Genomic DNA, 57,456 nt, shown 5'->3' with positions numbered 1-57,456 from the left:
GGCCGGTCACGTAGTCGCCCCACTCGGCGGTCTCGGAGACCGACCAGCGCATCTTCTCCAGGCCGCCCTCGTACATCAGGTCGACGATCAGCTTCAGCTCGTGCAGGCACTCGAAGTAGGCGATCTCGGGCTGGTAGCCCGCCTCGACCAGGGTCTCGAAGCCGGCCTTGACCAGGGCGGCGGTGCCACCGCAGAGGACGGCCTGCTCACCGAACAGGTCGGTCTCGGTCTCCTCGGTGAAGGTGGTCTTGATGACGCCGGCCTTGGTGCCGCCGATGCCCTTGGCGTAGGACAGCGCCAGGTCGAAGGCCTTGCCGGTGGCGTCCTGCTCGACGGCCACGATGCACGGGACGCCGCGGCCCTCCTGGTACTGGCGGCGGACCAGGTGGCCCGGGCCCTTCGGGGCGACCATGCAGACGTCGACGTCGGCCGGCGGCTGGATGAAGCCGAAGCGGATGTTCAGGCCGTGGCCGAAGAACAGGGCGTCGCCCGCCTTCAGGTTCGGCTCGATGGCCTCCTTGTAGACGTCGGCCTGGATCGGGTCCGGCACCAGGATCATGATGACGTCGGCCTCGGCCGCGGCCTCGGACGGGGTGACCACGCGCAGGCCGGCCTCGGCGGCGGCGGCGCGGGACTTGGAGCCCTCCAGCAGACCGACGCGGACGTCGACGCCCGAGTCACGCAGCGACAGCGCGTGGGCGTGGCCCTGGCTGCCGTAGCCGATGACCGCGACCTTGCGGCCCTGGATGATGGACAGGTCGGCGTCGTCTTCGTAGAACAGCTCGGCCACGGGGGCACATCTCCTTGCGTGGTGGTGTTGCCGGGTGCTCCTACCGTAGGCGCACCCGGCGGGGGTTCGGTGGTGCTGCTTGAGTGTTGAGACGGCGCGCGTCAGGCGCTGCGGTCGAGCGCGCGCAGCGAGCGGTCCGTGATGGAGCGGGCGCCGCGGCCGATCGCGACCAGGCCGGACTGCACCAACTCCTTGATGCCGTAAGGCTCCAGCATCTTCAGCATGGCCTCCAGCTTGTCCGACGAGCCGGTCGCCTCGACCGTCACCGCGTCGGGCGACACGTCGACGGTCTTGGCGCGGAACAGCTGGACGATCTCGGTGACCTGGGAGCGGGTCTCGGCGTCGGCGCGGACCTTCACCAGCACGAGTTCGCGCTGGACGGCCTGCGCCTGGTCGAGCTCCACGATCTTGATCACGTTGACCAGCTTGTTGAGCTGCTTGGTGACCTGCTCCAGCGGCAGCTCCTCGACGTTGACCACGATGGTCATCCGGGAGATGTCGGGGTGCTCGGTCGGGCCGACCGCCAGCGAGTCGATGTTGAAGCCGCGGCGGGAGAACAGCGCGGCGATCCGGGCGAGCACGCCGGGCTTGTTCTCGACCAGGACCGACAGGGTGTGCTTGGACATGGTGGTCATCGCTTTCCGACTCGTCAGTCCTGGTCGTCGCCGAAGTCGGGGCGCACGCCCCGGGCGAACTGGATCTCGTCATTGCTGGTGCCGGCCGCGACCATCGGCCAGACCATCGCGTCCTGGTGGACGATGAAGTCGATGACCACCGGGCGGTCGTTGATCTCCATGGCCTGCTTGATGACGGCGTCCAGGTCCTCGGGGCGCTCGCAGCGCAGACCGACGCAGCCCATCGCCTCGGACAGCATCACGAAGTCCGGGATCCGGGTGCCCTGGGCGGGCTGCTCGATGCCGTCGTGGCCGGGGCCGGAGTGCAGGACCGTGTTGGAGTAGCGCTGGTTGTAGAACAGCGTCTGCCACTGGCGGACCATGCCCAGCGAGCCGTTGTTGATGACCGCGACCTTGATCGGCAGGTTGTTCAGGGTGCAGGTGGTCAGTTCCTGATTGGTCATCTGGAAGCAGCCGTCGCCGTCGATCGCCCAGACCGGGACGTCCGGCTTTCCGGCCTTGGCGCCCATCGCCGCCGGGACGGCGTAGCCCATGGTTCCGGCGCCGCCGGAGTTCAGCCAGGTCGCGGGCTTCTCGAACTGGATGAACTGGCTGGCCCACATCTGGTGCTGGCCGACGCCCGCCGCGTAGATCGCGTCCGGGCCGACCAGCTTGCCGATCCGCTCGATGACCTGCTGCGGCGACAGCATGCCGTCGGGGGCGGGCTCGTGACCGATCGGGTAGGTCTGCTTCCAGTGGTTGAGCTTGGTCCACCAGTCCGCGTAGTCGCCGCGGTGGCCGGCGTCGAACTCGGCCTGGACGGCGACGATCAGGTCGGCCAGCACCTCGCGGGCGTCGCCGACGATCGGGACGTCCGCCGGGCGGTTCTTGCCGATCTCGGCCGGGTCGATGTCGGCGTGCACGACCTTGGCGTTCGGGGCGAACGAGTCGAGCTTGCCGGTGACCCGGTCGTCGAAGCGGGCGCCCAGGGTGAACAGCAGGTCGGACTTCTGCAGCGCGGTGACCGCGGGGACCGAGCCGTGCATGCCGGGCATGCCCAGGTGCTGCGGGTGGCTGTCCGGGAAGACGCCGATCGCCATCAGGGTGGTGACCACGGGGGCGCCGGTCAGCTCGGCCAGGATGCGCAGCTCGGCGCCGGCGTTGGCCTTCAGCACGCCGCCGCCGACGTACAGCACCGGGCGCTTGGAGCCCACCAGCAGCTTGGCGGCCTCGCGGATCTGCTTGGCGTGCGGCTTGGTGACGGGGCGGTAGCCGGGCAGCGAGGCCTCGACCGGCCAGCGGAAGGTGGTGGTGGCCTGCAGGGCGTCCTTGGCGATGTCGACCAGCACCGGGCCGGGACGGCCGGTGGCGGCGATGTGGAACGCCTCGGCGATCACCCGGGGGATCTCGGCGGGGTCGGTCACCAGGTAGTTGTGCTTGGTGATCGGCATGGTGATGCCGCAGATGTCCGCCTCCTGGAAGGCGTCCGTGCCGATCGCCTTGGAGGCGACCTGGCCGGTGATCGCGACCATCGGGACCGAGTCCATGTAGGCGTCGGCGATCGGGGTGACCAGGTTGGTGGCGCCGGGGCCCGAGGTGGCCATGCAGACGCCGACCTTGCCGGTGGCCTGCGCGTAGCCGGTCGCGGCGTGGCCGGCGCCCTGCTCGTGGCGGACCAGGATGTGCCGGACCTTGGTGGAATCCATCAGCGGGTCGTACGCCGGGAGGATGGCGCCACCCGGAATGCCGAAGACCGTGTCGGCCCCGACGGCCTCGAGCGAGCGAATGAGCGACTGCGCGCCGGTCATGGTCTCGATGGTCTGCTGACCCGGAGCGTGGGCGGCCGGGTGGTCCCCACGACGGGGGGTTGCGGCGTGCTCAGTCATCTGCCTGTCTCTTCTCGGGTTCTGCTCGGGGTGGCGCCGGCCCGGGTGGCGGTGGCTCCCTGGGCGGTCTCCGGCGGTGCCTCGATCGTCCGGATTTCGGGGGGTTGAGGCCAGGATTCCTGCGGTGGCCGACCCGGATTCGTGCAACAAAAAACCCCTCGTGCCAAGGGCATGCGAGGGGGAGGCGCGTCAGGCTGTTCTTCAGCCGACGCGCCCGCCAAGTACGAGAATTCGGGTGGTCATGGCACCGACCTTCCTCCCACGCAGCGGTGGGTGTCAAGCTGGTGGGACCGACGTCTCACCATTCGGGCCGCCGATCGGACCCCCGACGGTGTGGCGTTGCGGCAGCTCAAGGCCGCTGTGGAGGTGCCCCGGACGGCCTGCCGAAGCCTCCGCCAGGCCACCTGTGCGGGGCTCGGGGGTGAGCAGCGGGCGCCGGCCGGGGTGGCCCTGGCCGGGGCGCGGGACGGGGTAGCCGCGGCGCAGCAGGGCGCGGCGCAGGCGCAGTTCGTCGAGCGGGCGGTCGAAGGCCAGGCCCTGGCCGCGCCGGCAGCCGAGTTCCTGGAGCACCGCGATCTGCCGGGGGTGGTCGACGCCGTCGGCGCCGGTGACCAGGCCGAGGTCCCGGCCGAGCCGCAGCGCGTGCCCGGCCAGCGCCCGGGTGAGGGTGGAGTCGGCGATGTCCTGGACCAGGCTGCGGTCCAGTTTGAGCGCGTCGAACGGCATCCGGGCGAGCGCCCCGAGCGAGCCGCCGCCGGCGCCGAACCCGGCGAGTGCGGTGGACACCCCGAGCCGGCGCAACGCCGCCAGCCGGCGGCCGAGTTCGTCGGCGAGCGCGTCGGGGCCCATCCGGGAGACCTCCAGGACGAGCAGGTCGGGCGGCAGTTCGGTGTCCCGCAGGGCGCCGGCCAGGGTCTCGTACATGCCGGGGGCGCAGAGCCGTTCGGCGGCCAGCCGGACGGTGACCGGGACGGGCGGCGCGGCGGGGCCGTCGGCGCGGCGGCGGGCGGCGGCGGCGACCGCCTCGGTGACCAGCCAGCGGGCGAACCGGGTGGCGCCGTCGCCGGTGTCGGCGGTGCGCAGGAACTCGGCGGGGGTGAGCAGCAGGCCTTCGGCGGAGCGCCAGCGGGCCTGTGCCTCGACGCCGGTGAGCCGGCCGCCGGCCAGTTCGACCACGGGCTGGTGGAGCAGCGCGAAGGAGCCTTCGCGGACGGCGGCGCGCAGCCGTTCCTCCAGTTCGCCGCGCCGGTCGAGTTCGGCGCGCATCGCCGGGGTGTAGAGCACCACCCGGCCCTTGCCGCGGGACTTGGCCTGGTACATCGCCAGGTCGGCGTTGCGCAGCAGTTCGTCGGCGGCGCTCGCGGCCCGCGCGTCGGCGCTGCGGGCGAGGGCGTCCTCGTCCTCGCCGGGGACGGGGTCGGGGGCGGGCGGCGGGGCGTCGGGGCCGAACGCGATGCCGATGGAGGCGGCGACGCCGAGTTCGGCGCCGCCGATCCAGTACGGCTCGGAGAGCGCGGCGCGGATGCGTTCGGCGAGGTCGCGGACCTGCGGGTGGCCGAGCCGGCCGCGGACCAGGACGGCGAACTCGTCGCCGCCGAACCGGGCGACGGTGTCCTCGGTGCGGACGGCGGTCTGGAGCCGGCGGGCGGCCTGCACCAGGAGTTCGTCGCCGACCTGGTGGCCGGCGGTGTCGTTGACGGCCTTGAAGCCGTCCAGGTCGAGGAAGAGCACGGCGACGGCGGTGCCGGCCGGGCCCTGCGCGGAGAGCGCGGCCCGGACGCGGTGCGCGAACAGCGCCCGGTTGGGCAGGTCGGTCAGCGGGTCGTGGAACGCGTTGTGCTGCAACTGGGCCTGCAGGCGCACCCGTTCGGTGATGTCGCGGCTGTTCAGGATCAGCCCGTCGCGGTACGGGTTGACGGTGGACTCGACGTGCAGCCACTCCCCCTCGCCGGAGCGGATCCGGCACTCGACCCGGGCGGAGGGTTCGCCGTTGTGGAACCGGGCGCCCCGGGCGCGGGCCAGGATCCGGCGCACCTCGGCGAGCACCCGGTCGACGTCCTCGGGGTGCACCAGGTTGAGCAGGTTGCCGCCGACCAGCTCCTCCGGGTCCCGGTTGTAGACCCGCAGCGCGGCGGGGCTGACGTAGGACAGCGCCCCGGACGGGCCGGCGATCATGATGACGTCGCTGGAGCCCTGCACCAGGGAGCGGAAGTGGGCTTCCTTGGTGGCGAGTTCCTGGGCCAGCGAGAGGTTGTCGATCAGCATGACGCCCTGACGGATGATCAGGGCCAGTCCGACGGTGCTGGCGGCGGCGAGCATCACCCGGTCCAGCGGGCGTCCGCCGAGCGCGTTGTACAGGATGCCGGCGGTGCACACCGCGGCGGCGGCGTAGGGCGTGAGCGCGCTGAAGGTGGAGGCGACCCGGCGGCGCGGCGAGCCCTGGGTGGAGGGGTGTTCGCGGCTGGGGCGGCGGGTGTGCGACCAGGGGGCCCAGGCGAGCAGCAGGGAGCCGGCGAACCAGCCGGCGTCCAGCAGCTCGCCGGAGTGGTAGTCGCTGTGGAACTGCGGGGTGGTGAACAGCGCGTCGCACACCACGGTGACGGCGAGGCCGATCATCGCGGTGTGCACGGCGGCCCGATTGCGGTCCCGGCCACGGACGTTGAGGCCGACCACCAGGCTGACCAGCAGGATGTCCAGCACCGGATAGCCGAGGCCGAGGGCGAGCTTCAGCGGGTCGTCGCCGTCGCCGGCGGCGACCCGGCCGAGCGCCAGGCTCCAGCTGAGGGTGAACAGCGAGCCGGCCACCAGCCAGGCGTCCAGCACCAGGCAGAGCCAGCCGGCCGGATTGCGCGGGCGCTGGGCGAGCACCAGCAGGCCGGTGATGGCGAGCGGGGCGAACAGCAGGAACGGGAAGTCGGCGGCGGAGTCCGGCGGCAGCGGCCGGCCGAGCACCACCTCGTACCAGCCCCAGACGCCGTTGCCGAACGCCACCACCGCCGAGGAGAGGCCGAACAGCAGCCAGGCCGGACGGGTGTGGCCGCCGACCGCGATGCCGTGCGCGAGGCAGGACAGGGCGGCCGCGAGGGCGGCGGCAGCAAGGCCGAAGTCCCCCATGAACAGGGCGAGTTCGCACGATCCCCAGCCGATCCCGGCACCCACCGCGTAGCCGGCGCAGAGCACCGCGAGCAGCGCGGCCGTGAGCCGGCGCAGGGCGGGGCGGGCAGGCAGCACCGATTCGGTGGAGTTCATCGACATCTCCCCCTCCGGCCCGTGGCCGTACCGGTGTTCCCGCTTCGGACCCTACACCAATCCGGTCACGCACCGGCACGCATACTCAACTCAGCGTAATGACTGCCAGGTGGGGCGGGGGCCCTTCGGAACGGTGTCGCCCGTTCGGCCCAGACCGGCGGGAGAGCGACGGCCACCCGTGGCCCGCCCGGGGCCCAGTCAACTCCCGTTGCCCACCCGACCCTTGACGGCCCGCCAGTGGACCTTCGGAGGTGGTTCTCGTCCCGAAAACGACGGTGCCCGCCCCCACCTCGGGGACGGGCACCGTGCGGAGCGGCTCGGCCTCAGGCCAGCTTCTCCAGGATCAGGTCCTTCACCTTCGCCGCGTCGGCCTGCCCGCGGGTGGCCTTCATGACCGCGCCGACCAGCGCGCCGACCGCCTGCACCTTGCCGTCGCGGATCTTCGCCGCGACGTCCGGGTTGTCGGCGATCGCCTGGTCGACGGCCGCGCCGAGCGCCGAGTCGTCGGAGACCACGGCCAGGCCGCGCTTCTCCACGACCTGGTCCGGCTCGCCCTCGCCGGCGAGGACGGCCTCGATGACCTGGCGGGCCAGCTTGTCGTTCAGCTTGCCCTCGGCGACCAGCGCGCAGACCCGGGCCACCTGGGCCGGGGTGATCGGCTGCTCGGACAGCTCGGTGCCGGTCTCGTTGGCGCGCCGTGCCAGCTCGCCCATCCACCACTTGCGGGCCTGGTCGGCGGGGGCGCCGGCCGCGATGGTCTCGGTGATCGGCTCGACCGCGCCGGCGTTGAGCACCGACTGCATGTCCTGGTCGGACAGGCCCCACTCGGCCTGCAGCCGGGACCGGCGGACCCGCGGCAGCTCGGGCAGAGAGGCCCGCAGCTCCTCGACCCAGGCACGGGCCGGGGCGACGGGGACCAGGTCGGGCTCCGGGAAGTACCGGTAGTCCTCGGCGTTGTCCTTGATCCGGCCGGAGGTGGTGGAGCCGTCCTCCTCGTGGAAGTGCCGGGTCTCCTGGACGATCGTCCCGCCGTCCGTCAGCACGGTGGCGTGCCGCTGGATCTCGAACCGGGCGGCCCGTTCGACGCTGCGCAGCGAGTTGACGTTCTTGGTCTCGCTGCGGGTGCCGAACTTCTCGGTGCCGTTGGGGCGCAGCGACAGGTTGACGTCGCAGCGCATCTGGCCCTTGTCCATCCGGGCCTCGGAGACGCCCAGCGCCTTGATCAGCTCGCGCAGCTCGGCGACGTACGCCTTCGCCACCTCGGGGGCCCGGTGGCCCGCGCCCTCGATCGGCTTGGTGACGATCTCGATCAGCGGGATGCCGGCCCGGTTGTAGTCGAGCAGCGAGTACTCGGCGCCGTGGATGCGGCCGGTGGCGCCACCGACGTGGGTGGACTTGCCGGTGTCCTCCTCCATGTGGGCGCGCTCGATCTCCACGCGGAAGATCTCGCCGTCCTCCAGCTGCACGTCGAGGTAGCCGTTGAAGGCGATCGGCTCGTCGTACTGGCTGGTCTGGAAGTTCTTCGGCATGTCCGGGTAGAAGTAGTTCTTCCGGGCGAACCGGCACCACTCCGCGATCTCGCAGTTCAGCGCGAGACCGATCCGGATCGCGGACTCCACGCCGACCGCGTTGACCACCGGCAGCGAGCCGGGCAGGCCGAGGCAGGTCGGGCAGGTCTGCGAGTTCGGTTCCGCGCCCAGCTCGGTGGAGCAGCCGCAGAACATCTTGGTCTTGGTACCCAGCTCGACGTGGACCTCAAGGCCCATCACCGGGTCGTACGAGGCGAGAGCCTCCTCGTAGGAGACCAGGCTCATGACGCTCACAGCGTCCCTTCTTCAGTCATGGGAGGTTCAGCCGAGCAGGACGTCGTCGTCGCCGAGCCGCTTGAGCTCACGGACGAGGAGCGCGGTGCCGGTGATCAGGGCGGCGGCGCCGACCAGGGCGTTGATCAGCTTGAGGGTGTCGTCGTCCTCACGGGCGCTGCGGACGTCCTTGACGATGGAGATCGCCCCGAACGCGCTGGTGCCGATGGACAGCCACAGGCCGGGCTTCGAGTGCTTCCAACCCTTGGCCTTCTCGATCTTGCTCACAGTGCCGGTGCCTCCTCCAGCAGGGTGTGACCCCACTTGTCGTTGAGCGCGGCCTCGACGGCGCCGCCCACGCGGTAGAGGCGGTCGTCCGCCATCGCGGGGGCGATGATCTGCAGGCCGACCGGGAGATTGTCCTCCGGGGCGAGCCCGCAGGGCAGCGACATGGCCGCGTTGCCCGCGAGGTTCGAGGGAATGGTGCACAGGTCGGCGAGGTACATCGCCATCGGGTCGTCCGCCCGCTCGCCGATCGGGAAAGCCGTGGTCGGCGTGGTCGGCGAGATCAGCACGTCGACGCCGGCGAACGCGGCGTCGAAGTCGCGGGAGATCAGCGTCCGGACCTTCTGCGCCGAGCCGTAGTAGGCGTCGTAGTAGCCGGACGACAGCGCGTAGGTGCCGAGGATGATGCGGCGCTTGACCTCGTCGCCGAAGCCGGCCTCCCGGGTCAGCGCGGTGACCTGCTCGGCGGAGCGGGTGCCGTCGTCGCCGACCCGCAGGCCGTAGCGCATCGCGTCGAACCGGGCCAGGTTCGAGGAGCACTCGGACGGGGCGATCAGGTAGTACGCGGGCAGCGCCAGCGTGAACGACGGGCAGGACACCTCGACGACCTCGGCGCCCAGCTCGCGCAGCAGCTCCACCGACTCGTTGAAGCGCTGCATGACGCCGGCCTGGTAGCCCTCGCCGGCGAACTCCTTGACGACGCCGATCCGCATGCCGCGGATGTCGCGCATCTTCGCGGCCTCGACCACGGCCGGGACGGGCGCGTCGATCGAGGTGGAGTCCAGCGGGTCGTGGCCGGCGATCGCCTCGTGCAGCAGCGCCGCGTCCAGCACGGTGCGGGCGCACGGGCCGCCCTGGTCGAGCGAGGACGAGAAGGCGACCAGGCCGTAGCGGGACACCGAGCCGTAGGTCGGCTTGACGCCGACGGTGCCGGTGACGGCGCCGGGCTGGCGGATCGAGCCGCCGGTGTCGGTGCCGATCGCCAGCGGCGCCTCGAACGCGGCGAGCGCCGCCGCGGAGCCGCCGCCGGAGCCGCCGGGGATCCGGGTCAGGTCCCACGGGTTGCCGGTCGGGCCGTACGCCGAGTTCTCGGTGGAGGAGCCCATCGCGAACTCGTCCATGTTGGTCTTGCCGAGGATGACGACGTCCGCGTCCTTCAGCCGCCGCGTCAGGGTGGCGTCGTAGGGCGGGATCCAGCCTTCGAGCATCTTCGAGCCGCAGGTGGTCGGGATGCCCTTGGTGGTGAAGACGTCCTTCAGCGCCAGCGGCACGCCGGCCAGCGGGCTGAGCTGCTCGCCCTTGGCCCGCTTGTCGTCGACCTTGCGGGCGGCGGCCAGCGCGCCCTCGCCGTCGACGTGCAGGAAGGCGTTGACCTTCTTGTCGACGGCGTTGATGCGGTCCAGGTGGGCCTGGGCGACCTCGACGGCCGAGACCTCGCCCTTGGCGATCGCGGAGGCCGTCTCGGCCGCCGTGTACTTGATCAGGTCGGTCATCTCGGTCAGTCCTCCCCGAGGATCTGCGGCACGCGGAAACGCTGGTCCTCACTCGCCGGGGCGCCGGACAGCGCCTGCTCCGGGGTCAGCGACTGTCGCACCTCGTCCGCCCGCATGACGTTGCTCAGCGGGAGCGGGTGGGAGGTCGGCGGGACGTCCTGCCCCGCGACCTCGGAAACGCGGGCGACCGCGCCGATGATCACGTCGAGCTGCTCGGCGAAGTGGTCCAACTCCTCCGCCTGCAACTCCAGACGCGACAGCCGGGCGAGGTGGGCGACCTCCTCGCGCGTGATGCCAGGCATGCAGCGATCCTCAAGGGTGAGTTCCGGTGGACCGGGCGGCCCTGGGCACACCCGTCCTTTTGGTCTTGAGGGCCCATCCTATGGCCACCGGGACGCGGTCCAGGGGACGCGTGGGGGCACCGCCCCTACCGCCGGGGCCGGGAGAGAACCGCGCGGGCCGCCGGGCAGGCGCGGAAAGGTCCGCCCGAGGACCGGACTCCCCTCCCCGGACGGACCCCTCAGGAGCGTTATCGCGGCACCGAGGAGACCGGCGCCGCCCCGGTCTGCCGCACCTGCACCGGCGCCGCCCCCGTCTGCCGCACCTGCAACCACGCGGTGGCCTGATCGGCGGGCAGCGCGGCCGACACCAGCCACCCCTGCACGGCGTCGACCCCGAGGTCGTGCAGGCGCTCCCACGTCTCGTCGTCCTCGACGCCCTCCGCCACCACCGTCAGCCCCAGCGAGTGCGCGAGCTCCACCGAGCAGCGGACCACCGCCGCGTCGTGGTCGTCGGCGACCATCCGGGAGACGAAGGAGCGGTCGATCTTCAGCTCGCCGACCGGGAGGCTGCGCAGCCGGACCAGCGAGGAGTGCCCGGTGCCGAAGTCGTCCAGCGACATCCGCACGCCGTAGCGGCGCAGTTCGGCGAGCGTGTCGGCGGCCCGTCGGCTGTCGTCCAGCAACAGCCGTTCGGTGATCTCCAGTTGGAGCGCCTCGGCCGGAACCTGGTGCCGGGTGAGGTGTCCGGCGACCCGGGCGGCGAAGCCCGGGTTGAGGACGTCGCGCGGCGAGACATTGACGGCGACCGGCACCATCAGGTCCTGGTGGCGCCAGCGGGCGATCTGCCCGACGGCGCTCTCCAGGACGTAGTCGGTGAGCCGGGGCATCAGGCCGGAGGACTCGGCGAGGCTGATGAACTCGTCGGGGGGCACCCGGCCCTGGCCGGGCCGTTCCCAGCGCACCAGCGCCTCCAGGCCGACCACCCGGCCGTCGAAGGCCACCTTCGGCTGGTAGTGCAGGGCGACTTCGTTCATCTCCAGCGCCCGCCGCAGGTCGCCGAGCAGGCCGATCCGGTACGGGGTGTCCAGGTCCCGGGCCTCGTCGTACAGTTCGACGCCGCTGCGGCTGTGCTGGGCGTGGCCCATCGCCACGTCGGCGCGCCGCAGAAGCGATTCTGCATCCGGGGCGTGCGTCGGGTGCACGCAGACCCCGGCACTGGCCTCCAGCACCAGCAGCAGCCCGTCCAGCCGGATCGGCGCCGCGAGTTCGGCGATCAGCCCCTGCGCGATCCGCTCCAGCAGCTCGGGGCTGCCGACGCCGGGCAGCAGCACCGCGAACTCGTCGCCGCCCATCCGGGCCACCACCGGGCGTTCGCTGCGGCGGCGCACCTGCGGGGGCAGCACGGCGTCGTCCGGGCCCTGCGCGAAGCTGGGGCCGGAGCGCAGCGCCCGGTGCAGCCGGCGGGCGATGTGCACCAGCAGCCGGTCGCCGGCCGTGTGTCCGAGTGCGTCGTTCAGTGACCGGAAGCGGTCCAGATCGAGCAGGATCAGGCCGACGCTGTACCCGGGTTCGCCCTCGTGCGCGGCCAGCGCCTCCTGGGTGGCGATCAGCAGGGCCTGCCGGTTGGGCAGGTCGGTCAGCGGGTCGGTGAGCTGGTCCCTGGCCCGATCGCGGGCGATCCGCCACGCGGCGACCAGCACGGCCAGCGGAACCGCGAACAGCGGCAGCAGTTCGGGTTCGTAGCGGTACACCAGGACGGCCAACGGGATCAGCGGCGCGGCGCCGGCCAGCAGGACGCCGAACAGCAGCACCGCCCCCGCCATCCCCTGCGGCGGGCGTGTGGGCGCGCCGCCGGTCGTACGATCCATAAGCCCAGTCCTCCGTCGGGCCCGCCCCCGCTGGGCCGCCTCACGGTGAGGCACCCCCTCCTCGGGATGCCGGTGGACGTCAGACGAGGGCGTGTCCCCGGGGCTCCGGCAGAACCGGTGCCACACACTCCTGCTGACAGTTCGTAGCGCCCAGGGTAAGCCGGGGTCCGCCGTACGGGCGCACTTTCCGGTCACCTCCGAGCGCGACGTCATCTCCGCGCGCTGCTCGATGACACAATGCCCGATTTCGCTCTCGAACACCCGACTGACGCGGCATCAGGACGATAACGACCTGTCAGGAAACGTTCTTCTCCGGTGCTTTTCCGGCATTCTCCTCGTCGACTGCGCCGCCCCCGCCGGCTGCGGCGTCCTCGCCCTCGACGGGCAGCCCGAGGTGCCGGCGGGCGGCGTCCGCGCCCTGACCGAGCAGCACCTCGAAGCCGGCGTCGTCCAGCACCGGAACGCCGAGCTGCACCGCTTTGTCGTACTTGGAACCGGGATTGTCCCCGACCACCACGAAGTGCGTCTTCTTCGACACCGAGCCGGTCACCTTCGCGCCCCGCGAGGTCAGCGCCTCCTTCGCGCCGTCCCGGGTGTGGCCGGCGAGCGTGCCGGTGACCACCACCGTCAGGCCCTCCAGCGGGCGTTCGCCCTGCTCCTCGCCGGCCTCCTCGGTGAACCGCACCCCGGCGTCCCGCCACTTCCGGAGGATCTCGCGGTGCCACTCCTCGGCGTACCACTCCTTGACGGACCGGGCGATGGTCGGCCCGACGCCCTCGACGGCGGCGAGTTCGGTCTCGTCGGCGGCGAAGATCCGGTCCAGGTCGCGGAACTCGCGGGCCAGCTCCTGGGCGGCCACCGGGCCGACGTGACGGATCGACAGGCCGTTCAGGAAACGCCACAGCGGGCGGTCCTTGGCCGCGGCCAGGTTGTCCAGCAGCACGCCGGTGTTCTTCTTCGGCGCGCCGGCGGTGGTGGCGAAGAAGGACGTCTGCTTCTCCTTGCCGGTCTTGTCGTCCAGCTTGGGCATGCCGGTCTTCGGGTCGCGCACCAGCACCTTGATCGGCAGCAGCTGCTCCTCGGTCAGCCCGAAGATGTCGCCCTCGTCCTTGACCGGCGGGTCGGCGGGCTCCAGCGGCTGGGTGAGCGCGGTCGCCGCGACGTAGCCGAGGCCCTCGATGTCCAGGCAGGACCGCCCGCCGAGGAAGGCGATCCGCTCCCGGACCTGGGCCGGGCAGAACTGCGCGTTGGGGCAGCGCAGGTCGATGTCGCCCTCGGACATCGGGCGCAGCTCGCTGCCGCACTCCGGGCAGTGCGTGGGCATCTCGAAGGCCCGCTCGGTGCCGTCGCGCAGGTCGTAGACCGGGCCGAGGATCTCCGGGATCACGTCGCCGGCCTTGCGCAGCACGACGGTGTCGCCGAGCAGGACGTCCTTGGCCTTGACGATCTGCTGGTTGTGCAGCGTCGCGTACTGCACCATCGAGCCGGCCACCTTCACCGGCTCGGCCAGCACCGCGTACGGGGTGGCCCGGCCGGTGCGGCCGATGCCGATCTTGATCTCGGCGAGCCTGCCGGTGACCTCCTCCGGCGGGTACTTCCAGGCGATCGCCCAGCGCGGCGACTTGGAGGTGGAGCCGAGCCTGCCCTGCAGGGCGATCTCGTCGACCTTGACCACCACGCCGTCGATCTCGTGCTCGACGGAGTGCCGCTGCTCGCCGAAGTGCTTGATGAACGCCCGTACGTCGTCCAGCGTCCCGACCACCTTGTTGTGCCTGGCGGTGGGCAGGCCCCAGTCGTGCAGCAGCCGGTAGGCGTGCGACTGGCAGTCGATGTCGAAGCCGACCCGGGCGCCGATGCCGTGCACCACCATCCGCAGCGGGCGGGCGGCGGTGACCAGCGGGTCCTTCTGGCGCAGCGATCCGGCGGCGGCGTTCCGCGGGTTCATGAACAGCCGGATCATCGCCCGGGGCCGCTTGCCCTCCTTGGCGCGCTCCTCGTTCTCCTGCCGGCGGCGCTCGTTCTCCTCGGCGAAGGAGGCGTTCAGCGCGTCGAACTCCTCGGTGGGGAAGTACACCTCGCCGCGGATCTCGACCAGCGCCGGGATGTCGTCGCCCTTGAGCCGGTGCGGAATCTCCTTGATGGTGCGGACGTTGGCGGTGATGTCCTCGCCGACCCGGCCGTCGCCGCGGGTCGCGGCCTGCACCAGCGCACCGTTCTCGTACGTCAGGTTGACGGCCAGGCCGTCGACCTTCAGTTCGCACAGGTAGTGGTACTCGATGCCGGCGAGCTCGGTGGCGACCCGCTCCGCCCAGGCCGCCAACTCCTCGGCGTCCATCGCGTTGTCCAGGCTGAGCAGCCGCTCGCGGTGCTCGACCGGCGCGAACAGCACGGTGGGCGCGCCGCCGACCTTCTGGGTCGGCGAGTCGGGCGTCACCAGTGCCGGGTGCTCGGCCTCCAGCGCCTCCAACTCGCGCATCAGCGCGTCGAATTCGGTGTCGCTGACGGTCGGCGCGTCCAGCTCGTAGTACCGGGACCGGTGTTCCTCGATCTCGGTCGCCAGTTCGGCGTGCCGGGTCCGCACCTCCGCCGGGACGTCCTCCCAGCCCTCCACAGCCGCCACCGCGCCGTCCTCCTCGCTCGTCACTCCGGGTTGTCCACCAGGCTCCGCGCCGCCCTCACGGCCTGTGACAGCGCCCGCCGGGCGTACGCCGGGGACGCCCCCGCCAGCCCGCACGTCGGCGTCACCACGACCCGGCGGCCCAGGAGCTCCGGCGCCAGCCCCAACCTGCGCCACAACGTCCTGACACCCTGGACACTACCGGCCGGGTCCGACACTGCTTTTGATTGGACCGCAGCCGTGTCGGTGGACGGCACCACGCCGGCGAGGATCAGCGTTCCGCCCTCGATCGCCTCGCCGAGGTCGTCGTCGTGACGCTCCGTCAACAGTCCGAAGTCCAGGCTGATCCCCGCCACCCCCGCCCGACGCAGCAGCGGGATCGGCACCTCGGGCGCGCAACTGTGCACCAGCACGGGCGCGTCCAGGCCCCGGATCACGTCCCGCAGCGTCTGCTCGGCAACCTGCCGGTCGATCGCCCGCAGCCGCTGGAACCCGCTCGCGGTCTTCACCGACCCGGCCAGCACGGCGGGCAGCAGCGGCTCGTCCAGCTGCAACACGACCGTCGCGCCCGGCACCCGGCGGCGGACGTCCTCCAGGTGTCGGCGCAGCCCCTCGGTCAGCGACTCCGCGACGTCCCGGCAGGCGCCCGGGTCGCTGAGCGCCTTCTCCCCGTGCTTCAGCTCGATCGAGCCGGCCAGCGTCCACGGCCCGACCGCCTGCACCTTCAGCAGTCCCCGGTACCCCTGGGTGTACTCCTCCAGCGCGTCCAGGTCCTCCCCCAGCCACGACCGGGCCCGCTTGGTGTCCCGCCCCGGACGGTCCGTGAACCGCCACCCGCTCGGCTCCGTCTGCACGAACAGCTCGGTCAGCAGCCCCGCCCCACGCCCGATCATGTCCGCCCCGGGCCCCCGCCCGGGCAACTCCGGCAGGAACGGCACCTGCTCCAGCTCCGCCGTCACCCCGCGCGCCATGTCCCGCACATCCCCACCGGGCATCGACCCGATCCCGGTAGCGGCCCCGGCCAGGTCCCCGAAAACATCCACGTCAGTCACGGGACAGAGCCTACGCAGCCTCGACCGGGATACGGCTCCGCCCGCCGTCACCGGCTGGGCGTTACTGGCCCGGGCGGACGGTGATTTCGGTGATCTCCGCGTCGCGCGGCAGGTCGAGCGCGGTGAGGATCGCGGTGGCGACGGACTCGGGGGCGATCCACTTCGCGGGGTCGTACTCCTTGCCCTCCTGCTGGTGGACCTTCAGCTGCATCGCGGTGGCCGTGCGCCCGGGGTAGACGGTGGTGACTCGGACGCCGTTGGGGTGTTCCTCCTGGCGCAGTGCGTCGGCGACCGCGCGGACGGCGAACTTGCTGGCCGCGTACGAGCCCCAGGTGGGGTCGGCGCGCAGGCCGGCGCCGGAGTTGACGAAGACGACGTGGCCGCGGGCGAGGCGGAGGGAGGGGAGCAGCAGGCGGGTGATCTCGGCGGGGGCGACGGCGTTGACGTTCAGCTGGTGCTGCCACGCCTTGACGGGGGTCTCGGCGACGGTGCCGAGTTCGACGACGCCGGCGATGTGCAGCAGCGAGTCGAGTTCGACGGGCAGCGCCTGGTGGCCGAACGCCCAGGACAGCTTGCCCGGTTCGTCGAGGTCGCCGACCAGCGTCCGCGCCTCGGGGTAGCGCTCACGCAGCTGCGCGGCACGGCGGGCGTCCCGGGCGAGCAGCCAGACCTCCTCGCCGCGGGAGGTGAGCTTGTCGGCGACGGCGGCGCCGATGCCGGAGCCGGCTCCGGTGATCAGGTGGGCACCCATGGGATTCCTCAGTTCTGCTGGAGGTTCTGCTGGACGGTCGCGTGGGCGAGGGCTTCGGCGGGAGTCTGCGCGAAGGACACCAGCTCGGCGAGCGGGCGCGGCAGGAACCCTTCGCGGTCCATCCGTTCGAGCTGCGTCCGCGTCCCGGCGTAGAACCCCTCGGTGTCGAGGAACACGATCGGCTTGTCGTGCTGCCCGTGCTTCTTCAGCTCCAGCACCTCGGTCACTTCGTCCAGCGTCCCGAGCCCGCCGACCAGCACCACCACCGCGTCCCCGCGGGCCAGCAACTCGGCCTTCCGGGCGGCCAGATCGGGCGTCACCACCAGCTCGTCGGCGCCTTCGTACGCCTTGTGCCGCAGGAACTCCACCGAGATCCCGACGAGCCGACCGCCGGCCTGCTGCACCTCGTCGGCCAGCAGCCCCATCAGTCCGGTGTGCGATCCGCCCCACACCAGCGTGTGCCCGCCGGCGCCGAGCAGTCGCGCGAACTCGGCCGCCGGGGCGGTGTACTTGGCGTCGAGCAGGTTCGCCGAACAGAAGACCGTGATGTTCATAGTGCAACCAGTCCTATCACCGCCCGCCACGCCCGGGTCAAACCGATAATCCGACGGACCGGCTAGACCCCGACCGCCCGCTCGGTGCTCGCGATGGTCGCCGAGCCGACCACCCGGGTGCCGTCGTACAGGACGACGGCCTGCCCGGGGGCGATGCCGCGGGCCGGGGTGTCGAGGCGGACGCTCAGCCGGTCGTCCGCCAGGACGGCCGTCACGGGGACCTCCTCGCCGTGGGCGCGGAGCTGGGCGGTGTAGCGGCCCTCGCCGGTCGCCGGGGCGCCGCACCAGCGGGGGCGGATGGCGGTGAGGGCGTGCACGTCGAGGCCGCTGGCGGGGCCGACGGTGACGGTGTTGTTCACCGGGGAGATGTCGAGGACGTAGCGGGGCTTGCCGTCGGCGGCGGGGCGGCCGAGCCGCAGGCCCTTGCGCTGGCCGATGGTGAAGCCGTAGGCGCCGTCGTGCTCGCCGAGCTTGGTGCCGTCGGCGTCGAGGATGTCGCCGGGGGCGGTGCCGAGGCGTTCGGCGAGGAAGCCCTGGGTGTCGCCGTCGGTGATGAAGCAGATGTCGTGGCTGTCGGGCTTCTTGGCGACGGCGAGGCCGCGCCGGTCGGCCTCCTCGCGGATGACGTCCTTGGTGGTGTCGCCGAGCGGGAACAGCGAGTGGGCGAGCTGGTCGGCGTCGAGCACGCCGAGCACGTACGACTGGTCCTTCGCGCCGTCGACCGCCCGGTGCAGTTCGCGGGTGCCGTCGGGCAGGTCGACGATCCGGGCGTAGTGGCCGGTGCAGACGGCGTCGAAGCCGAGCGCGATCGCCTTGTCGAGCAGGGCGGCGAACTTGATCTTCTCGTTGCAGCGCAGGCACGGGTTGGGGGTGCGCCCGGCGGCGTACTCGGCGACGAAGTCCTCGATCACGTCCTCGCGGAAGCGCTCCGCCAAGTCCCAGACGTAGAACGGGATGCCGATCACGTCGGCGGCCCGGCGGGCGTCCCGGGAGTCCTCCAGCGTGCAGCAGCCGCGCGCGCCGGTGCGGAAGGACTGCGGGTTGCTGGCGAGCGCCAGGTGGACGCCGGTCACCTCGTGGCCGGCTTCGACGGCCCGGGCGGCGGCGACGGCGGAGTCGACGCCGCCGGACATCGCGGCGAGCACGCGCAGGCGGCCGGTGGACGGGGTGGTCGGGGCGCCGGGGAAGTCAGTCATAAGGAGTCCAGCGTAACGGGGGCCGGGCGCTCGTCGGACGGCCCCGGCGCCGGCGGCCCCGGCCCCCGGCGGTCAGTTCGCCACCAGGACCGGCGGCCCGGCGTCGGCCGGAGCCGGGGCGGTGCGCGCGGGCAGTGCGGTGGCCAGCAGGAACGCGGCGAGCAGCAGCGTCGCGCCCACGCCGAAGGCCAGGCGGAAGCCCCCGACGGCGTCCCCGGAGCCGCCGGCCAGCGCGGTGAGGACGGCGACGCCGAGGGCCGCGCCGACCTGCTGGGTGGTGTTGAGCACGCCGGAGAGCAGTCCGGCGTCCGCGGGCCGGGCGTCGGCCATGCCGAGGGCGGTGAGCGCGGTGGCGGCGAAACCGAAGCCGCCGCCGAGCAGCAGGGTGGGCAGCAGGTCGGCGGCGTAGTCGAAGCCGCCGGCGGGCAGCCGCACCAGCAGCCCGAGGCCGACGGTGAGCAGGGCGAGGCCGAGCAGCAGGGTGCGGCGCTCGCCGAACCGGCCGATCGCACGGGCGGCGAGCAGCAGCGAGACGACGCCGATGGTGAGCGCGGCGGGCAGCATGGCCAGTCCGGTGCCGAGCGCGCCGTAGTGCTGGACGTTCTGCAGGTAGAGCGCCAGCAGCACCTGGAAGCCGAACATCGCGCCCACCAACAGGATCTGCGTCAGGTTGGCGACCGCGGTGGTGCGCCGGGCGAGGATCCGCAGCGGCAGCAGCGGGGTGGCGGCGCGGGCCTGCCGGAGGACGAACGCGGCGAGCAGGACGAGCGCGGCGGCGGCCGGGCCGAGGGTGCCGGCGGAGGTCCAGCCGTGCGGGCCGCCCTCGACGATGGCGTACACGCCGAGCATCAGGCCGCCGGTGACCAGCCCCGCGCCCGGAACGTCCACGCCGCCCTTCGCCGCGACGGCCCGGTCGCGGGGCAGCAGGCGCAGGCCGGCGAGCAGCGCGGCGGCGCCGATCGGCAGGTTGATGAAGAAGATCCAGTGCCAGCCGAGGCCTTCGGTGAGCACGCCGCCGAGCACCTGGCCGAGCGAGGCGCCGGCCGAGCCGGTGAAGCCGACGGCGCCGAACGCCTTGGCCCGGTCGGCGGGTTCGGGGAACAGGCCGACCACCATGCCGAGGCCGACGGCGGAGGCCATCGCCCCGCCGATGCCCTGCACGAAGCGGGCTCCGATCAGCATCGCGGGGGTGGCGGCGAGGCCGCACAGCACGGAGGCGGCGGTGAACGCGGCGATGCCCGCGAGGTAGATCCGGCGGCGGCCGAGCAGGTCGCCGAGGCGTCCGGCGAGCAGCAGCAGGCCGCCGAAGGCGATCACGTAGGCGTCCACCACCCAGGCCAGTCCGGCCCGGCCGATGTGCAGGTCGTCCTGGATGGCGGGCAGCGCGACGGTGGTGATCGAGCCGTCCAGGATCACCATCAGCATGCCGGCGCAGACCACCGCGAGGGCCAGCCAGCGGGCACGTGACGGGTTTTCGGACATGGGTGTCTCCCTCCCCTGGGGCACGCGGACGCGCGCTCCCCCAACAAGAGAGACCGTAACAGATAGTTTTGTAGTAGACGATCCTGAACGGAACGACTTGCCCGGCGATCCGAAGAGCCGCTACCCCTGCCGGGACCGGCGGGGCCGCCGCACCACGCCGCCCTCCCCCACCATCGGGAACTCCACGTCCTTCTGCAGCCGGTCCAGCGCGTCCACGAACACCTGCCGCTCCCCGGCGGACAGTTCGCCCAGCGCCTCCCCGTGCACCCGGTCGACGATCACCTCGCCGCGCCGCACCAGCTCCTCGCCGGCCGGGGTGACCCGGATGACCTTCACCCGCCGGTCGGTCGCGGACGGGTGGCGCTCGGCCAGGCCGTCCCGCTCCAGCTCGTCGGCGGTGACCACCATGGTGGTCTTGTCCAGCCCGGCGATCGCGGCCAGCTGCGACTGGGTGTGCTCGCCCTCCATGGCGTGCAGCAGCACGCAGTGCCGGCGCGGGGAGCTGTCGATCTCGGCCAGGGCCAGCGACAGACGGGTGTTCATGGCGTGCGCGGCCTGGACCAGCAACCCGGTGAGGTCACGGACGGTGCGCTCGGGAAGGGGTGCGTTCATGACCCCAGAATACGTCCGCCAGTAGATGGTTCCGCTACCGAACAAACCGGTCAGCGGGCGGCGCGCACCAGCCCGGCCCGCCGGGCCCGCTCCACCGCGCCGGGCAGCGCGGCGGCCAGCGCGTCCACGTCCGCCCGGGTGGAGGTGTGGCCGAGCGAGAACCGCAGCGAGGCGCGGGCGAGCTCGGGGGCCACGCCCGTCGCCAGCAGCACATGGCTGGGCTGCGGAACGCCCGCCGAGCAGGCCGAGCCGGTGGAGCACTCCACGCCGGCCGCGTCCAGCAGCATCAGCAGCGCGTCGCCCTCGCAGCCGGGGAACGAGAAGTGCGCGTTGGCGGGCAGCCGGCCCGCCGGGTCGGGGTCACCGTTCAGCAGCGCGTCGGGCGCCGCCGCCCGGACCACCGCCAGCAGGTCGTCGCGCAGCCTGCCGACACCCGCCGCGTACTCGGGCTGCCGCTCCACGGCGAGCGAGGCCGCCACCGCGAACCCGGCCGCGCCGGGCACGTCCAGCGTCCCGGAGCGGACGTCGCGCTCCTGGCCGCCGCCGTGCAGCAGCGGCACGGGCGTGGCCGAGCGCGACAGCAGCAGCGCGCCGACCCCGTACGGGCCGCCGACCTTGTGGCCGGTGACGGTGAGCGCCGTCAGCCCGGAATCGGCGAAGGACACCGGGACCTGGCCCAGCGCCTGCACCGCGTCCGAGTGCATCGGGATGCCGAACTCGGCGGCGACCGCGGCCAGTTCACGGACCGGCTGGACGGTGCCGACCTCGTTGTTGGCCCACATCACGGTGACCAGCGCGACCGTCTCCGGCGCCCGCCCGATCGCCTCGCGCAGCGCCTCGGGGTGCACCCGGCCGACCGCGTCCACCGGCAGGTACTCGACCTCGGCGTCCTCGTGCTCGGCCAGCCAGTGCACCGCGTCCAGCACCGCGTGGTGCTCGACCGGGCTGCTCAGCACCCGGCGGCGGGCCGGATCGGCCGCCCGCCGGGCCCAGTACAGGCCCTTGACCGCCAGGTTGTCGGACTCGGTGCCGCCCGCGGTGAGCACGATCTCGCTGGGCCGCGCGCCCAGCGACTCGCCCAGCGACTCCCGGGACTCCTCGACGACGCGGCGGGCCCGCCGCCCGGCGGCGTGCAGCGAGGAGGCGTTGCCGACGGCCCCGAACTGCGCCGTCATCGCGGCGATCGCCTCGGGCAGCATCGGGGTGGTGGCGGCGTGGTCCAGGTATGCCATAGCGGGTCCAGTGTAGGCGGCCCACGGATCACGATTTGGCCATTGCACCCCCTGCAACGCGCCGTTAGCCTTCCGGCCACGCCGCTGTGAGAGGGGGAGGGCCGTGTCCCAGACGGTCGACCGCGCGCTGACCATCCTGGCCTCGCTCGGCGAGGGCCCGGCCTCGTTGGAGCAGGCCGCGTCCCGGATCGGGGTGCACAAGTCCACCGCCCTGCGGCTGCTGCGCACCCTGCAGGAACACGGCTTCGTCACCCGCCAGTCCGACCACCGCTACCGGCTCGGCGGCCGCCTGTTCGCGCTCGCCAACCAGGCGCTGGAGGGCATCGACATCCGCCAGGTCGCCGCCCCCTTCCTGGCGGTGCTGAACGAGCGGTACGGGCACACCGTCCACCTGTCGGTACTGGAGGGTGACGAGGTGCTCTACCTCGACAAGGTGGACGCCCGCTACCCGGACAACGCCCGCGGCTGGCTCGGCGAGGACAGCCGGATCGGCCGGCGCGCCCCCGCGACGGCCACCGCCGCCGGCAAGGTGCTGCTCGCCGACCTGCCCGCGGACCGGCTCGCCGCCTTCCTCGCCGAGGCCGAGTTCCCGGCCCGCACCCCGCAGTCCATCCGCGGCCCGCAGGCGCTGCTGGACGAGCTCGCCGAGGTGCAGCGGCTCGGCTGGGCCGCCGACCAGGCCGAGTACCACGAGTCGGTGAACTGCATCGCCGCCCCGATCGCCGGCACCGAGGGCACCGCGATCGCCGCCTGCTCGATCTCCGCCCCGGTCCAGGTCGCCTCCGTCGTCGAGCTCTCCAAGCTGCTGCCCGAGCTGCTCTGCACGGTCGAGGCGATCTCGCTGGCCTACGGCGGCTCCCCTACTCCTCGCTGGTGCGAGAACCGATGCGGTGCCAAGCACGCGGTGCGCGCCAGCCGAACTTGAGCGCCAGCATCCGCACCGCGAACGCGGCCACCGCCGCCAGCGCCGCGCTCACCGGGGTGAGCTGCCCGGTGCTGATCAGCAGCGCCGTGATCGCCGCGCCGATCAGCGCCGGCACCGCGTAGATCTCCCGGTCCCAGCGCAGCAGCGAGGGCGGCTCCATCGCCAGCACGTCGCGCACCACGCCGCCGCCCGCCGCGGTCAGCATGCCGCAGGCCACCGAGGCGACCGCGCCGAGCCCGTAGTCGTGCGCCTTGATGGTGCCGGTGACGGCGAACAGGCCGAGGCCCGCGGCGTCCAGCACCATCACCGCCCGGGTGATCCGCTCCACCTCCGGGTGCAGGAAGAACACCACCACCCCGGCCACCAACGGGGTCGGGAAGTAGCCGGAGTTGGTGAACGCCGCCACCGGCAGCGCGCCGATCACCAGGTCCCGCAGCACGCCGCCGCCCAACGCGGTCGCCTCGGCCAGCACGCAGATGCCGAAGATGTCCATGTTCTTGCGGACCGCCATCAGGCCGCCGGACAGGGCGAAGACGAAAATGCCCACCAGGTCGAGGATCTGCTGGACGTCGTGCGGGAAGATCTCGGATGTCACCTGGTCAGTGTCCACGTCGCCCGACCGGCGCCGGTCGCCGGGCGGTCAGACGAACGACTCGTGCGGAGCCGGCCCGCCCAGCGCGTTCAGCTTGGCCGGCATCCGCAGCGTCGTCATCCGCCGCCAGCCGCCCGCCCGCTCGAACCCGTGCACCGCGTGGATGCCCGCGGCCAGCGTCGCCGACTTGGCCCGCGGCCAGTGCAGCAGCTCCCCCAGGTGCGCCATCACCGCCAGGCTGACGTCCCGGTAGGTGCGGATCTCGGCCCGGGCGGTCTCCTGCAGGGTGTCCAGGATCAGCCGGCCGTGCCCGCGGTGGGCGAGCCGCAGCAACTCCTCGTGGCAGAACGCCAGGTGGTTGTCCTCGTCGTTGGAGATCATCCGCACCGCCCGGCCCAGCTCCGGGTGGTCGCCGAAGATCCGCTTCAACATCAGCATCTGCTCCGACGCCCGCTGCTCGGTCACCCGGCTGTGCGCCAGGTACGTGATCACGTCCTGCTCGGTCAGCGGCTCGTCCCGGCGCAGCCGGGAGTGCGCCAGGCCGATGCCCTGGCGCTCCAGGATCATCGTGTAGTCGGTCTCGTCCGGGACGTCGGTCGGGTGCAGGCCGCGCTTGTGCATCAGCGCCTTGAAGATCCGCCCGTGCTTGTCCTCGTCCGCGCCGTGCCGGGCCACCTTCGGCGCCAGCTCCCGGTCGGGCACCAGCCGGGCGATCCGGCCGTTCTCCCAGCCGCCCTGGTCCTCCCCCTTGGCCGCGATCGAGCAGAACAGCCGGAACGCCCGGTCGTCGTCGTGGATCTCCTGGAACAGACTGCGGGCCGACAGCATGGCGGACCTACCCCTCGGACGGGAGCCGGAACATTCCGGTCCAGCTCAAGGCACCCCCGCCCACCCGGGCAACAGCTCACGCCCCGCACTGCGCCGGACGGAGGAAAGCCGTGCCGACTCGGACTACCCGACCAGCCGGCGCCGCCAGTCCAGCTCCACCACGTCGATCGCCCGTGCCGGGTCGCCGTCCCAGCGGACCGTCAGACCGTGCTCCTCCAGCGCCGCGACCACCTCCCGGCCGACCGCGGTCGTGGTCTGCTCGGAGTCGTCGAATCCGCCGTAGTACAGCGACAGGCTATGGCCGAGGACGGCGTGCTCGGTGCCCTGGGAGTGGAAGTAGACGAAGCCGCGGGCCTCCGGGTTCTCCGCCCCGATCTCCCCGTTGCCGCAGCTGCGGCAGCAGGTGAAGTTCTCCCGGGCGGTGATCCCGGTCGTCTCCAGCGCGGCGAACGCCCTGGCGACCCGCTCCGGATCGGTCTCCCCGACCCACGTCCGCTGCTCGGCGACCCGCTCCAGCCACATCCGGTCGACCAGCTGCTTCGCCTGAGCCCCCGTCACCGGCCTGGTGTCCCCGTCGACCAGGTACTCCTCGGCGGCCTCGGCCGCCCGCGCGAGGGTCGTGTAACCCCCCGCCAGCAGTCGCCGCACCTCGTCGACCAGGCTCTCCTCGTCCTCCTCGGACAGCTCCAGCGGCGCGGGCTCCGGCTCCGGCCCGAAGTCGATCCGCCCCCACTCCGCCCCGGCGTCCCAGCCGGCGTCCTCCCGGGCCCAGCCGAGCAGCAGCTCCGCGACCCGCTCCAGCTCGTGCACCTGCGTCCCGTAGTGGCGCGTCGGGCTGCCGTCCCGGTGCTCCACCGTCCAGGCGCCGTTCTCCGGGCAGGCCTGCGCGTACGTGTCCGGCAGGTCCGGCACCCGCTGAAGCACCAGGAACGAGCCCTGCCACGCCCCCATGTCCTGCACCAGGTCGAGGAGTTCGTCCTCCGACACCCGCACTCCGACCCTGCCGGACTTGTCCCGCACCGCGATTTCGAGCATGTGCCCACTCTGCCACCCGCCACCGTCGGTTCCCGCGCCCCGCCGGGGGCGCGGGGCCAAGGGCGGGCAACCGCCCGCAAAACGGCAAGGTCCGCCCCGGGAGGGAACCCCCTCCCGGGACGGACCTCGGAACCTGCGACTACTCGGCGTTCTCCGGGAAGTGGCACGCCACCTGGTGCCCGGCCCGCACGGCGTCGAGCGGCGGCTCCTGGCTCGCACAGATGTCCTGCGCCTTCCAGCAGCGGGTGCGGAAGCGGCAGCCGGACGGCGGGTTGAGCGGCGAGGGCACGTCACCGGTGAGCAGGATCCGCTCGCGGCGCTCCTTGCGCCGCGGGTCGGGGACCGGCACCGCGGACATCAGGGCGTTGGTGTAGGGGTGCATCGGCCGGGCGTACAGCGAGTCCCGGTCGGCGATCTCCACCACCTTGCCGAGGTACATCACGGCGACCCGGTCGGAGACGTGCCGGACCACCGAGAGGTCGTGCGCGATGATCAGGTAGGTCAGGCCGAGCTCCTTCTGGAGGTCGTCCAGCAGGTTGACCACCTGGGCCTGGATGGAGACGTCCAGCGCCGAGACCGGCTCGTCCGCGACGATCATCTTCGGGCGGAGGGCCAGCGCGCGGGCAATGCCGATGCGCTGGCGCTGGCCGCCGGAGAACTCGTGCGGGTAGCGGTTGTAGTGCTCGGGGCTGAGTCCGCAGAGCTCCAGCAGGTCCTGCACGGCCTTCTTGACGCCGCTCTCGGTCTGCACGTTCTGCAGCCGGAACGGCGCACCGACGATGGTGCCGATGGTGTGCCGGGGGTTCAGCGAGGAGTACGGGTCCTGGAAGATCATCTGGATGTCGCGCCGGTACGGCCGCATCGCCGAGACGCCCAGGTGGGTGATGTCGGCGCCCTCGAACTCGATCTTCCCGCTGGTGGGTTCGTCGAGCCGGGTGACCAGACGTCCCATCGTGGACTTGCCGCAGCCGGACTCGCCGACCACGCCGAGCGTCTCGCCGGCCATGACCTCGAAGTCGATGCCGTCGACCGCGCGGACCGCGGCGACCTGACGCTTCAGCAGGCCCTTGGTGACCGGGAAGTGCCGGGTCAGCCCGGTGACCCGCAGCAGGGGTTCACGGTCCTTGCCGGGTGCCTGGGCGGGCACCTTCGCGGCCTGCGGGGCCGCCGTCTGGCTGTCCGTCATCGGTTGTCTCCAAGTGGGTGGTACGTGCTCACAGCCGGGGCGCGATCTCTTCGGTGAAGATCCGGTGGCGTTCGGCGATCGGCAGGTGGCAGGCGGCGTGGTGCCGGGGCGCGGCCTCGGCGAGCACGGGCACCTCGCTGGTGGAGCGGCCGCCGGTGAGCTCGGCGTACGGGCAGCGCGGGTGGAACGCGCAGCCGGACGGCACGTTGATCAGGCTCGGCGGGGTGCCCTTGACCGGGATCAGCCGGTCCTGGAGCTCCCGGTCGAGTCGGGGCATCGAGCCGAGCAGGCCCCAGGTGTAGGGGTGCTCGGGGGATTCGAAAATGGTGGTGGCGGGGCCGCGCTCGACGGGCTTGCCGCCGTACATGACCAGGATGTCGTCGGCGATCTCGGCGACCACGCCCAGGTCGTGCGTGATGATGATGACCGCGGAGCCGAACTCCTTCTGCAGGTCCCGGATCAGGTCGAGGATCTGCGCCTGGACGGTGACGTCCAGGGCGGTGGTCGGCTCGTCGGCGATCAGCAGCGACGGGTCGTTGACCAGCGCCATGGCGATCATCGCGCGCTGACGCATACCGCCGGAGAACTCGTGCGGGTAGCTGTCGACGCGTTTGTCGGGCTGCGGGATGCCGACCCGGTCGAGCATCTCGATGGCCCGGGTGCGGGCCTCCTTCTTGGAGGCGCCCGGGTGGTGGGCCCGGTAGCCCTCGATGATCTGGGCGCCGACCGTGAAGTACGGGTGCATCGCGGTCAGCGGGTCCTGGAAGATCATCGCCATCTTCTGGCCGCGGAGCTTGCGCACCCGGTCGGGGCCGGCCGCGATCAGGTCCTCGCCGTCCAGCCAGATCTCGCCGGAGATCTGCGGGGCACCGCGCTTGGTGCCGGTGCGGTGCAGACCCATGATCGACAGCGAGGTGACGGACTTTCCGGAACCGGACTCGCCGACGATGCCCAGGGTCTTCCCGCGCTCCAGGTCGAAGCTCAGGCCGTTGACGGACTTGACCAGTCCGTCGTCGGTCGGGAAGTGCACCTTCAGGTCGCGGACCGAGAGGAAGCTCTTGTCTGCCAGGTTGGGCTTGTCGGTGTTGCTCATGCCAGCCTCACCCGGGGATCGACAACGGCGTACAGCAGGTCAACCAGGAGATTGGCCATGACGATGAAGAACGCGGCGAACAGGGTCGCGCCCATGATGATCGGCAGGTCACTGGACTGGATCGAGGTGACTGCCTCGTAGCCCAGACCACGCAGGTTGAAGGTGGTCTCGGTGAGCACGGCGCCGCCGAGCAGACCGCCGAGGTCCATGCCGAAGATGGTCAGGATCGGGGTCAGCGTGGAGCGCATGGCGTGCTTGCCGATGACCACGGGTTCCTTGAGGCCCTTGGCGCGCGCGGTGCGGATGTAGTCCTCGCCGAGCACGTCCAGCAGGGTGGCGCGACTGAGTCGGGCGTAGGTCGCCGCGAACAGGAACGCCAGGGTGATCCAGGGCAGGACCAGCCCCTGGAACCAGGCCACCGGATCGTCCGCGAAGTCCGTGTAGTTGTTCGGGAACCAGCCGAGCTGATGGACGAACACGGCGAGCGAGACCAGACCGGTGAAGTACATCGGCAGCGAGACGCCGGCCAGCGCGACGGACATGCTGATGCGGTCCAGCGCGGTGCCGCGGCGCAGCGCGGAGACGACACCGGTGGCGGTGCCGAACACCAGCCACAGCACGGAGGCGCCGATGGCCAGCGAGATGTCGACGCCGACGCGGTTGAGCAGGAGCGGGAAGACCTCCTGCTCCGTCTTGAACGAGTAGCCCAGGCAGGGGGCCTTGCAGTGGGTCATGTCGACGCCGGCGTTGTAGTCGCGGCCGACGAAGATACCCTTCAGGAAGAGCCAGAACTGTTCGATGATCGACTTGTCGAGGCCCATCTTGTGGCGGATACCCTCGACAGCCACCTTGTCCGCGATCTTGCCCACGTAGAGCATCGCGGGATCGGTTCCGGTGAGCTTGGGCACCATGAAGAAGATGCCGAAGGTCACCGCGGCGACCACCAGCAGCATGAAGACGACGTTGATCAGTCGCCTGATGAGATACACGAGCACTGCGGTCGGCCCTGCCACGGGCCGGCCGGGGCTCCCCGGTGGGGGAGCGTCCCGGCCGGCCCTGGCAGGGCCTTCACCTGCCCTTCGGACTAGCGGTGCGAACTAAAGGGGAAGGTCAGGTCACTTGCCGTCGGAGACGCCGAGGGCCTGGAAGTCGACCTCGCCGAACGCGTCGGTGATGTAGACGTTGGTCAGGCGCGGGTTGCGCCAGTTCAGGGCCTTGTCGGCGACGATGGGCAGGTAGTAGGCGCCGTCGGTGACCTTGTGGTTGATCTTCTTGTACAGGTCGGCGGCCTTGTTCGGGTCGGTCTCGGCAGCAGCCTGGTCGAACCAGCCGTTGATCTCCGGGTCGTTGATCTCGGAGTAGTTGGTGTTGCCGTTGCTGACGATGAAGCGGCCGTCGACGATCGGCTGCAGGTAGCCGGAGCCGGTCGGGTAGTCGGCGCCCCAGCCCATGACGATCAGGCCGTAGCCCTTGGCCCGGACCACGTCGGGCGCGCCGATCACCGAGGAGATCAGCTTGCCGTCGTACTGGTCGACGGTGACGTCGATGCCGACGGCCTTCAGCGCGGTCTGCAGCGCCACCGCGGAGTTGACCTCCTTCGGCTTGTTGCCACGCACCGCGATGGTGGTCTTGAAGCCGTCCGGCTTGCCGCAGGCCGCGAGCTCTTCCTTCGCCTTGGCGATGTCCGGCTTGCCCTTGGTCAGGTTGAACGGGTCGTAGTCGTCCGAGCCGAGGATGTTCGGGGGCAGCATCGAGCCGTAGATCGAGCCGGCCACCGAGCCGCCGCGGGCGGTCTGCAGGGCGGTGGTGTCGGCCGCGTACAGCACCGCGTTGCGGCAGTGCTGGTTGTCGAACGGGGCGACCGCGGGGACGACGCTGACGTAACGGATGAAGCCGTTGTACGGGTCGTCGGTGTTGGCCTTCAGGGCCTGGTCCTGCAGGACCTTGACCTGGGCGGCCTGCGACAGACCGGTCTGCGACCAGTCGAGGTCCGCGGTGTTCGCCAGCAGGCGCGCGTCCATGTCGTCGGAGTTGGTGGTGACGGTCAGCTTGACCGCGTCCGGCAGCGCCTTGCGGAACGGGTCGGAGGCCGGGTCCCAGTTCTCGTTGCGGACCAGCTCGTACTCCTTGCCCGGCTGGACCGACTTGAACTTGTAGGGGCCGGAGGAGACCGGCTGGTCACCGTACTTGGAGCCGGTGTCCAGCTTCTGCGGGACCGGCGAGGCGGAGCCCATGGCCAGCAGGTACGGGAAGTCCGAGTTCGGCTTGGCGAGCTTGAAGACGATGGTGGTGTCGTCCGGGGTCTCGACCGTCTTCAGACCGAGCTTGTTCGGGTCCGAGTCGGTGTAGGGGCCCTTGTAGTTCTGGCCCTGGTCCAGCTCGTTGAGCAGGTAGGTCGGGCCACCGGAGACGACGTCCTGCGCGAAGATGCGCTCGATGCCGTACTTGATGTCCTTCGAGGTGATGACCGAGCCGTCCTCGAACTTCAGACCCGGCTTCAGCTTGAAGGTGTAGGTCTTGCCGTCCGCGGCGACCTCCGGCTGGGCGGCGGCCAGGTCCGGAACCAGCTTCAGGCCGTCCTTGCCCGGCTTGCCGTCGAAGGCCAGCAGGGTGCGGGCGTAGAAGCGCTCGAAGTTCCACACCGAGGCGTAGTACGCGCGACCGGGGTCGAGCGAGTCCACGTCGGTGCTGGTCCACAGGTTGAGGGTGCCGCCCTTCTTGTCGGACGGGTTCACCACCTTGTCGGCGGCGGCGTTGAAGCCGGCCGCGCCACCCTTGGCGGCGTTGTCGCCACCCGAGCCGCCGCTCTTGCTGCCGCCACAGGCGGAGACGGTGAGGGCGAGGGTGGCCGCGAGGGCGGCGACCGCGAGCGTCCTGTTTCGCTTCATGGGTTGGGGAACCTCCAGAGTTGCGGGCTCAGTTGCCCTTGGGGTCGAGCGCGTCGCGCAGGCCGTCGCCGAACAGGTTGAAGGCAAGCACGGTGATGAAGATTGCGAGGCCGGGGATCACCATGTACGTGGGGTCCGCCTGGTAGATCTTGACCGCGTCGGAGAGCATCTGGCCCCAGGACGGGGTGGGCGGGCGGACACCGGCCCCGAGGAAGCTGAGCGCCGCCTCGTTGAGGATGTTGGTGGGGATGATCAGGGTCGCGTAGACCAGGATCGGCGCCACCAGGTTCGGCAGCAGTTCGCGGAACAGGATGTGCGCGCGGCCGGCGCCGAGGCTGCGGGCGGCGTCGACGAATTCACGGTTGCGCAGCGACAGGGCCTGGCCTCTGACGATGCGTCCGATGTACGGCCAGCCGAAGAAGCCGATCACCACCGCCAGGATCATCACGCGCAGCCACTTGTCCGGGATGCCGAACGCCGAGGTGGGCATCACCGACACCAGCGCGATGCTGAACAGCAGCTGCGGAAAGGCCAGCAGGATGTCCATGACGCGGCTGATGATCGCGTCCACCCAGCCGCCGAAGTAGCCGGCCATGATGCCCATGACCACGCCGATGCCGACCGAGAGCACGGCCGCGAGCAGCGCCACCAGCAGCGAGATTTGCGCGCCGTAGAGGATCCGGGAGAACACGTCGCGGCCGAACGTCGGGTCGACGCCCAGCAGGAAGTCGCTGCTGATACCGCCGAACGGGCCCTTGGGCAGGCCGAGATCGGGGTTGATCTGATCCGGGTGCGGGTCATAGGGCGAGTGCCCGAACAGCGAGGACAGCACCGGCGCGAAGATCGCGGCGAGGATCAGCAGGATCACCACGGCACCGCCGGCCAGCGCGATCTTGTCGCGCTTCAGGCGGTCCCAGGCGATGCGGCCCGGCGAGCGGCCCTCGATCTTCTTGGTCGGCTCGGTGGTTGACGCGCCGTCAGGCTGCGCACCGGCGGGCGGACCCGAGGTCTCGGTGGGTGTGGTCATGAGTCAGTTCGTTCCCCTCGCCGACGGTGGCCGGCCCACGGAGTCGCGTTTGGTGCGGAAGTTGCAGAGCGGATGCGGTGGTGCCGGGTGCCGATGCGGCGGTGCAGAAGTGCGTTTGGCAAGCAGGGCGGTGCGGGTGGTGCCGTTCGACGCCGGGAAGGATCGCCCCGGCGCGCATGGTGCCGCCGCACGGAGATGCGCGTCGTGCGGGTTCATGCTGTGGCGGCGGCACGTTCACCCTCGTGAGGATCGTCTCGCGCTCCGCATAGGGCAGCACTCTCTGTCATGGGAAGTACCCGACGGAAGACCCCCATGGCGAAGGATGCCTAACTGTGATCTGCTCGCATGCACTTTCGTTGCGCTGGCATATCGCTCTTCACACAGGCGTCACACACGCGTCAAGGGGCGCGCTGACGACACCCCGCCAGTGGCGGGGAAACGCCAGGTGGCGCCGGTGACGACGCGCGGAGACCCCGGGAAGACGGAAAACCCCCGCCGACCTTGGAAAAGGTGCAAGCGGGGGATTTCCGACGATCCGTCAGGATATGGTCAGCGTCCGGGATATCCGGGCCACTGGGGCTGCGGCCAGCCCGGCGCAGGCCCCGTCGGCGGTTGCGCTGCGTAACCAAAACCGGTGGCGTACGCGCCCGGTGCGCCCTGCCGGTCCACGAACGGGCGGGAGTTGGCCCGCAGCCACATCACCACCGGGTCGAACTCGTCGGCCATCAGCACGGTGGAGACGGCCGGCCCCTCGGGGGCGTGCGCGGCGGCCCGCTGCACCAGCGCCCGGGCGGCCTCCACGGCCGGCGGCGAGGTGTCGTACAGGTCCAGACCGATCGTCAGATACGGCTCGCCCAGCACCGGTTGCACCCAGGCCCGCCACAGCGCGCGCAACGGCCGCACCTCGACCGCCTGCTGCTCCAGCACGGCGAAGAGCTGCGGCGCCTGCACGGCCGGATCGGAGATGCGCAGCGGCCCGGCCGGCACCCGGTCCAGGCCGACGGAGATCCGTCTCAGGTCGGCCCACGGCACGCCGACGCCGCCGCCCGGGCGGTGCGGGTCCAGCCACAGGCCCCAGCGGGAGCGGTACAGCGAGCCGGCGATCTCCGGCCCGGACACCAGCTCGTGACCGCGCGCCCACCCACTGGCCGCCAGCTGGCCCGGGGACGTCACGCAGGGCGCGTAGCCGTGCCCGCCGACGTCCATGTTCCCGTACTGGGCGTCCGGGCTGCCCGGGCTGCCGTGCCACAGCAGCATCCAGACCTGCCCGTTCGCGAGGGCGCGCAGCAGCCCCTCGTACGCCTCCCAGCGCTCCGGTGCGACCGCTGCGAGGGCGCGCTCGATCGCGCCCGGGTCACCGGCTGCTCCCGTCACGTCGCCGCCCTCTTTCTCGTCCACGTCCACCGCGCCGCGGTGTGCCGGGGCAACCCTATGGGGCCCGCCCGACAGCCGTCATTCCGCCGTTCCGGATGCCGCCCGGTCCGGGGCGGAGCCCCGGGTCACGGCCGCACGTAGAACGGCTGTACCCGCCCCAGCAGCCAGTCCACCACCGGGTCGGCGACCAGATCGAGCAGCACCAGGTGGACGCCCCAGCTCGGCGGCGCGGTTCCGAGTGCCCGGCCGAGCGCCAGGTTGACGTCGCCGGGGTCGGCGGGGGCCGTCGGGTCCAGCTGGACGCCGATGTACAGCAGGGTCGACTCGCCCTCCACCCGGGCCAGCGCCCGACGGGCCGTCAGCACTCCCGGCACCGCGGCGAGTTCGCCGGTCGCGGCGGCCAGGAAGGCATACGGCTCCTGGTGCGGCTCGGGCTCCTTGAGCGCCACCCGGGCCCCCTCGGTCACGCCCTGCGCCTCCCACTGGTCGCCGCGCGGCCCGCGCCGCAGCTCCCCGACGCCCTCCGGCGGCACCGGGATGCCCACCGGCGCCTCCGGGTTGACGGCGATGCCGATGCCCAGCGGCAGGCCCCGGGCGAACTCCCACATCGGGGCGATCGCGAACGGGATGCCCGGGACGTGCTGCAGGTACAGCTCCTGCGAGCTGTACACCGGGACGTAGGGCGCGCCCGCGAGTTCGAGCGTCGGCAGGTCGAGCGAACCGGACTGCGGATCGGCGCCGGACGGCAGCGGGATCCACACCTGACTGCGCGCCAGCACCTCGATCACCCGGGGCGTCGCCCCCGGATCGCCCAGGGCCGCCATCAGGACCTGCTCCAGCTCGTTGGCCGGCCAGCTCCCGCCTTCCGGAACCTGACCCAGCGGGAACTCCATCTCGCCCCTCCACACTCACGGTTGCGATCAGGTTAGCGGCGCGCCCGGTCGCCCTGCGGCGGCTGTGATCCATCCCCACTCCCACCAGGGGGTCGCGGCATGCCATGATGGGCCCGCCCTAACTTCATACCGGCCGCTCGAACCCGCGCGGGAGAGCCGGAACGACCGTCACCCGGTCGCGACCGGCGCCGAAGGAGCAAGTCCTCCCCGGAATCTCTCAGGCCCCCCTACCGCCCGGGCGAGGCAGATCTGGAAAGAGGACACGGCCGCGCCGTGCGCCCACCCACGGTGCAAACCGCCATCCTGTCCGGGATGCGGTGAAGCTCTCAGGTTCGACGACAGACGGGGAGATTCGCCCCAGCCTGCCCGTTTCCAGATCCCGGGAGTCCTGTCGTGTCCCTCCGCCTGACCGCGCTCGACGCGCTGCACCGCTCGCTCGGCGCCACCATGACCGACTTCGCGGGCTGGGACATGCCGCTGCGCTACGGCAGCGAGCGCGAGGAGCACCTCGCGGTCCGCACCAAGGCCGGCCTGTTCGACCTCTCGCACATGGGCGAGATCACCGTCTCCGGCCCGCAGGCCGGCGAACTGCTCGACCACGCGCTGGTCGGCTTCATCTCCGCCCTCGGCGTGCTGCGCGCCCGCTACACCATGATCTGCCGCGAGGACGGCGGCATCCTGGACGACCTGATCGTCTACCGCACCGCGGAGAACGAGTACCTGGTCGTCGCCAACGCCTCCAACGCCCAGGTCGTCCTGGACGCCCTGACCGAGCGCGCGGCCGGCTTCGACGCCACCGTCCGCGACGACCGCGACGCCTACGCGCTGCTCGCCGTCCAGGGCCCGGAGGCGGGCGGCATCCTGGCCAGGCTCACCGACGCCGACCTGCCCGCCCTCAAGTACTACGCGCTGCTGCCCGCCACCGTGGCGGACCGTCAGGTCTGGCTGGCCCGCACCGGCTACACCGGCGAGGACGGCTTCGAGATCTTCTGCGCCCCCGCCGACGCCGAGCACCTGTGGACGGCGCTGAGCGGGGCCGGCGCCGCCGAGGGCCTCGTCCCGTGCGGCCTGTCCTGCCGCGACACGCTGCGCCTGGAGGCGGGCATGCCGCTGTACGGGCACGAGCTGTCCACCGAGCTGACCCCGTTCGACGCCGGCCTGGGCCGGGTGGTGCGCTTCGACAAGACCACCAACGGCGGCGAGTTCGTCGGCCGCAAGGCACTGGAGGAGGCCGCCGCGGCGGCCGAGGCCAACCCTCCGCGCAAGCTGGTCGGCCTGGTCTCCGAGGGCCGCCGCGTCCCGCGCGCCGAGTACTCCGTGGTGGACGCCGAGGGCGCCGTGATCGGCCGGATCACCTCCGGCTCGCCGTCCCCGACCCTGGGCAAGCCGATCGCCATCGCCTACGTGGACGCCACGCACGCGGAGCCGGGCTCCACCGTCGCGGTGGACGTCCGCGGCAAGGCCGAGCCGGTCCAGGTCGTCGCGCTGCCGTTCTACAAGCGCGCCCGCTGACCCTCGATCGGCCCTTCACCTGCTGTCCGAGCAGCTCTTTCCGGTTCGTCCGCCCAGCGGACGGCCGTGCCCTCCCCTCTTGCGATCCTGGAGAATGACGTCATGAGCAACCCCACGCACCTGCAGTACACCAAGGAGCACGAGTGGCTGACCGCCGCCGTGGACGGGGTGTCGACGGTCGGCATCACCGCGCACGCGGCCGACGCCCTCGGCGACATCGTCTACGTCCAGCTCCCCGAGGTCGGTGACACCGTCACCGCGGGTGAGACCTGTGGCGAGCTCGAGTCCACCAAGTCGGTCAGCGACCTCTTCTCCCCCGCCACCGGCGAGGTCACCGAGGTCAACCAGGAGGTCATCGACGACCCGGCCCTGGTCAACTCGGAGCCCTTCGAGGGCGGTTGGCTGTTCAAGGTCCGGGCCACGGCGACCGACGAGCTGCTCGACGCCGACGGCTACACCGCCTTCACCGGCGCCTGACCGGGAGACCCCCTCATGACGGTTCTCAACCAGTCCCTCCACGCGCTCGACCCGGAGATCGCCGCCGCGGTCGACGCCGAGCTGCACCGCCAGCAGACCACCCTGGAAATGATCGCCTCCGAGAACTTCGCCCCGGTGGCGGTCATGGAGGCCCAGGGTTCGGTTCTCACCAACAAGTACGCCGAGGGCTACCCCGGTCGCCGCTACTACGGCGGCTGCGAGCACGTCGACGTGGTCGAGCAGATCGCGATCGACCGGGTCAAGGAGCTGTTCGGCGCCGAGCACGCCAACGTGCAGCCGCACTCCGGCGCGCAGGCGAACGCCGCGGCGATGTTCGCGCTGATCCAGCCGGGCGACACCATCCTGGGCCTGAACCTGGCCCACGGCGGTCACCTGACCCACGGCATGAAGATCAACTTCTCCGGCAAGCTCTACAACGTGGCCGCCTACCACGTGGACGAGAAGACCGGCCAGGTCGACATGGCCGAGGTCGAGCGCCTCGCCAAGGAGCACCAGCCCAAGCTGATCATCGCCGGCTGGTCCGCCTACCCGCGCCAGCTGGACTTCGCCGAGTTCCGCCGCATCGCGGACGAGGTCGGCGCCCTGCTGATGGTCGACATGGCGCACTTCGCCGGCCTGGTCGCCGCCGGGCTGCACCCCTCCCCGGTGCCGTACGCGGACGTGGTCACCACCACCACGCACAAGACCCTGGGCGGCCCGCGCGGCGGCGTCATCCTGTCCAAGGCCGAGTTCGCCAAGAAGATCAACTCGGCGGTCTTCCCCGGCCAGCAGGGCGGCCCGCTGGAGCACGTGATCGCCGGCAAGGCGGTGGCCTTCAAGGTCGCGGCCTCCGACGAGTTCAAGGACCGCCAGCGCCGCACCCTGGAGGGCGCGAAGATCCTCGCCGAGCGCCTGCTCCAGGACGACGTGACCGCCTCCGGCGTCTCCGTGCTGTCCGGCGGCACCGACGTCCACCTGGTGCTGGTCGACCTGCGCAACAGCGAGCTCAACGGCCAGGACGCCGAGGACCGCCTGCACGAGGTCGGCATCACCGTCAACCGCAACGCCGTCCCGAACGACCCTCGCCCGCCGATGGTCACCTCGGGTCTGCGCATCGGCACCCCGGCGCTGGCCACCCGCGGCTTCGACGCCGAGGACTTCACCGAGGTCGCCGACATCATCGCGGAGACCCTGAAGCCCGGCTTCGACGCCGAGTCGCTGAAGGCCCGGGTGACGGCGCTGGCCGCCAAGCACCCGCTGTACCCCGAGCTGTAACCCCTCCCCGCGTCCGCCGACATCCGGCGGCCGCCCGGAACCCCCGGGGCACCGCGCACACTGGAAGACGTGCGCGCGGTGCCCCGTTCCATGCGCAGCCCCCGTCCCACCGGACGGACCACTCCACGAGACCAGACAAGGACGTCACCCCGTGGCCATCAGCGTCTTCGACCTCTTCTCCGTCGGCATCGGGCCGTCCTCCTCGCACACCGTCGGCCCGATGCGCGCCGCCCGGATGTTCGCCCGTCGGCTCGCCACCGAAGGAATCCTCGACCAGGTCGCCTCGCTCCGCGCCGAGCTGTACGGCTCGCTCGGCGCCACCGGCCACGGGCACGGCACCCCCAAGGCCGTCCTGCTCGGCCTGGAGAACAACTCCCCGCGCACCGTCGACGTCGACCAGGCCGACCTGGACGTCGAGCGGATCCGCGCCGCCAAGCGGATCAACCTGCTGGGCCGCCACGAGATCGCCTTCGACCCCGACACCGAACTGGTCCTGCACCGCCGCAAGGCCCTGCCCTACCACGCCAACGGCATGGCCCTGTGGGCGTACGACGCCGCCGGCGCCGTCCTCCTCGAAAAGACCTACTACTCGGTCGGCGGCGGTTTCGTGGTCGACGAGGACGCGATCGGCGAGGCCCGGGTCAAGCCCGACGACACCGTGCTGCGCCACCCCTTCCGCACCGGCGAGGAGCTGCTCCGCCTCACCCGGGAGACCGGCCTGTCCATCTCCGGCCTGATGCTGGAGAACGAGAAGGCCTGGCGCACCGAGGCCGAGATCCGGGCCGGGCTGCTGGAGATCTGGGACGTCATGAAGGAGTGCGTCGCCGCCGGCATGGCCCGCGAGGGCATCCTGCCGGGCGGGCTCAAGGTCCGCCGCCGCGCCGCCTCCGCCGCCCGCGCCCTGCGGGCCGAGGGCGTCGGCCCCGGCAACGCGATGGAGTGGGTCACCCTCTACGCGATGGCCGTCAACGAGGAGAACGCCTCCGGCCGCCGCGTGGTCACCGCCCCCACCAACGGCGCGGCCGGCATCATCCCTGCCGTCCTGCACTATTACCTGAACTTCATCCCGGGCGCGGACGAGGACGGCATCGTCCGCTTCCTGCTCGCGGCCGGCGCGATCGGCATGCTCTTCAAGGAGAACGCCTCCATCTCCGGCGCCGAGGTCGGCTGCCAGGGCGAGGTCGGCTCCGCCTGCTCGATGGCCGCCGGCGGCCTCGCCGAGGTCCTCGGCGGCAGCCCCGAGCAGGTCGAGAACGCCGCCGAGATCGGCATCGAGCACAACCTCGGCCTCACCTGCGACCCGGTCGGCGGCCTGGTCCAGATCCCCTGCATCGAACGCAACGGCATGGCCTCCGTCAAGGCCATCACCGCCGCCCGCATGGCCCTGCGCGGCGACGGCCGCCACCACGTCTCCCTCGACAAGGCCATCAAGACCATGAAGGAGACCGGCGCCGACATGAAGATCAAGTACAAGGAGACCTCCCGCGGCGGCCTCGCCGTCAACGTCATCGAGTGCTGACGGCTACGCCGGGCCCGCGCCACCGGACATAGCCAGAAGGTCCCGACCTGAGGGACCATCAGACCCTGGTGGCGTAAGTCCGGACTGTGAGACAATCTCGCTGACGCCTGGAATCCAAAGGTGAAGCGCGACTCAAACCTTGGTTTCGACTTGTTTCAGGCGCAGAAACGTGCGATAGTTATGTGCGCTGGGAGGTACCACCCGGCCACTTCCATCCGGCGACACGCACCCCCTTGGTTGCCGGATGACGCGCAGGGGCCCCGGACCGCGAACAACCGCGGACAGGGGCCCCGCATCGTTTCTTCAGAGGGTTGCAGAGGGTTTCAGAGGGTGGCGGCGGACCGATCCCTGGTCCGGACTTCGAACCAGACGCCCTTGCCGCGTGGCAGCAGGTCCGCCCCCCAGCGGTCGGAGAGTTCGTCGACGACGCGCAGGCCGTGCCCGTTCTGGTAGCGGCCGGTCTCGGGGGCGAGGATCAGGCAGGGCATCGCCCGCGAGGAGTCCCGGACTTCGATCCGCAGCCAGCCGGGGCGTCGGACCAGCTTGAGGCCGATCATCCGCCCGCCGGCGTGGCGCACGGCGTTCGCGACCAGTTCGCCGGTGAGCAGCTCCCCCACCTCCAGCAGGTGGGGGAGGTTCCAGGACTCCAAGACCGAGAGCACCAGTCGCCGCGCGACCCCGGCCGACTCCGGGCGGGAGGGCAGTCGCACCTCCTCGCCGGCCTCCGGATCGCCGAGCACGCCGAGAAAGGCCCGCTCCATTTCGTCCGCGGTCATCCGTTCCAGTTCGGCGAGCACCACCGCGGCGCCGACTCCTGACGAGCCGTCACCGCGCGTGTCGACCGATGGAAGTGCCCGTTCCGCTTCGCCCCATCCCGCCATGGGGCCCATCATTGCGGAACGTGGGCGGCCGCGTACGGACAATGAGCAAACGATCACGGCTCATTTGGCATATGCCGTCAGCAACCGAACAGCCGCCCGACGGTCACCACTGCGACCAGGCGAGGTTCCAACCGCCCAGACCGTTGACCGGATCGACCACCGGTCCGCGGGAGTTGACCACCGTGACCACGTCTCCGACCAGCGTGGAGGCGTAGAACTTGCCCGCCGGGCTGCTCGCGCTGCCACCCTGGGTGTCGGTCAGGCCGATGCACCCGTGGCTGCCGTTGGAGCGCCCGATCACGCTGCCGCTCCAGTAGTTTCCGTGCACGTAGGTGCCGGTGTCGGTCAACCGGAGGGCATGCGGAACCACCAGATCGTATTCGTCCCCGGAACCCGACTTGGTGACGCCGGCGGACGTCATCCGGGTGGTGCCCTCGGCCGCCTCGACCACCATGGTGCCGTTCCAGGTGTCGTAGCCGGGCTTGCCCGCGGTGAACGCGATGGAGTCGGTCTGCTGGCCGTCGCGGACCACCGTCATCCGGTGGGTGTTGATGTCGGCGGTGGAGATCTGGGAGCGGCCGATGGTGAACGGCTCGTCCTTGTCGATGCCGCCGTACACGCCCGGGGCGGTCTCCACGTCCTTGAGCTTGTAGTGGATGGTGACCTTGGTGTTGGGGTTCCAGTACTTCTCGGGGCGGAAGTCCAGCCGCTTGTCGTTGAACCAGTGCCCCTTGACGACGGTGCCGTCGGCCGCCTCGAAGGCGATGCCGGCCAGCACCGCGTCCTTGTTCTTCACCGCCCGGTCGAACCGGACCGAGACGATCATGCCGACGCCGTACTCGCCGTTGTCGGCGACGTTGTCGCTGACGCCCGCCTCCTTCGCCGGAGTCAGGGTGTTGAAGGTGGAGCGCGCGTTGGCGACCACGCCCTGCGCGTCCTCGGCGAGCGCGTCCACCGTGTAGGCGGTGGAGACCTTGAGGTTGCCGGTCGGCGCCCACGAGGCGCCGTCGGCGGCCAGGGCGCCCTGTACCTCGACCCCGTCGGGGCCGGTGACCTTGACCGAGGTCAGCTTGCCGCCGGTGGCGGACACCTTGACCTCGCCGGTCGGCTTGACGTCGGTGGCGCCGTTGGCGGGTTCGATGGCGATGGTCGCGGCCGACACGGTCGGCTTGGCCGAACTGGCGGCGGCCTTCGGGCTGTCGGCCTTCGCCGTGTCCGTGCTGCACCCGGCCGTGGCCATCAGTACCAGAGCGCCTGCGAGCGCACCCACCGCGTAACCCCCGCGTATAGCCTTCACGTTCCGCTCTCCCCACACACCTGCCTGTCGGCTGACAGGTCTTTCGGTTGATATGACGGGTCGACAGCGGAAAACGTTGCGAGGCGGCGTGTCCCGGTACGGTCACGAACGGACGACGGCCCGGCGATCGGAATCGCCGGGCCGTCGTGCCGAGTTGAGCGTCTCGGCTACCACTTGCTCCACGGGATGGTCCAGCCGCTCAGGCCGTTGTCCCCGGAGACGGTCTTGCCCACCGAGTTCACGACCTTGACCACGTCGCCGACCATCGAGGTGTTGAAGAACTTGCCGGCCGTCGAGCTGTCGCTGCCGCCCTTGGCGTCCGCGATGCCGATGCAGCCGTGGCTGGCGTTCGCGACGCCGAACGAGCTGCCCCAGTAGTTGCCGTGCACGTAGGTGCCGGAGGAGGTCAGTCGCATCGCGTGCGGCACGTCCGGGACGTCGTACTCGTCGCCCTTGATGTTGGACACCGTGGCGGAGTTCATCCGGGTCATCTTCTCCTTGGAGGAGATCACCATGGTGCCGTTCCAGGACGGGTTCTGGTCGTTGCCGGCGGTGATCGGGATCACCTGGCTGTCGCTGCCGCCGTGCGAGACCGTCATCTTGTGGGTCGCGGCGTCCACCGTCGAGACCTGGTAGCGGCCGATGGTGAACGGCTCGTCCTTCTCGACGTCGCCGTACACGCCGGGCGAGACCTCGACGTTCTTGAGCCGGTACTTGACGGTCACCTTGGTGCCCGGCTTCCAGTAGTTCTCCGGCCGGAAGTCCAACCGGGAGGAGCCGAACCAGTGGCCCTTGGCCACCGTGCCGTCCGAGCCCTCGACGGTGATGCCGGCCAGCACCGCGTCCTTGTTCTGGATCGCCTTGCTGAAGTTCACCGAGACGATCATGCCGACGCCGTACTGGCCGTTGTTGGCGATGTTGTCGTTGGTGGCGACCTTCTTGGCCGGCGTCAACGTGGTGAAGGTGGTGGTGGAGGCGGCCACCAGGCCGGCCGAGTCCACCGCCTGCGCGTTCACCGTGTACGTGGTGCCGACCGCCAACTGCTCGCTGGGCTTCCAGCTCAGGCCGTCGGCGGCTATCTCGCCGGCCACCGCCTTGCCGTCCTTGTCGGTCACCGCGACCGTGGTCAGCTTGCCGCTGGCCACCGCCACCTGCAGACCGTCCTTGGGGGCCACGTCCGCCGCCCCGTCGCCGGGAGTGATCGACAGCTGAGCGGTCGACACCTTCGGCGTCGCGTCCGCCGCGGCTCCGGAGCCACCGCCCTTGGCGTCGGTCGAACCACCGCCGCCGCCGCTGTTGCAGGCCGTGCCGAGCAGCAGGACGCCGCCCACCAACAGGGCTGCCGCGGCCCGACGCGCCCTCCGCCCGCTCCCGACCAGGACTGTTCCGGCCTCGGCCTTCTGATCCGCCTTCACCGCGCTGCTCCCCTCCAGGTATCCACAGCGATACACGTGTGACGCCCGGAATCGGTTCCGCCGGGTCGGATGCGCTCACCGCGCTCCCGATCGTCTCGGGCGTGCGCGGGGGCAAGGATAACCGGCGAAGCTGAGTGAATCTTCGGAGGGAGCCGGGTGCCGGTTCAGTGAACTGCTGCGGGCCTCCCGACCGTCCACTGCGCCCACGGGAGGTTCCAGCCGTTCAGGCCGTTGTCGGGCGAGACCTGGTCGCCGTGCGAGCCCTGCACCTCGATCACGTCCCCCACCAGGGTGTGCCGCCAGAGCCAGGCCGCCGGGGTGTTGGCGCTGCCGCCCTTGCTGTCGGCCAGGCCGATGCAGCCGTGGCTGGTGTTGGCGGCCCCGAACACGGCGCGGTCGGACCAGTAGTTGCCGTGCACGAAGGTGCCGGAGGTGGTCAGCCGCAGCGCGTGCGGGACGTCCTTGATGTCGTACTCGTCGCCGAGGCCGACGGTCTCCGAGTTCATCCTGGTCTCCTCGAAGCGCTCGGAGACCACCATGGTGCCCAGGTAGGTGGTGTGCTCGGGGCTGCCGCCGCTGACCTCCAAGGTGCGGATCAGGTGCCCGTCCTGCTGGACCGTCATGACGTGCCGGTCCAGGTCCACGGTGGCGATCAGCGAGCGGCCGACGGTGAAGTGGACGTCCTTCTGCTGGGTGCCGAGGAAGCCGTGCGCGCCCTCCACGCCCTTGAGCCGCAGCCCCAGGGTGACCTTGGTGCCGGGCGGCCAGAATCCGTGCGGGCGGAAGTCGAGGCGCTGGTCGCCGAACCAGTGGCCGGCGATCTCCAGCGGCGGGTCGGCGGTGACGGCGACCGCCCCTTCGACGGCGGCGCGGTTCTCCACCGGGCGGGAGAAGCGCAGCGAGACCGGCATGCCGACGCCGACGGTGGAGCCGTCCTCGGGGGTGAAGAAGGCGACGAAGGTGTGCTCGGGCGGCACCGTGGCGAACCCGGCGTGCTGGACGGCGCGCAGCCCGGCGGCGTCCTCGGCGATCACGTCGAGGGTGTAGGCGGTGGCGGTGTCGAGCCGGCTGTCGGGCGTCCAGCCGGCGGCGTCGCCGGTGAGGGTGCCCGGCACCGTGGCGCCCTTGTCGCTGGTCAGCCGGACCTCCAGCAGGCGGCCCTCGGTGACCGCCACCCTGACGCCGTCCACCGCCACGCCCTGCGCGCCGTCGGCGGGGCTGACCGCGAGCTGGGCGCGGGAGACCGGCGGGCCGGAGCCGAACAGGCCGGTGCAGCCGGTCAGCAGGACCAGTCCGGCGGCGGCCGCCCACCGTGCCCAGAGCCGTACCGCGGTGTGCATGCCGTCCTCCCGCTGCCGTGCGAAACCACCCGATGCCGGGCACAACGACCGATCGCGGCTCCCGGACACGACCGGATGGTTTCCCCACCCGGCTCCGCCGGGCACAGGATTGGTCACGGTGCGTCACGAACCCCGTCGCGGGGTGACGCGCGCCGTCGTGCAGGGAACAACCGGAAGAACGGGGACGGGCCCCCGAATGGCTGGGAGGGTCGCCATGACGGCGTGGCAGGAGCTGGGTACGGGCACCTCCCGGGCGGCGCGAGCGGCCGCCCGGCTGAACGGCTCGGCGCCCCGGACCGCCCCGGAACCGCCCTGGCCGGGCAGCTGGCAGCCGCTCGGGGCCCGGTTCCGCGCCGACGACGAGGGCGGCCGGGGCACCAACTTCGCGCTCTGGGCGCCCGGCGCGGAGGCCGTCGACCTGTGCCTGTTCGACGAGGACGGCCGGGAGAGCCGGCACCGGCTGACCGAGCAGACCTACCAGACCTGGCACGGCTACCTGCCCGGCGTGCTGCCCGGCACCCGCTACGGCTTCCGGGTGCACGGCCGGTGGGACCCGTGGACGGGCGCCCGGTTCAACCCGGCGAAGCTGCTGCTCGACCCGTACGCCCGGGCCGTCGACGGCGGCTGCACCACGCACGACGCGGTGAGCTCGGCGGTCCGCAACTGGCCGGAGCGGGACGTCGCCGACACCGTCCGCGACGACCGGGACTCGGCGCCGTACGTGCCCAGGGCCGTGGTGGTGCACGACACCGACGACTGGTACGACGACCGGCGCCCGAAGACGCCGTGGGCCGAGACGGTGCTGTACGAGCTGCACGTGCGCGGCTTCACCATGCGCCACCCCGACGTCCCGCCGGAGCTGCGCGGCACCTACGCGGGCCTGGCGCACCCGGCGGCGATCGCGCACCTGACGGGGCTGGGCGTGACGGCGGTGGAGCTGCTGCCGGTCCATCACCACGTCAGCGAGGACCACCTCCAGGAGCGCGGCCTGGTCAACTACTGGGGCTACAACACGCTGGGCTTCTTCGCCCCGCACGCCGGCTACTCGTCGTCCGGCAGCCGGGGCCAGCAGGTCGGCGAGTTCAAGCGGATGGTGCGGGCGCTGCACGCGGCGGGCATCGAGGTGATCCTCGACGTGGTGTTCAACCACACCGCCGAGGCGGGGGTGATGGGCCCCGCGCTGTCCTTCCGCGGCATCGACAACGCCGGCTACTACCGGCCGGACCGCTCGCGCCGCGGCTACGCCGACTACACCGGCTGCGGCAACACCCTGGACACCCGCCGCCCGCAGGTGATCCGGCTGATCACCGACTCGCTGCGCTACTGGGTGGCGGAGATGGGCGTGGACGGCTTCCGCTTCGACCTGGCGGCGGCGCTGGCCCGCGGCAGCGACGCGGTGGAGATGGAGCACCCGTTCCTGGCCGCGGTGTCGCAGGATCCGGTGCTCAGCCGGGTGAAGCTGATCGCCGAGCCGTGGGACGTCGGCCCGGGCGGCTACCAGGTGGGCGGCTTCCCCCCGCTGTGGGGCGAGTGGAACGACCGCTACCGGGACACCGTGCGGGACTTCTGGCGCGGCGCCCGGCCGGACGTGCGCGAGCTGGCCACCCGGATCGCCGGCTCCTCCGACCTGTACCAGCGCGGCGGCCGACGCCCCTACGCCTCCGTCAACTACATCACCTCGCACGACGGTTTCACCCTGCGCGACCTGGTCTCCTACGACCGCAAGCACAACCTGGCCAACGGCGAGGACAACCGGGACGGCACCGACGACAACCGGTCCTGGAACCACGGCGCGGAGGGCGACACCGCCGACCCGGCGATCCGCGGGCTGAGGGTGCGTCAGCTGCGCAACCTGCTGACCACGCTGCTGCTGTCCAGTGGCGTGCCGATGCTGACGGCCGGCGACGAACTGGGCCGCACCCAGCGCGGCAACAACAACGCCTACTGTCAGGACAACGAGATCGGCTGGCTGGACTGGTCGCTGCTGGACGACCCGCAGTGGCGCTCGCTGGCCGAGCTGACGGCCCGGCTGATCCGGCTGCGCCGGGCCCACCCGGTGCTGCGGCAGCGGGCGTTCTTCTCCGGCCGCCCCGCCGGGCCGGACGGCCTGCGGGACGTGAGCTGGCTCGCCCCGGACGGGCAGGAGATGACCGAGGCGGACTGGTTCGCCCCGACCCGCGCGCTGGCGCTGCGGCTGTCCGGCAGTGCGATGGCCGAGCGCGACCAGCGCGGCCGCCCGGTGCACGACGACGACTTCCTGCTGCTGCTGAACGCCGGCCCCGGCCCGCGGCGCTTCGTCCTGCCCGGCCCGCACCGCCCGCTGATCGACACCGCCCTGGCCGGTCCGCCGGAGCCGGACCCGGTCGCCGAGGTGACGCTGACCGGCCGCTCGGCGATGCTGCTGACGGCATGACGGAGGGCCCGGTCTCCCGGGCCCTCCGAAGGTTCGACCGTCAGACCCGGTCGGCGACGATCATCAGGTAGTGGAAGCTGCCTTCCTTGTACGCCGTCAGGAACGGGTCCTCGATGCCGGTGGCCACCGAGGACTGGGCGCGCAGCTCCCAGTACGGGATGGTGTCGGCGGTCAGGTCGACCACGCTGATCGGCACCAGGTTGTTCGCGGCCAGCGCCTTGAAGTACTGGCTGCGCGGGTGGATGTTGCAGATGTAGTGCTCGTCGATCCGGCTGACGGCCTTGGACCGCAGGCCCATCACGTCGTTGGAGCAGCCGGTGATGCAGACGTAGCGGCCGCCGGGGGCGAGCAGGCGGGAGAACTCGCCGAACGCCTCGAAGAGGTCCACGTACATGGTGGTCTCGTTGGTCCAGATCGCCCGGCGGGAGGCGGTCTCGAAGCCGGTGTCCAGCATGTTGCGGAAGTGGAAGCGGACCCGGTCGGCGATGCCGCGCTCGTGCGCCTGGCCGTTGGCGAACGCCACCTGCTGCTCGGAGATGGAGACGCCGTCGACCTCGCAGCCGAACCGCAGGTTGGCCATGATGCTGGTGCCGCCGCGGCCGGAGCCGGCGTCCAGCAGGGCGTCGGTGGGCGCGATGTCGCCGAGGTGGTCGAGCAGCACGTCGGCCTGGGCGGTCTCCAGCCGGTGCATCTCCTTGATCATGCGTTCGTCGCGGGTCTCGTCCGGGCCCTCGAACACCGAGGGGTCGACCGGGCCGAGGCCGTAGTGGTGGTGGTAGAGGCCGTCGACCTCACCGAGCTTGATGTTGACCGGGTCCTTCTCCAGGTTCCAGTAGTTGGCGACCGACTTCTGGAACGCGGTGCGCAGCACGCTGGTGGCGCTCGGGACGGCGGTGGTGGTCATGTACGGATTGCTCCTCAACTGGCGGTGGACGTGGGTCAGTCGGTCTGGTAGCGGGCGCTGCCCGCATGCCACTCGCGGTTGCCGCCGACCCAGGCCCAGGTGCCGGCCAGGAAGCGGCGCAGCTCGGGCGAGCCGGTCAGGGCGAGGGCGGAGGCCTCGGCCTCGAAGGTGTGCATCAGTTCGTCGTGCACCGCCACGCTCTGCTCGACGGCTTCCTCCAGCGAGCAGCCCTCCTCGGTGGCGATCAGCATCGGCAGGCTGAAGTCGCTGGGGTCTTCCTTGCCCATCGAGTACAGGTCGTTCATCAGCACGGTGGCGGTGCCGGCCAGGGTGAAGGCGCGGCGGACCGCGGGGTCGGCGAACTCGGCCTGCGGGACTTCGTAGCCGGCGATCGCGTCGACCAGCACCATGCACGGGATGAAGGAGTTCTCGTGACGGTGCATCAGGTACTCCCACACCGGCGGGCGGTGCCCGCTGGTGTGCCACATGCCCTCCTGGCCGTACGCCACGAACATGATCGCCAGCTCGTGCCGCAGCCGCCGGACCTGGTTCCAACTGGCGTACCCGGCCAGGCCGTCCAGCGCGGAGCGGAACGCCTTGGCAACCGGGTCGCGCTGGATGTGCTCCTCCAGCTGGGGGGCGTAGCGGCGCGGCAGGTGGGCCTGGTCGATGGTGGAGTGGCAGATGGCCAGGCGCTGGCCGAGCACCTCGTACTGGGGTTCCTCGACCTCGGCGTCGACGATGTGGTCGTCCACCGACCACTCGGCCAGGCCGCACTTGGCGGCGGCGAGCAGCCGGTCGGGGTCGTCGGTCTCGGGGTGGCCGAGCATCATCAGCCGGCCGAAGTTGGCCTTGCGCAGCATGTCGGTGCGGCCGGGGTAGATGCCGATTCCCTCGGCCCATTCGATCAGCCGCTCGTTGACCAGGTCGCCGAGCGCCGGGTCGTCGCGCACCGCGGGCGGGCAGTACAGCGCGGGCGCCTTGCCGTTGGTGATCGGCCGGGCCCGGGGGGCGTCCCGGACGATGTCGTCGGTCGCCCCGGTGGACTGGTTCGGGACGGTCGGACGGTGCGTCAGCAGGCCGCTGGTGCCGAGTCCGGTGGGGCCGGGGGCGTGCCAGGTGAGCCGTTCGGGGGCGGGTCGCCCGGGGTCGGTGAGGATGGCGGAGACCAGCGCCGCCAGCTCGTGGGTGCCGTTGGGGGCGGCGAGCGTCCGGGAGAGCAGTGAGGGCATGTCGGTCGTCTTTCGGCGTGGGGGCGGTCAGGACCGGGGGTGGTCGACCTCGACGTTCTCCAGCACGCCCAGCGCGTCGGGGACCAGGATCGCGGCGGAGTAGTACGCGGAGACCAGGTAGTTGACGACGGCCTTCTCGTCGATGCCCATGAAGCGGACGTTCAGGCCGGGCTCGACCTCGTCGGGGATGCCGACCTGGGTGAGGCCGACCACGCCCTGGTTGTGCTCGCCGGTGCGCATCGCGAGGATCGAGGTGCTGCCGCCGCGGACCGGGATCTTGTTGCAGGGCAGCAGCGGGACGCCGCGCCAGGCGGGCACCCGGTGGCCGTGCACCTCGGCGGTGGAGAAGTACACGCCGCGCCGGTTGGCCTCCCGGCCGAACGCGGCGATCGCCTTCGGGTGCGCGAACATGAACTCGGTGTCGCGGCGCATCGCGAGCAGCTCGTCCAGGTCGTCGGGGGTGGGTGCGCCGGCGTGGGTCTGGATCCGCTGGTCGAAGGCGCAGTTGGAGAGCAGCCCGAATTCCGGGTTGTTGACGATCTCGTGCTCCTGGCGCTCGCGGAGCGCCTCGATGGTCAGCTGCAGCTGTTCCTGGGTCTGGTCCATCGGCTGGTTGTAGAGGTCGGCGACCCGGCTGTGCACCCGCAGCACCGTCTGGGCGACGCTCAGCTCGTACTCGCGGGGCCCGAGTTCGTAGTCCACGAAGGCGGTGGGGAGCGCGAACTCGCCCTCGTGGCCGGCCGACATGTCGATCCGGGCCTCGCCGTGCGGGTTCTGCGCGGCGGCCTGCCCGGCCTGGAACACGGCGATCTGCGCCTGGAGGGCCGGGGAGCGGTCCACGATCTCCTGGAAGGCCGGCCAGGACAGCGACATGGCGGTGCCCGCGGTGGCGGCCTTCACGGTGTACGGCCAGTTCCCGTCGGCGATGTTGAGCGCCTCGTCGCCGATGTGGTCGCCGTCGGCGTGCACGGCGATCACCGTCTCGTCGCCGTACTTGCCGGTGCCGATCCGCTCGACCTTGCCGTGCGCGATCAGGAACACCTCGGTGATCGGGGTGCCCTCCTGGACCAGCACCTCGCCGGCGCTGAAGCCGCGCTGGACGAAGCGGCCGGCGAGCTCGTTCAGCACCGCGAGGTCGTCGAAGCCGCGCAGCACCGGGACTTCGGTCAGGGTGGGCCCCGCCACCTTGACCTCCCGGCCGGTCTGCACGAAGGACACCCGGCCGCGGCCGATCGCGTGGGACAGCCGCCGGTTGACCCGGTAGGTGCCGGCCGAGACCTGGACCCAGGGCAGCTTGCGCAGCAGCCAGCGTGAGCTGATCTCCTGCATCTGCGGCTTGGACTTGGTCGTGGTGGCGAGGTTGCGCGCCGCCGCGGTGCTCAGGCTCTGCTGCTTCGCGTCCTGGGCTTCGGGGGCGTGCTCGGTCTCGACCGACATGCTGGTTCTCCTGCGCTGCTCAGGTGATCCACCGCGATCACATCGGCCAGATCAGACACCGTGGGGGCAGGGGGCCTGCAAGCAGGCGCTCGGGGTGTGTCGATCGACCGAAGTGCGCCCCTTGCGCCGGTTCACACCCGGTGTGCGCCCCTGCCCCGGGGGGCTTCCGACCATGGCGCGCGACGCCCGGGGCGGCCCGAACGGCGCAACGGGGAGCACCGCCATTCGGGTTGACGCCCTGTCCGGCCTGGCCGGATCTCACCGACAGGGGCAAAAAAGCGGATGAGAAATGTCAGTGCCTGTGCCTACCCTCTCGGCGATGGCCGAGAACCAGAACCCCGCTCCGCCCACCCCCGCGGAATCGAACACTCCGTCAACCGGCGACACCGGAAGTTCACCCGAATCGGTACCCCGATCGCCGGTGCGCTCCCTGCTGCGCCTGTGGCCGTACGCCCGCGAGGCCCGCTGGCGGATCTTCGGCTCGATGGCCGCCGCCGGGCTCGCCTCGCTCAGCGTGCTGGCCGTGCCGATCGTCCTGCGCGCCATCGTGGACGGGCCGGTCGCCCACCACGACCTGGCCGGGCTGTGGCCGCTCGCCGTCGTCCTGCTGGTGCTCGGCCTCGCCGAGGCCGGCCTGTTCGGCGTCCGCCGGATCATCGTGGCCCGCCCGCTGGCCAAGGTGGAGACCAGGCTGCGCGGCGACCTGTTCGCCAAGCTGCAGCGGCTGCCGATCTCCTTCCACGACCGCTGGCCGTCCGGGCAGCTGCTCTCCCGGGCCACCTCGGACCTGTTCGTGATGCGGCTGTTCCTGGCCTTCCCGCTGGTCTTCCTGGTGGTCAACTCCACCGTCTTCCTGACCGGCACCGCGCTGATGTTCACGCTGGACTGGCGGCTCGCCCTGATCACGCTGATCCCGGCGATCCCGCTGATGATCTACACCCGCCGCTTCGAGGCCGGCTACTCGGCCGCCTCCCGGCTCGCCCAGGACCAGAACGGCGACCTGGCCACCGTGGTCGAGGAGTCGGTGCTCGGCATCCGCATCCTCAAGGCCTTCGGCCGCCACCGCACCATGGCCGAGGAGTTCCGCCGGCACAGCGCCGACCTGCGCGACACCGAACTCCGCAAGGCCGGTCTGCTCGGCAACCTGTGGGCGGTCATCGTCGGCCTGCCCGAACTCGCCCTCGGCGGCGCCATCGCCACCGGCGTCGTGCTGGTCGCCCACGACGAACTCTCGGCCGGCACCCTGGTCGCCTTCCTCTCCACCGCGCTCGCCCTGCGCTGGCCGGTCGAGTCGCTCGGCTGGCTGCTCGGCTTCGCCGCCGAGGCCGCCAGCGCCGCCAACCGGTACTTCGAGGTGATGGACGAGCCGGAGCCCGCCGATCCGCCGTCCGGCAACGCCCCCGCGGACGACCGCGGCATCCGGTTCACCGGCGTCCGCTTCCGCTACCCCGACGCCCCCGCCGGCACCCCCGACCTGCTGGGCGGCATCGACCTGCACATCCGCCCCGGCGAGACGCTCGCCCTGGTCGGCGCCACCGGCAGCGGCAAGACCACCCTCACCGCGCTGCTCCCCCGCCTGTACGACCCCACCGCCGGGTCGATCACGCTGGACGGCACCGACATCCGCGACCTGCCGCGCGAGGACCTGCGCCGCAAGGTCGCCGTCGCCTTCGAGGACCCCACCCTGTTCTCCGCCACCGTCCGCGAGAACGTCCTGATGGGCGCCCCGAACGCCGACCGGCAGCGCCTCGCCCGCGCCCTGGACGTCGCACAGGCCGGCTTCGTCGAACGGCTCCCCGAGGGCCTGGACACCGAGGTCGGCGAACAGGGCCTGAGCCTGTCCGGCGGCCAGCGCCAGCGCCTCGCGCTGGCCCGCGCCGTGGTCGGCGAGCCCCGCTTCCTGGTCCTGGACGACCCGCTGTCCGCCCTCGACGTGCACACCGAGGCGCTGGTGGAACGCGCCCTGCGGCAGGTCCTCGCGGACACCACCGCGCTGGTGGTCGCCCACCGCCCGTCCACCGTGCTGCTGGCCGACCGGGTCGCGCTGCTCGCCGACGGACGGATCACCGCCGTCGGCACCCACCAGGAACTCCTGCAGTCCTCTCCCGCCTACCGGGCCCTGATGTCCGGCGAACCCGAACTGGAAGGGGCCCTGGCCCGATGACCACCGCCGTCGCGGAACCCGCCGTCGAGGACGACGACCTGCTCCCCGCGGCCGAGGACGACCAGGACATCCCCGTCCCGCCCGGCGCCCCGCGCGCCCTGCTCGGCTCGCTGCTCGCCCCGCACCGCCGCCGGATCGTCGTCGCCGTGCTCGCCGTCCTGGTCCAGCAGGCCGCCCTGCAGGCCGGGCCGCTGCTGGTCGCCTACGCCATCGACCGCGGCATCCCCGCCCTGCGCGGCCACGACTCCGGCCCGCTGATCGCCGTCACCGCCGCCTACCTCGGCTGCGCTCTGGTCGCCACCCTGCTGCAACGTTCCTTCATCCGGCTCGCGGCCCGGATCAACCAGGACATCCTGCTGGACCTGCGCGGCCGGATCTTCAAGCACGCCCAGCGGCTCAGCCTGGACTTCCACGAGCGCTACACCTCCGGCCGGATCATCTCCCGCGCCACCAGCGACGTGGACACCCTGCGCGAACTCCTCTCCGAGGGCCTGCAGGAACTCCTGATGGTCTGTCTGTCCGTCGGCTACATCACGGTGGTCCTCGTCCTGATGGACTGGCGCCTGGGCCTGGCCGCCCTGGTGTCCTTCCTGCCGATGTACCTGATCATCCGGTCCTTCCGGCGCCGCTCCCAGCAGGTCTACCGCCGCTCCCGCACCGTCACCGCCGGGCTGATCGTCCGCTTCACCGAGACCATGAACGGCATCCGCCCGGTCCAGGCGTTCCGCCGCGAATCCGCCAACAACCGGGCCTTCGACGCCCTCAACCAGCAGTCCGCCACCGCCACCGCGGACGGCCTGCTGGAGATGGCCCGGTACGTCTTCCTGTCCCGGATGACCGCCAACACCTGGATCACCGGCGTGGTCGTCCTCGGCGCCCTGCTGGTCAGCGACGGCAGCCTCGAACTCGGTGTGCTCACCGCCTTCGTGCTCTACCTGCGCCGGCTCTACGACCCGATCGACCAGCTGGCGATGTTCCTGAACAGCTACCAGTCGGCCGCCGCCGCACTGGAGAAGATGGCCGGCCTGCTCGCCCACGAGCCCTCCGTCCCCGAGCCCGCCGAGCCCGCCCCGCTGCCCGCCGCGTCCGGCAAGGGCCGCGAAGTCGCCTTCCGCGAAGCCCGGTTCGCCTACGCCAACGGCAAGGAGATCCTGCCCGAGTTCGACCTCGTCCTCCCCGCCGGACAGACCACCGCCGTGGTCGGCGCGACCGGCGCGGGCAAGTCCACCCTGGCCAAGCTGCTCGCCCGCTTCTACGACCCCACCGCCGGCGCCATCACGCTGGACGGCGTCGACCTCCGCGACCTCGCCACCGCCGACCTGCGGGCCAACGTCGTGATGGTCACCCAGGAGTCGTTCCTGTTCTCCGGCACCGTCGCCGAGAACATCGCCGTCGGCAAGCCGGACGCCACCCGCGCCGAGATCGAGGCCGCGGCCCGCGCGATCGGCGCCCACGAGTTCATCGCCGCCCTCCCCGACGGCTACGACACCGACGTCCGCAAGCGCGGCGGCCGCATCTCCGCCGGCCAACGCCAACTCGTCGCCTTCGCCCGCGCCCTGCTGGCCGACCCCGCCGTCCTGATCCTCGACGAGGCCACCTCCTCCCTCGACGTCCCCGGCGAACAGGCCGTCCAGCACGCCATGCGGACCGTCCTGGCCGGCCGCACCGCCGTGATCATCGCCCACCGCCTCTCCACCGTCGAGATCGCCGACCGCGTCCTCGTCATGGACCAGGGCCACATCGTCGAGGACGGCACCCCGGCCGCCCTCATCGCCGGCGAAGGCCGCTTCGCGACACTCCACCAGACCTGGAAGGACAGCCTGGTGTAGGAGGGTGCGAACCCAGGAGGCTCACCACCAGGTGCCCCCACGAGCCCCTGGTGGTGCCCCCCCGACGTCAGAGCGTCCCGAGCACGGTAGTCACTCTTTCCTCCCGGCTCCCCCGCACTTCGATCCACCGCTGGCCGGAGGCACTGAGCACCTCGCGGAAGCGCCCGGTCATCCACTCCCGCAGGTGCTCCCCGTCCCGCAGCCCGTCGTCCTCGAACGCGACCCCTTCGTGCGAGGTCAGTACGTACAGCTCACGGCGGGCCTGCCCGGCTGCCGCCGCCCAGGTCTCCGGCTCGGTGCGACCGCAGTAGCGTTCCTCCCACACCGCCGTCGCCAGCAGGTCGGTGTCGCAGATCAGCACCGGCCCGCCGGCCCGCGCCGCGCGCTCCTCCGCCTCCGCCTGCCGCTTCCGGACCAGCGCGAAGTCCCGGTCGTCCCACTCCAGTTGATCGACGGTCGGCGCGGGCGCCCCGGCCATCGCCGCCCGCCCCCGCGCGGCGGCGAGCTTCGCCGCGGTGAGCTCCCGCCCGTACTCGGCGACCCACCCGGTGAGCGCGTGCGCCCCGCCGCGCGAGCGCATCGCGTGGGCGAGGTCGAGCGAGAGCGTGGTGGTCCCGGTGGATTCCGCGCCCAGGACGACCACCCGGCGGGTGAGCCCGGCCCGGACGGCGGGTTCGAGGTCCGCCCAGTGCGCGGCCGGATCGGCTCGCACCTCGGTGCCGGAGACCGGGAAGGTGGCCCGGTCCACGTCGAGCACCACGGGTGCGGCGTCGAAGCGGCGGGCGAGTTCGTAGCCGTAGTCTTCGGAGGAGAACACCGCGTCGATCGTCTCGCCGGCGCGCAGCGCGCCGCGCATCAGGGCGACATGGCCGTCCCAGATCTCCGGGTCGTCGTAGTCGACGGGGATGTTGTCGACGGTGCCGACCACCCGTACGTGCGTCTCGGCCTGCCAGACCTCGCGGATCCAGCGGACCCGGTCGGCGAGCGGGATCGTCTCGCTGTCGGCGGCCATCACCACCACGGTGACCTGCTCGGCGGCGTCCGCGGCGCTGCGGATCAGGAAGTGGTGCCCGGCGTGCGGCGGGTAGAACTTGCCGATCACCAGCGCGTGTCGGAACAGGCTCATGCGGCCACCGCCGGCCGGGCCGGGCGGACGCCGAGTTCGCGCCGCCAGGTGCGCAGGCCGTACAGGCACAGGCCGAGGAACAGCACGTAGACGGCGGCGGTGGGGTACAGCCCCTTCGAGACGTACAGCGGTATGTAGATCAGGTCGGCGGCTGTCCACAGGTACCAGTTCTCGATCCGCTTGGTGTTCAGCAGCCACTGCGCGGCGAGCGAGAGCGCGGTGGTGAGCGCGTCCCAGAACGGTGCGGTGTCGTGAACGGCCGTCAGCAGCCAGGTGAGCAGCCCGGTGGCGGGTATCACCGCACCGATCGCGATCCCGATGGCGCGCGGTCCGCCGCTTCGGACCACCAGCCGTTCGCCGTCGGCGCCGCGGCGCAGCCACTGCCACCAGCCGTGGGCGGCGAGGACCAGGAAGACGATCTGGAGACCGGCGTCGGCGTAGAGGCCGGCGGCGCCGAAGACCACCAGGAAGAACCCGTTGTTGGCGATGCCGACCGGGAAGGTCCACACGTTGGTCCGCACCGTCAGCCATACGCATATCGCGCCGGTGACGAACCCCAGCCACTCCGTCCACTCCATGTGTGCCCTCCTCCAGGCTTTGCGTCGGAGTGACGATAACCGGTCGCACCCGCCCCCACAAGGGCTTTTCCAGTGGGCCGGCGACAGCGGACCGTGCGATGGATCGCACCCGGCGCGACTCCCCCGGCCGGGGGCGGCCGACGCGACCCCCGTGTCCGGACCGGCTCCGGGGCGGCGTCCAACTCTCCGCCGGCGCCGACGACTTCACCGTCACCTGACACCCCGTCGGACCCGGCACTCCACCGGGGCCCGACCCGCCCCGGGTGCACCGGAAATCGATCGACCGGCTCCGCCCACCGACACTAGCCTCGGCCCATGGACGACCCGACCGCCGGCCGTGCCGGCCCCCCGGATGCCCGCAGCCCGCTCCGCTTCCTGTGGTGGCTGGTCCTCAGCCAGCGCCGCCGCTCGCTGGCGGGCACGTTCTACGGCACCACCTGGATGCTCGGGCTGACCGTCCAGCCCTACCTGCTCTCCCGTGCCATCGACGACGGCCTGCGGCCGGGCCGGCCGGGAGTGGTGCTCGGCTGGGCGGCGGCGATGCTCGGCTTCGGGCTGCTGAACCTGCTGCTGGCCTGGTGGCGGCACCGCACCATGACGCTGGTCCGCAACGACGCGTCGTTCCGCACCATCGGCGTGGTGCTGCGGCACAGCGTGCGGCTCGGCGCGGCGCTGCCCCGCCAGGTCTCGGCCGGCGAGGTGGTCACCATCGGCATCTCCGACGTGTCCCGGATCGCCATGGCGCTGACGTTCATCGGGCCCGGCGTGGGCGCGCTGGTCTGCTACCTGACGGTCGCCGCGATCCTGCTCACCCTCTCCCCGCTGCTGGCCCTGGTGGTCCTGCTCGGACTCCCCGTCCTCGCTCTGACGCTCCGGCCCCTGATAGCCCGTCAGCAGACCGCCGAGAGCCGTTTCCGCGACCACCAGGGGCGACTGACCGCCCGGTTCGAGGACCTGGCGGGCGGGCTGCGGGTGCTGAACGGCCTGGGCGGCAAGGACGTGTACGCGGCCCGCTACCGGGCCGACTCCCAGGCGGTCCGCGCCGAGGGCTACCGGGTCGGCGCGGCGGTCAGCTGGATCCAGGCACTCGGCGGCGGACTTCCGGTGGTGCTGCTGGCCGCCGTCACCTGGCTCGGCGCCCGGCTCGCCGCCGAAAGCGAGTTGACGCCGGGTCAGCTCGCGGCGGCGTTCGCGTACGCCGCCGTGCTGGTGGCCCCGGTGTACTTCCTGATCGAGAACAGCCAGGACATCGGCCGCGCCCTGGTCTGCGCCCGCCGGGTCACCGACTTCCTCAACCTGGCCCCGGACCCGGACCTCGGAAGCGTCCGACCCCCGTCGGCCGCCGTCGAGTTGGTCGACCACGAGTCGGGGGTCCGGCTCACCCCCGGCGAGCTGACGGTGCTCGCCGCGGCCCGGCCCGCCGACACCGCCGCCGTCGCCGAACGCCTCGCCCGGCTCACCCCCGCCACCACGGCCGACTGGGGCGACACCCCGCTCACCGACCTGCCGCTGACCGAGGTCCGGGCCCGGATCGCCCTCGCCGAGAACGAGGCCGCCCTGTTCGCCGGCACCCTGCGGGAGACCGTCCGCGGCCGCACCGACGCCCCCGACGACGCCCTGCACGCCGCGCTGGAGGCCGCCGCCGCCCTCGACGTGCTCGGCTCGCTCGGCGGCCGGCTCGACGCCCCGATCGCCGCCGACGGCCGCAACCTGTCCGGCGGACAGCGCCAACGCCTGCGCCTGGCCAGGGTGTTGACCGCCGAACCGGACGTCCTGCTGGCCGTCGAACCGACCTCCGCGGTGGACGCCCACACCGAGGCCGCGATGGCCGCCGGACTGCGCGCCGCCCGGACCGGCCGCACCACCGCCCTCACCAGCACCTCCCCGCTGCTGCTCGACCAGGCCGACACCGTGCACTACCTGGTGGACGGCAAGGTCGCCGCCACCGGCACCCACCGCGAACTGCTCCGCACCCAGCCCGGCTACCGCGCCCTGGTCACCCGCGGCGCCGACTCCCGCACCGAGGCGGCCAAGTGAACCTGCTGCCGATCGCCACCGCCCGCCAGGTCCGCCGGGCCGCCGCCCGACTGGTCCGCGAGGACGGCCGGGCCTTCACCGTCGTCCTCGCCCTCAACGGCCTCGCCGCGCTGCTCGGCCTGGCCGGGCCCTGGCTGCTCGGCCGGATCATCGACCGGGTCACCTCCGGCGGCACCACCGCCGACATCGACCGCCTCGGCCTGCTGCTCCTCGGCTGCGCCACCGCCCAGATCCTGACCAACCGCCAGGCGCTGTACCTGGCCCACCGGTTCGGCGAACGGGCCGCCGCCCGGGTCCGTGAACAACTCCTCGACCGGGTCCTCGCCCTGCCCGCCGCCACCGCCGAACGCGCCGGCACCGGCGACCTCACCTCGCGCGGCACCACCGACGCCACCACCGTCGGCGAAACCCTCCG

General features: G+C 71.9%; 46 protein-coding genes and 1 riboswitch (2 of these 47 cut by a window edge). Of the genes, 10 read left to right on the top strand and 36 right to left on the bottom strand.

Annotation, left to right across the window (positions count from 1 at the left end):
* From ilvC to ACIQF6_RS12950, 17 genes are all read right to left on the bottom strand, one after another.
* Positions 1–790 carry the 5' portion of a ketol-acid reductoisomerase gene (gene ilvC / locus ACIQF6_RS13030; RefSeq protein ID WP_035866415.1) on the bottom strand. It extends 209 nt beyond the left edge of the window, so only the first 790 of its 999 coding nucleotides appear in the window; the start codon lies at positions 788–790; its stop codon lies off the left edge, out of view.
* Positions 791–891: 101 nt separating this feature from the next.
* Positions 892–1,416, bottom strand: a complete 525-nt coding sequence (gene ilvN, locus ACIQF6_RS13025) for an acetolactate synthase small subunit (protein ID WP_043916846.1) — start codon at positions 1,414–1,416, stop codon at positions 892–894.
* Between the two features lie 23 nt (positions 1,417–1,439).
* On the bottom strand, positions 1,440–3,290 hold the full coding sequence (locus tag ACIQF6_RS13020; RefSeq protein ID WP_400893688.1) for an acetolactate synthase large subunit: 1,851 nt from the start codon (positions 3,288–3,290) through the stop codon (positions 1,440–1,442).
* A gap of 276 nt (positions 3,291–3,566) precedes the next feature.
* Entirely contained in the window at positions 3,567–6,539 is a 2,973-nt protein-coding gene (locus ACIQF6_RS13015; protein WP_400893686.1) for a putative bifunctional diguanylate cyclase/phosphodiesterase, read from the bottom strand.
* Between the two features lie 323 nt (positions 6,540–6,862).
* Positions 6,863–8,353 carry an Asp-tRNA(Asn)/Glu-tRNA(Gln) amidotransferase subunit GatB gene (gene gatB / locus ACIQF6_RS13010; protein ID WP_400893922.1) on the bottom strand — a complete coding sequence of 497 codons (1,491 nt, stop codon included), beginning with the start codon at positions 8,351–8,353 and terminating at the stop codon, positions 6,863–6,865.
* A gap of 36 nt (positions 8,354–8,389) precedes the next feature.
* Positions 8,390–8,629, bottom strand: a complete 240-nt coding sequence (locus tag ACIQF6_RS13005; protein ID WP_400893684.1) for a hypothetical protein — start codon at positions 8,627–8,629, stop codon at positions 8,390–8,392.
* A complete protein-coding gene (gene gatA / locus ACIQF6_RS13000; RefSeq protein ID WP_400893682.1) occupies positions 8,626–10,119 on the bottom strand; it encodes an Asp-tRNA(Asn)/Glu-tRNA(Gln) amidotransferase subunit GatA in 1,494 nt (497 codons plus the stop codon). Before gatA ends, ACIQF6_RS13005 begins: the two co-directional genes overlap by 4 nt.
* Before the next feature lie 5 nt (positions 10,120–10,124).
* The gene (gene gatC, locus ACIQF6_RS12995) at positions 10,125–10,421 is read right to left on the bottom strand and encodes an Asp-tRNA(Asn)/Glu-tRNA(Gln) amidotransferase subunit GatC (protein WP_035866399.1); all 297 of its coding nucleotides are present in this window, start codon (positions 10,419–10,421) and stop codon (positions 10,125–10,127) included.
* A gap of 227 nt (positions 10,422–10,648) precedes the next feature.
* Positions 10,649–12,268, bottom strand: a complete 1,620-nt coding sequence (locus tag ACIQF6_RS12990; protein ID WP_400893679.1) for a putative bifunctional diguanylate cyclase/phosphodiesterase — start codon at positions 12,266–12,268, stop codon at positions 10,649–10,651.
* A 295-nt stretch (positions 12,269–12,563) separates the two neighbouring features.
* Complete coding sequence (gene ligA, locus ACIQF6_RS12985) at positions 12,564–14,912, bottom strand: NAD-dependent DNA ligase LigA (protein WP_400893677.1); 2,349 nt, start codon at positions 14,910–14,912, stop codon at positions 12,564–12,566.
* Complete coding sequence (locus ACIQF6_RS12980; RefSeq protein WP_400893920.1) at positions 14,909–15,880, bottom strand: methionine synthase; 972 nt, start codon at positions 15,878–15,880, stop codon at positions 14,909–14,911. The genes ligA and ACIQF6_RS12980 overlap by 4 nt, the downstream gene beginning before the upstream one ends.
* Before the next feature lie 118 nt (positions 15,881–15,998).
* A complete protein-coding gene (locus ACIQF6_RS12975) occupies positions 15,999–16,688 on the bottom strand; it encodes an SDR family oxidoreductase (protein ID WP_400893675.1) in 690 nt (229 codons plus the stop codon).
* Positions 16,689–16,696: 8 nt separating this feature from the next.
* The gene (locus tag ACIQF6_RS12970; RefSeq protein ID WP_400893673.1) at positions 16,697–17,242 is read right to left on the bottom strand and encodes a TIGR00730 family Rossman fold protein; all 546 of its coding nucleotides are present in this window, start codon (positions 17,240–17,242) and stop codon (positions 16,697–16,699) included.
* A 62-nt stretch (positions 17,243–17,304) separates the two neighbouring features.
* The gene (gene mnmA / locus ACIQF6_RS12965; protein ID WP_400893671.1) at positions 17,305–18,438 is read right to left on the bottom strand and encodes a tRNA 2-thiouridine(34) synthase MnmA; all 1,134 of its coding nucleotides are present in this window, start codon (positions 18,436–18,438) and stop codon (positions 17,305–17,307) included.
* Positions 18,439–18,510: 72 nt separating this feature from the next.
* Entirely contained in the window at positions 18,511–19,920 is a 1,410-nt protein-coding gene (locus ACIQF6_RS12960) for an MFS transporter (RefSeq protein ID WP_400893669.1), read from the bottom strand.
* Between the two features lie 120 nt (positions 19,921–20,040).
* Complete coding sequence (locus tag ACIQF6_RS12955; protein ID WP_400893667.1) at positions 20,041–20,532, bottom strand: MarR family winged helix-turn-helix transcriptional regulator; 492 nt, start codon at positions 20,530–20,532, stop codon at positions 20,041–20,043.
* Between the two features lie 50 nt (positions 20,533–20,582).
* Positions 20,583–21,764 carry a cysteine desulfurase family protein gene (locus ACIQF6_RS12950; protein WP_400893665.1) on the bottom strand — a complete coding sequence of 394 codons (1,182 nt, stop codon included), beginning with the start codon at positions 21,762–21,764 and terminating at the stop codon, positions 20,583–20,585.
* 103 nt (positions 21,765–21,867) lie between these two features.
* On the opposite strand from ACIQF6_RS12950, the gene ACIQF6_RS12945 reads away from it, so the two are divergent.
* A complete protein-coding gene (locus ACIQF6_RS12945) occupies positions 21,868–22,689 on the top strand; it encodes an IclR family transcriptional regulator (protein WP_400893663.1) in 822 nt (273 codons plus the stop codon).
* Here ACIQF6_RS12945 and ACIQF6_RS12940 read toward each other — a convergent pair.
* From ACIQF6_RS12940 to ACIQF6_RS12895, 10 genes are all read right to left on the bottom strand, one after another.
* The gene (locus ACIQF6_RS12940; RefSeq protein ID WP_400893661.1) at positions 22,625–23,284 is read right to left on the bottom strand and encodes a trimeric intracellular cation channel family protein; all 660 of its coding nucleotides are present in this window, start codon (positions 23,282–23,284) and stop codon (positions 22,625–22,627) included. The two genes, ACIQF6_RS12945 and ACIQF6_RS12940, sit on opposite strands and share 65 nt — an antisense overlap.
* A gap of 45 nt (positions 23,285–23,329) precedes the next feature.
* Positions 23,330–24,109: a ferritin-like domain-containing protein gene (locus ACIQF6_RS12935; protein WP_400893659.1), complete on the bottom strand. Its 780-nt coding sequence runs from the start codon at positions 24,107–24,109 to the stop codon at positions 23,330–23,332.
* A 123-nt stretch (positions 24,110–24,232) separates the two neighbouring features.
* Positions 24,233–25,144, bottom strand: a complete 912-nt coding sequence (locus ACIQF6_RS12930) for a DUF6891 domain-containing protein (protein WP_400893657.1) — start codon at positions 25,142–25,144, stop codon at positions 24,233–24,235.
* Between the two features lie 139 nt (positions 25,145–25,283).
* Entirely contained in the window at positions 25,284–26,330 is a 1,047-nt protein-coding gene (locus ACIQF6_RS12925) for an ABC transporter ATP-binding protein (RefSeq protein WP_400893655.1), read from the bottom strand.
* A 28-nt stretch (positions 26,331–26,358) separates the two neighbouring features.
* Positions 26,359–27,423, bottom strand: coding sequence for an ABC transporter ATP-binding protein (locus tag ACIQF6_RS12920; RefSeq protein WP_400893653.1), 1,065 nt, complete (start codon positions 27,421–27,423; stop codon positions 26,359–26,361).
* Positions 27,420–28,418, bottom strand: coding sequence for an ABC transporter permease (locus ACIQF6_RS12915; protein WP_400893651.1), 999 nt, complete (start codon positions 28,416–28,418; stop codon positions 27,420–27,422). Before ACIQF6_RS12915 ends, ACIQF6_RS12920 begins: the two co-directional genes overlap by 4 nt.
* A 120-nt stretch (positions 28,419–28,538) precedes the next feature.
* Positions 28,539–30,311 (bottom strand): ABC transporter substrate-binding protein, encoded by a 1,773-nt coding sequence (locus ACIQF6_RS12910; protein ID WP_400893649.1) that lies wholly within the window; start codon positions 30,309–30,311, stop codon positions 28,539–28,541.
* A gap of 28 nt (positions 30,312–30,339) precedes the next feature.
* Positions 30,340–31,338 (bottom strand): ABC transporter permease, encoded by a 999-nt coding sequence (locus tag ACIQF6_RS12905; protein ID WP_400893647.1) that lies wholly within the window; start codon positions 31,336–31,338, stop codon positions 30,340–30,342.
* Positions 31,339–31,887: 549 nt separating this feature from the next.
* Complete coding sequence (locus ACIQF6_RS12900) at positions 31,888–32,712, bottom strand: enhanced serine sensitivity protein SseB C-terminal domain-containing protein (protein WP_400893644.1); 825 nt, start codon at positions 32,710–32,712, stop codon at positions 31,888–31,890.
* Between the two features lie 125 nt (positions 32,713–32,837).
* Entirely contained in the window at positions 32,838–33,605 is a 768-nt protein-coding gene (locus ACIQF6_RS12895; protein WP_400893642.1) for an enhanced serine sensitivity protein SseB, read from the bottom strand.
* 138 nt (positions 33,606–33,743) lie between these two features.
* Positions 33,744–33,848, top strand: a riboswitch (glycine riboswitch).
* A 150-nt stretch (positions 33,849–33,998) separates the two neighbouring features.
* On the opposite strand from ACIQF6_RS12895, the gene gcvT reads away from it, so the two are divergent.
* From gcvT to ACIQF6_RS12875, 4 genes are all read left to right on the top strand, one after another.
* On the top strand, positions 33,999–35,117 hold the full coding sequence (gene gcvT, locus ACIQF6_RS12890; RefSeq protein WP_400893640.1) for a glycine cleavage system aminomethyltransferase GcvT: 1,119 nt from the start codon (positions 33,999–34,001) through the stop codon (positions 35,115–35,117).
* Positions 35,118–35,219: 102 nt separating this feature from the next.
* Complete coding sequence (gcvH, locus tag ACIQF6_RS12885; RefSeq protein WP_400893638.1) at positions 35,220–35,594, top strand: glycine cleavage system protein GcvH; 375 nt, start codon at positions 35,220–35,222, stop codon at positions 35,592–35,594.
* A gap of 15 nt (positions 35,595–35,609) precedes the next feature.
* Positions 35,610–36,869: a serine hydroxymethyltransferase gene (glyA, locus tag ACIQF6_RS12880; protein WP_400893636.1), complete on the top strand. Its 1,260-nt coding sequence runs from the start codon at positions 35,610–35,612 to the stop codon at positions 36,867–36,869.
* A gap of 151 nt (positions 36,870–37,020) precedes the next feature.
* Complete coding sequence (locus ACIQF6_RS12875) at positions 37,021–38,388, top strand: L-serine ammonia-lyase (protein ID WP_400893634.1); 1,368 nt, start codon at positions 37,021–37,023, stop codon at positions 38,386–38,388.
* 323 nt (positions 38,389–38,711) lie between these two features.
* Here the strand turns inward: ACIQF6_RS12875 and ACIQF6_RS12870 are convergent, their stop codons facing one another.
* From ACIQF6_RS12870 to ACIQF6_RS12855, 4 genes are all read right to left on the bottom strand, one after another.
* Positions 38,712–39,188: an ATP-binding protein gene (locus ACIQF6_RS12870; protein ID WP_400893632.1), complete on the bottom strand. Its 477-nt coding sequence runs from the start codon at positions 39,186–39,188 to the stop codon at positions 38,712–38,714.
* Between the two features lie 184 nt (positions 39,189–39,372).
* Positions 39,373–40,539, bottom strand: a complete 1,167-nt coding sequence (locus ACIQF6_RS12865) for an Ig-like domain-containing protein (protein ID WP_400893630.1) — start codon at positions 40,537–40,539, stop codon at positions 39,373–39,375.
* Between the two features lie 194 nt (positions 40,540–40,733).
* On the bottom strand, positions 40,734–41,981 hold the full coding sequence (locus tag ACIQF6_RS12860; RefSeq protein ID WP_400893628.1) for an Ig-like domain-containing protein: 1,248 nt from the start codon (positions 41,979–41,981) through the stop codon (positions 40,734–40,736).
* A gap of 164 nt (positions 41,982–42,145) precedes the next feature.
* Positions 42,146–43,321: an Ig-like domain-containing protein gene (locus ACIQF6_RS12855; RefSeq protein WP_400893626.1), complete on the bottom strand. Its 1,176-nt coding sequence runs from the start codon at positions 43,319–43,321 to the stop codon at positions 42,146–42,148.
* A gap of 214 nt (positions 43,322–43,535) precedes the next feature.
* On the opposite strand from ACIQF6_RS12855, the gene glgX reads away from it, so the two are divergent.
* Complete coding sequence (glgX, locus tag ACIQF6_RS12850) at positions 43,536–45,734, top strand: glycogen debranching protein GlgX (protein ID WP_400893624.1); 2,199 nt, start codon at positions 43,536–43,538, stop codon at positions 45,732–45,734.
* 40 nt (positions 45,735–45,774) lie between these two features.
* Here the strand turns inward: glgX and ACIQF6_RS12845 are convergent, their stop codons facing one another.
* The 3 genes from ACIQF6_RS12845 to ACIQF6_RS12835 are packed head-to-tail and all read right to left on the bottom strand — an operon-like array spanning position 45,775 to position 49,307.
* Positions 45,775–46,638 carry a geranyl diphosphate 2-C-methyltransferase gene (locus tag ACIQF6_RS12845; RefSeq protein ID WP_400893622.1) on the bottom strand — a complete coding sequence of 288 codons (864 nt, stop codon included), beginning with the start codon at positions 46,636–46,638 and terminating at the stop codon, positions 45,775–45,777.
* 35 nt (positions 46,639–46,673) lie between these two features.
* Entirely contained in the window at positions 46,674–47,870 is a 1,197-nt protein-coding gene (locus ACIQF6_RS12840) for a family 2 encapsulin nanocompartment cargo protein terpene cyclase (RefSeq protein WP_400893620.1), read from the bottom strand.
* Between the two features lie 27 nt (positions 47,871–47,897).
* Positions 47,898–49,307, bottom strand: coding sequence for a family 2B encapsulin nanocompartment shell protein (locus ACIQF6_RS12835; RefSeq protein WP_400893618.1), 1,410 nt, complete (start codon positions 49,305–49,307; stop codon positions 47,898–47,900).
* A 319-nt stretch (positions 49,308–49,626) separates the two neighbouring features.
* Here ACIQF6_RS12835 and ACIQF6_RS12830 point away from each other — a divergent pair, with 319 nt between their 5' ends.
* Both ACIQF6_RS12830 and ACIQF6_RS12825 read left to right on the top strand, forming a co-directional pair.
* Positions 49,627–51,471 (top strand): ABC transporter ATP-binding protein, encoded by a 1,845-nt coding sequence (locus tag ACIQF6_RS12830; protein WP_400893616.1) that lies wholly within the window; start codon positions 49,627–49,629, stop codon positions 51,469–51,471.
* Complete coding sequence (locus tag ACIQF6_RS12825) at positions 51,468–53,300, top strand: ABC transporter ATP-binding protein (RefSeq protein ID WP_400893614.1); 1,833 nt, start codon at positions 51,468–51,470, stop codon at positions 53,298–53,300. Before ACIQF6_RS12830 ends, ACIQF6_RS12825 begins: the two co-directional genes overlap by 4 nt.
* 67 nt (positions 53,301–53,367) lie before the next feature.
* Here the strand turns inward: ACIQF6_RS12825 and ACIQF6_RS12820 are convergent, their stop codons facing one another.
* A complete protein-coding gene (locus ACIQF6_RS12820; protein WP_400893612.1) occupies positions 53,368–54,426 on the bottom strand; it encodes an AAA family ATPase in 1,059 nt (352 codons plus the stop codon).
* A complete protein-coding gene (pnuC, locus tag ACIQF6_RS12815) occupies positions 54,423–55,004 on the bottom strand; it encodes a nicotinamide riboside transporter PnuC (protein ID WP_400893610.1) in 582 nt (193 codons plus the stop codon). The genes ACIQF6_RS12820 and pnuC overlap by 4 nt, the downstream gene beginning before the upstream one ends.
* Positions 55,005–55,319: 315 nt before the next feature.
* On the opposite strand from pnuC, the gene ACIQF6_RS12810 reads away from it, so the two are divergent.
* Together ACIQF6_RS12810 and ACIQF6_RS12805 are read left to right on the top strand one after the other, a co-directional pair.
* Complete coding sequence (locus tag ACIQF6_RS12810) at positions 55,320–57,041, top strand: ABC transporter transmembrane domain-containing protein (protein WP_400893608.1); 1,722 nt, start codon at positions 55,320–55,322, stop codon at positions 57,039–57,041.
* Positions 57,038–57,456, top strand: partial view of an ABC transporter ATP-binding protein gene (locus tag ACIQF6_RS12805; RefSeq protein ID WP_400893605.1) — the start only. The gene runs 1,303 nt beyond the window's last position; the window shows 419 of its 1,722 coding nt (coding positions 1–419); it begins with the start codon at positions 57,038–57,040; the stop codon falls past the right edge of the window. The genes ACIQF6_RS12810 and ACIQF6_RS12805 overlap by 4 nt, the downstream gene beginning before the upstream one ends.

It is taken from the genome of Kitasatospora sp. NPDC092948, from assembly GCF_044754805.1.
Lineage (GTDB): Bacteria > Actinomycetota > Actinomycetes > Streptomycetales > Streptomycetaceae > Kitasatospora.
The sequence above is the reverse complement of the archived record's forward strand: the minus strand, read 5'-3'. Positions and strand labels throughout refer to the sequence as shown.

What these genes read in the sequence shown, in the direction of transcription:
- ilvN (WP_043916846.1), bottom strand. Translation starts at nt 1,416, where the DNA reads ATGTCCAAGCACACCCTGTCGGTCCTGGTCGAGAACAAGCCCGGCGTG.
- ACIQF6_RS13020 (WP_400893688.1), bottom strand. Translation starts at nt 3,290, where the DNA reads ATGACTGAGCACGCCGCAACCCCCCGTCGTGGGGACCACCCGGCCGCC.
- ACIQF6_RS13015 (WP_400893686.1), bottom strand. Translation starts at nt 6,539, where the DNA reads ATGAACTCCACCGAATCGGTGCTGCCTGCCCGCCCCGCCCTGCGCCGG.
- gatB (WP_400893922.1), bottom strand. Translation starts at nt 8,353, where the DNA reads ATGAGCCTGGTCTCCTACGAGGAGGCTCTCGCCTCGTACGACCCGGTG.
- gatA (WP_400893682.1), bottom strand. Translation starts at nt 10,119, where the DNA reads ATGACCGACCTGATCAAGTACACGGCGGCCGAGACGGCCTCCGCGATC.
- gatC (WP_035866399.1), bottom strand. Translation starts at nt 10,421, where the DNA reads ATGCCTGGCATCACGCGCGAGGAGGTCGCCCACCTCGCCCGGCTGTCG.
- ACIQF6_RS12990 (WP_400893679.1), bottom strand. Translation starts at nt 12,268, where the DNA reads ATGGATCGTACGACCGGCGGCGCGCCCACACGCCCGCCGCAGGGGATG.
- ACIQF6_RS12980 (WP_400893920.1), bottom strand. Translation starts at nt 15,880, where the DNA reads ATGCCCGGTGGGGATGTGCGGGACATGGCGCGCGGGGTGACGGCGGAG.
- ACIQF6_RS12975 (WP_400893675.1), bottom strand. Translation starts at nt 16,688, where the DNA reads ATGGGTGCCCACCTGATCACCGGAGCCGGCTCCGGCATCGGCGCCGCC.
- ACIQF6_RS12970 (WP_400893673.1), bottom strand. Translation starts at nt 17,242, where the DNA reads ATGAACATCACGGTCTTCTGTTCGGCGAACCTGCTCGACGCCAAGTAC.
- mnmA (WP_400893671.1), bottom strand. Translation starts at nt 18,438, where the DNA reads ATGACTGACTTCCCCGGCGCCCCGACCACCCCGTCCACCGGCCGCCTG.
- ACIQF6_RS12960 (WP_400893669.1), bottom strand. Translation starts at nt 19,920, where the DNA reads ATGTCCGAAAACCCGTCACGTGCCCGCTGGCTGGCCCTCGCGGTGGTC.
- ACIQF6_RS12955 (WP_400893667.1), bottom strand. Translation starts at nt 20,532, where the DNA reads ATGAACGCACCCCTTCCCGAGCGCACCGTCCGTGACCTCACCGGGTTG.
- ACIQF6_RS12950 (WP_400893665.1), bottom strand. Translation starts at nt 21,764, where the DNA reads ATGGCATACCTGGACCACGCCGCCACCACCCCGATGCTGCCCGAGGCG.
- ACIQF6_RS12935 (WP_400893659.1), bottom strand. Translation starts at nt 24,109, where the DNA reads ATGCTGTCGGCCCGCAGTCTGTTCCAGGAGATCCACGACGACGACCGG.
- ACIQF6_RS12930 (WP_400893657.1), bottom strand. Translation starts at nt 25,144, where the DNA reads ATGCTCGAAATCGCGGTGCGGGACAAGTCCGGCAGGGTCGGAGTGCGG.
- ACIQF6_RS12925 (WP_400893655.1), bottom strand. Translation starts at nt 26,330, where the DNA reads ATGACGGACAGCCAGACGGCGGCCCCGCAGGCCGCGAAGGTGCCCGCC.
- ACIQF6_RS12920 (WP_400893653.1), bottom strand. Translation starts at nt 27,423, where the DNA reads ATGAGCAACACCGACAAGCCCAACCTGGCAGACAAGAGCTTCCTCTCG.
- ACIQF6_RS12910 (WP_400893649.1), bottom strand. Translation starts at nt 30,311, where the DNA reads ATGAAGCGAAACAGGACGCTCGCGGTCGCCGCCCTCGCGGCCACCCTC.
- ACIQF6_RS12905 (WP_400893647.1), bottom strand. Translation starts at nt 31,338, where the DNA reads ATGACCACACCCACCGAGACCTCGGGTCCGCCCGCCGGTGCGCAGCCT.
- ACIQF6_RS12895 (WP_400893642.1), bottom strand. Translation starts at nt 33,605, where the DNA reads ATGGAGTTCCCGCTGGGTCAGGTTCCGGAAGGCGGGAGCTGGCCGGCC.
- gcvH (WP_400893638.1), top strand. Translation starts at nt 35,220, where the DNA reads ATGAGCAACCCCACGCACCTGCAGTACACCAAGGAGCACGAGTGGCTG.
- glyA (WP_400893636.1), top strand. Translation starts at nt 35,610, where the DNA reads ATGACGGTTCTCAACCAGTCCCTCCACGCGCTCGACCCGGAGATCGCC.
- ACIQF6_RS12855 (WP_400893626.1), bottom strand. Translation starts at nt 43,321, where the DNA reads ATGCACACCGCGGTACGGCTCTGGGCACGGTGGGCGGCCGCCGCCGGA.
- glgX (WP_400893624.1), top strand. Translation starts at nt 43,536, where the DNA reads ATGACGGCGTGGCAGGAGCTGGGTACGGGCACCTCCCGGGCGGCGCGA.
- ACIQF6_RS12845 (WP_400893622.1), bottom strand. Translation starts at nt 46,638, where the DNA reads ATGACCACCACCGCCGTCCCGAGCGCCACCAGCGTGCTGCGCACCGCG.
- ACIQF6_RS12840 (WP_400893620.1), bottom strand. Translation starts at nt 47,870, where the DNA reads ATGCCCTCACTGCTCTCCCGGACGCTCGCCGCCCCCAACGGCACCCAC.
- ACIQF6_RS12835 (WP_400893618.1), bottom strand. Translation starts at nt 49,307, where the DNA reads ATGTCGGTCGAGACCGAGCACGCCCCCGAAGCCCAGGACGCGAAGCAG.
- ACIQF6_RS12830 (WP_400893616.1), top strand. Translation starts at nt 49,627, where the DNA reads ATGGCCGAGAACCAGAACCCCGCTCCGCCCACCCCCGCGGAATCGAAC.
- ACIQF6_RS12825 (WP_400893614.1), top strand. Translation starts at nt 51,468, where the DNA reads ATGACCACCGCCGTCGCGGAACCCGCCGTCGAGGACGACGACCTGCTC.
- ACIQF6_RS12820 (WP_400893612.1), bottom strand. Translation starts at nt 54,426, where the DNA reads ATGAGCCTGTTCCGACACGCGCTGGTGATCGGCAAGTTCTACCCGCCG.
- pnuC (WP_400893610.1), bottom strand. Translation starts at nt 55,004, where the DNA reads ATGGAGTGGACGGAGTGGCTGGGGTTCGTCACCGGCGCGATATGCGTA.
- ACIQF6_RS12810 (WP_400893608.1), top strand. Translation starts at nt 55,320, where the DNA reads ATGGACGACCCGACCGCCGGCCGTGCCGGCCCCCCGGATGCCCGCAGC.